Source organism: Nocardia sp. NPDC024068 (assembly GCF_040638875.1).
In the GTDB taxonomy this organism is placed as follows: Bacteria; Actinomycetota; Actinomycetes; order Mycobacteriales; family Mycobacteriaceae; genus Nocardia.
This window is the reverse complement of the sequence record NZ_JBEZYU010000050.1, coordinates 1-42,735: the sequence shown is the minus strand read 5'-3', so window position 1 is coordinate 42,735 and position 42,735 is coordinate 1. Positions and strand designations below refer to the sequence as shown.

The following is a 42,735-nucleotide window of genomic DNA, read 5'->3' as shown; positions in this document are numbered from 1 at the left end:
GGAGGTGTGTCGCTGATGGCCCGATTGCGACTCCCGAGGTACTCTATGTGGCGAAGCCACGAGTCTCGAGGGCTGACAGCAGACGCTTCGGGTGCCGAACCCCGCGCGCGCCAGCGCGCCAATAAACACAGCACCTTGGCGAGTGAGGTCACCTTCTCACCTTGGCGAGCAAGGTCGCTTCCGACCTGGGCCAGCAGGGGTTGCCTCCCCACCTTTACAAGCGGGGTCACCACCCCACCCCTGTCAACGCCTCGATATCACGGCACGTATCGCCGTAACCGCCTTGCCGCGAACTCCCGAAAGTACGACACCTTGTCATCCGGAACGATCGACGGAAGCAGGAAATACCAAGCCCGCTCCATCCGCGACGCCATCTGGTCGATCGACTCCGTCCCCACCGCGACGATATGGATTCCGGTTGTGAGCCCGTAGAGCAGCAGCCCGATGGAGTCCGGGTCGAGGTCGGGTTCCAGGTCCCCCTGGGTGATCGCCTTCTCCGCGAGGTGGCGGTAGGTCTCGCCCCAGTGTTTGGCGATATTGTCGCCGTTGGCGCCCCGGTAGTCGCCGATCTGGTGGGTCAGTTTGAGCATGGCGCCGACCATCGGGTCGTTCATGGAGAGGTCCGCCACCACATAGGTGATACCGATCGCGGCTTCCAGTGCGGGCACCCGGGAGTCGAAGAATCCTTTGCAGGAGGCGGTCAGCCGCTCGTTGCCCTGATCCACCACCGCACGTGCGAGTTCCTCTTTGGACCCGAAGTGAAAGTACAAGGCGCCCTTGGTCACGTTGGACTGCGCGATGATCTCGCTGAGGCTCGCATTGGCGTAGCCCAAGCGCAGAAAGACATCGGCAGCGCCCGCCAGGACGGAATCGCGGGTGATCTCCGCGCGCGCTTGCCTAGCCATCAGACCCGCCTGTCATCCCAATAACCAGCCATCCTGAAGTAGACCGACATTGTCGAAGTAGACCGACTCACCGCCCGAACAGCACCCAAAGGATGGGTGAACCGTACCATCCGTGTTCGCTACGTCTCTCGATTCGACGGCCCACGGGAGTTCGCGGGCCGTTCATCAGCGGTTGCCCGAACTCTGCTGCCCGCCGGGCGAGTTCGCCGGGGGCGGGCCGGCGGCGGCCGGCCATTCCGAGCTGAGCTGCGGGTCGGCCTCGAGATGGCTGAGCCCGTTCCAGCACAGATTGACCAGGTGTGCGGCCACGACCTCTTTGGACGGACTGCGCACGTCCAGCCACCAGGTGGCGGTGGTCGCGACCATGCCGACGAGTGCCTGGGCGTAGAGCCCGGCGAGGCTGGTGTCGAAGCCGCGGCGTTCGAAGTCGCCGCCGAGCAGATGCGCGACCTGGTTGACCGCTTCGTTGAGCAGACTGGAGTAGCGCCCGTCGGTGGAGGACACCGGCTGGTCGCGCACCAGGATGCGGAACCCGTCGGTGCGCTGCTCTATATAGGTGAGCAGCGCCAGCGCCACCTGCTCGAGCCGCACTCGCGATCGGTTGTTGGTGAGCGAGGAGGTGATCATATCCAGCAGCATCGACATCTCGCGGTCGACGACGACGGCGTACAGCCCTTCTTTTCCGCCGAAGTGCTCGTAGACGACGGGCTTGGACACCTGGGCCCGCTGGGCGATCTCTTCGATGGAGGTGGCGTCGTAGCCGCGTTCGGCGAACAGCGCGCGGCCGATCTCGATCAGCTGCTGCCGGCGCTGGGTACCGGTCATCCGCTGCCGTGCCCGGACCTGCTCGGTTACCTCTCTGGTCTCCCCGGCCGTTCTCGGTTCTCCCGACGACACGTTCCCGCCTCCCTGGTTACCGGGGTCGCCGATACTGCGTATCGGCCGACCAAACCATCGAGATCAACTGTCTCAGACCCGCGGCGGCCGGGGTCACCCGGGCGGGGCCGTCGGCCGGGCGGGCACGGCGGGAAGCGTCGGAGCACCCGCCCGGCGTGTCGCCACGGCCCGCGGTTCGACGGATCCCGGTGTGGCATGCGAGTATCGTTGCCGTGCCGGGGCACAGCGGCGGGTGGTAGGGATACCCACCGGTGTGACAGTCCGCCGTAGTGTAATGGCAGCACCTCTGATTTTGGTTCAGATAGTTCAGGTTCGAGTCCTGGCGGCGGAGCAGCTCGCGTGCACGATGACCATCGTCGGCCCGAGGGAGATCAATGCCACAGCAGACCGCCGTCATCGTGCTCGCCGCAGGTGCCGGTACGAGAATGCGGTCGAAGACGCCCAAGGTGCTACACCCGCTCGCGGGTCGCAGCATGCTGGCGCATGCGCTGTACGCAGCGCACGCGATCGATCCCGATCATCTGGTGACGGTGATCGGGCACGATCGCGAACAGGTCGGCACCGCGGCGGCGGCGGTGGCCGCGGAACTGGACCGCGTGATCGTGCCGGTGGTGCAGGAACAGCAGCTCGGCACCGGGCATGCAGTCCAGGTCGGGCTGGCGGGGCTGCCCGGTGATTTCACCGGCGATGTGATCGTGACCTCCGGGGATGTCCCGCTCCTCGACGGTCATACTTTGTCCGCGTTGCTGGACGAGCATCGCAGCTATGCCGAGCGGCCCGCTGTCACCGTCCTGACCTTCGTCCCCGACGACCCGAACGGGTACGGCCGGATCGTGCGCGACGGTGACGGGGAGGTCGCCGAGATCGTCGAGCATGCCGACGCGACTCCGGAACAGGCCGCGATCCGTGAGGTCAACTCCGGTGTGTACGCGTTCGACGCCACCGTGCTGCGCACCATGCTCGGCCGGTTGTCCACCGCCAACGCCCAGCACGAGCTCTATCTGACCGATGTGCTGAAACTCGCCCGCGAGGCCGGGCATCCGGTGCAGGGCGCCCGGCTGGTCGATTCGGCGAAGGTCACCGGCGTGAACGACCGGGTGCAGCTGGCCGCGGCGGCCCGCACCCTCAACCGCTACATCCTGGAACGCCATATGCGCGCCGGGGTGACCATCGTCGATCCGGCCACCACCTGGATCGATACCGATGTGCGGATCGGCCGCGACACGGTGGTGCGCCCCGGCGTCCAGCTGCTGGGCACCACCGCGATCGGGGAGGACGCCGAGATCGGCCCGGACACCACGCTCACCAACAGCTCGGTCGGCGACGGCGCCAAGGTGATTCGTACCCATGGCGAGGGCGCGGCCATCGACGCATTCGCGACGGTCGGCCCCTTCAGTTATCTCCGCCCGGGTACCACGCTCGGGGAGTCCGGGAAGATCGGCGCCTTCGTCGAGACCAAGAACGTCGAGATCGGCCGGTACACGAAGATCCCGCATCTCACCTATATCGGCGACGCGACCATCGGCGAGCACAGCAACATCGGAGCATCCAGTGTGTTCGTGAACTACGACGGGGTGAACAAGCACCGGACCACGGTTGGCTCACACGTGCGAACCGGCAGCGATACGATGTTCATTGCCCCGGTGACCGTGGGTGACGGCGCCTATACCGGAGCAGGTACTGTGCTGCGGGAAGACGTCCCGCCGGGCGCGCTGGCCGTATCCGGCGGAACGCAGCGCAATATCGAGAACTGGGTGCAGCGGAAACGTCCGGGTACCGCTGCAGCGGAGGCGGCGGCGAAAGCGCTCGCGGCCGATGAGCACACCGGATCGGGCAACAAAGCTTAAGGATGGCAACCAGCAGTGACCGCGTCATGGATCGACAACCAGAAGAACCTGATGCTCTTCGCCGGACGGTCGCACCCCGAACTGGCCGAGCAGGTGGCCAAGGAACTCGACGTCCATGTCACCCCGCAGATCGCGCGTGATTTCGCGAACGGGGAGATCTTCGTCCGTTTCGAGGAGTCGGTACGCGGTTCCGACGCCTTCGTTCTGCAGAGCTTTCCGGCGCCGCTGAACCAGTGGCTGATGGAACAGTTGATCATGATCGACGCGCTCAAGCGCGGGTCGGCCAAGCGCATCACCGCGATTCTGCCGTTCTACCCCTACGCCCGCCAGGACAAGAAGCATCGCGGCCGGGAGCCGATCTCCGCCCGCCTGGTCGCCGATCTGCTGAAGACCGCGGGTGCCGACCGGATCGTCACGGTCGACCTGCACACCGATCAGATCCAGGGTTTCTTCGACGGCCCGGTCGACCATATGCACGCTCAGTTGCAACTCGCCGAGTACGTGCGCAACAACTACAGCCTCGACAACATCACCGTCGTCTCCCCCGATTCCGGCCGGGTCCGGGTGGCGGAGAAGTGGGCGGATTCGCTGGACGGCGCCCCGCTGGCCTTCATCCACAAAACCCGTGACCCGCTGGTCCCGAACCAGGTGAAGTCGAACCGGGTGGTCGGCTCCGTCGAGGGCCGTACCTGCATCCTCATCGACGATATGATCGATACCGGCGGCACCATCGCCGGCGCGGTGAATGTGCTGAAGGAGGCCGGTGCCGGCGATGTGGTGATCGCGGCGACCCACGGTGTGCTCAGCGCTCCCGCCGCCGAGCGGCTGACGTCCTGCGGCGCCCGGGAGGTTGTGGTGACCAATACCCTCCCGATCACCGAGGACAAGAAGTTCCCGCAGCTCACGGTGCTGTCCATCGCGCCGCTGCTGGCCCGCACGATCCGCGAGGTGTTCGAGAACGGTTCGGTGACGGGCCTGTTCAACGGCAACGCCTGATTCTTTTCGGCGAACGGCCCCGGACCTGGTGGTCCGGGGCCGTTCGCCGTCTCGGACGGTCTTCGACACCGGCTGCCGCGGTCCCTGTACCGGGCCCCGCATCGGCGCATACTGGTTGGTATGGATCGTGAATCCCAGAACCCCGATATGGGCGATGACGACCAGGAGGACGAGGTCCGCGCCTACGAACGCTATATCGAGGACCCGCCCGCCGACCTGCGCATTCGTTATCGAGAGAACGATGACGACGGCCGCCTCGGGATCACCGAGGAGCTGGCGCAGGAGCAGGGCCGCCGGCGTCGTCCCGCCCCCGACGACCGCCCCGCCGAGGCTGCCGCCATCCATATCGAGGAGGAACCCGAGCACTGACAGCGCGCTGCGCCCGCACCGCGGTACCGACTTCCGAGCCCTCGACGATACGAACGAGGAGACGCGATGAGTACACCGCAGGACCCGCGATACGGCGGCGAAGATCCGCAGGACGAGCACCCCGGATCCGCCACCGGGGACGATCCGGATTCCCCGGATCGGTCCCGGGAGCCGGGCGAGGAGCCGTTCCCGGTCTCCGGTGCCCCGCAGCCGCCGGACGATCCCCGGACCGCCGCGAACGCACCCGACCGCTCGGCGGATTCTCCGCTCACGCCGAGTGCACCGCAGGCCGCCGGGGAGAACCCGGAACCCGGTGCCGGCGGTGACCAGGCCGCCGCGGGCGGCGCGCAACCCTCGCCCCACGACCCGCCCACCGAATACCTTCCGAAGATCCTGCATCGGGAAACCCGGCCGAGCGCGGACCGGCCCCGTACCGAGGAACCCCCCGGCGGGCAGCGGCCGGACCCGGACAAGGGCAGCGCCGCGTTCGCGCAGGGGTGGGAGCCCGGTACCGGTGCACCGGAGCAGGAGCCCGGCGCGGGCTCGGCAGGCGGCGAGGTGCCACCGCAGGCGTGGTCGGCCCGGCCCGAGGAGCAGTCGCCGGGTCAGGCCTGGCAGCCGCAGTCGCCCGGCGGGCAGTACTCGGGGTCGCAGTGGTCACCGCACGGTTATCCCCAGGGCGGCACGCCCTACCCCCAGGAAGGTGGCGGCCCGTATCCGTCGCAGGGCGGCGGCACTCCCTACCCGTCGCAGGGTGGTGGCACCCCTTACCCGTCGCAGGGCGGCGGCACACCTTATCCGTCGCAGGGCGGCACGCCCTACCCGTCGCAGGGCGGCACGCCCTACCCGTCGCAGGGCGGTACCCCCTATCCGTCGCAGGGCGGCGGTACGCCGTATCCGTCGGCAGGCGGCGGGACCCCGTACCCGTCGCAGGGCGGTTACCCGGAACAAGCGGGATGGCAGGGCGGCGAACAGCCCGGTTGGAGTGGTGAGCCGGGCGCGCAACCGGGGTGGGGCGGCACGCAGCAACCGCCCGGCGGCTATCCCGCCTATCCGCAGCAGGAGTATCAGCCCTACGGCGCCACGCAGCCGCCGGAACGCACCGGCCCGCAGATCCTGTCGATCATCGGCTTCGTCTGCGCCGGAATCTCCCTGCTGTTCTGTCCCATCCTGTTCGGTCCCGCCGGGATCATCCTCGGTGTGGTGGGACATATGCGGGGTGAGTCGCTGGGTAAATGGGCGGCCATCGCGGCGGCGGTATGCCTGGCGGCGGGATTGCTGCTCGGGCTGCTGGTCACCGGGGCGGATATGGTGCCCAACGAATCATCCGGCTGACACCGGGCCCGCCCCGCACCCGGTGCGAGGGAGCCGAAGCCGGCGCCCGGACCGGGCGCGGACGATAGGGTCGACGTCATGTCCATCCCGTATCCGACCGGTCGGCCCGCACCGGCGTCCGGGCCCCCGCGCGACTAGATGTCGCAGCGTGAACTCGTGGTGCTCGGTACCGCGAGCCAGGTGCCGACCGCCCGGCGCAACCACAACGGCTATGTGCTGCGCTGGGGCGCCGAGGCCGTGCTCTTCGATCCCGGCGAGGGCACCCAGCGGCAGATGATCCACGCCGGTGTCTCGGCCACCGATCTGACCCGGATCGCGATAACCCATTTCCACGGCGATCACAGTCTGGGGCTGGCCGGGGTGGTGCAGCGGATCAATCTCGACGGGGTTCCGCATCCGATCGACGCCTACTATCCGGAGTCGGGACAACGGTACTTCGACAACCTGTGCACGGCGACCGCCTACCACCGGACCGTCGATCTGCGCGCGCACCCGATCACCCGGCCCGGTCCGCTACCGGCACCCGGCGCGCCTTTCGGCCTCACCGCCGAACGCCTCGATCATCCGATCGAGGCGTTCGGATATCGTCTGACCGAACCGGACTTCCGCTCGATCGTCCCGGAGCGGCTGGCCGAATTCGGATTATCCGGTCCCGTGGTCGGACGGCTCCAGCGGGAGGGCGAAATCGCCTGGCGGGGAGGCACGGTGACCCTCGACGAGATAACTGTCCCCCAGCGGGGGCAGAGCTTCGCCTTCGTGATGGACACCCGCGACTGCCCCGGCGCCCGCGCACTGGCCGCCGGGGTGGACATGCTGGTGATCGAAGCGACGTTCCTCGAGACCGACGCGCAGATCGCCGCGGAATACGGACATCTCACCGCCGCCGGGGCCGCCCGTATCGCCGCCGCGGCGGGCGTGCGGAAACTGGTTCTGACCCATTTCTCTCAGCGCTATCGCACCACGGAGGCCCACCTCGCCGAGGCGCGGCGGGAATTCGGCGGCGATATCGTGGTCGCGGCCGATCTGGACCGGATACCGCTGCCACCCCGCCGGTGACCGGCTACCCGGCAACCGATTCGAGCCGGACGAGTACGGAATCCGCGCCCCTACTCGCCCGTGAGGTCCGGGTCGTCGACCACCCGGGCATGGAAGGTGACCACGACCGAGACGGACCCGTCGGGATCGCGGCGCACCCGGGGCCCCACATTGACTACGTGATAGGGGAATTCGGCGCCATCGAGCCGGATACGTTTGGCGCGGCGGTCGATTCCGATCACCGCGAAATCCGGCGGCGACGCGGCGGGCACGGATTCGGCGAGTTCGCATTCGCCGACCAACTGGGAGCGCAGCAGCAGGACGGAGTTGCCGGGCGCGGTGACCCGGTCGGCGACCCGTTTCGCCACCACCCGGCACATCGCGAACGCGCCGTCGATGGCCAGGGATTCGACGAGTAGCCACCGGTCCCGGTCGAACCACAGCTGTCCCACCGCCACGGTGACCGGCGGCCCGGCGGAAAATAGACTCATACAACCCCCTGCCGAATGCGTTTCAGCGGCATCGTAGCGGCCACCGGCCGCCGACAACTGGGTTCGGCGAGAAATTTTGTCAACCGGGGGTGAACACCGAAAGCGTGGCGCGATAACGACTTTCAGAGCCATCTCACGGCGCGGGTTCACCGCACGAGCGATTATTCAGAGGACGGAGCCCGCGGTGCGGGCGATACGGTCTCCGGCGCCCCGCGCTCGAATTGCTCGCGATGCGAGAGCACCTCGTCCATATGTGCCTCGGCCCAGAATTTGATGCCCCGCATGACCTCCTGCAGCGATAGACCCAGCGCGGTCAGCTCGTAGGTGACGGTGACCGGCACGGTCGGTGTGATCGTCCGGGTGAGCAGACCGTCGGCTTCGAGGCCGCGCAGTGTCTGGGTGAGCATCTTCTGGCTGACCCCCGACAGCCGGCGCGACAACTCCGAGTAACGCATGGCGCGCGGCTCCCCGGCGCATGCACCAGCGGAATGGGGTCCGTCGCTACCCAGAGCCGCCAGCACCAGCGCCACCCATTTTCCGGAGATCCGGTCGAGCAGGCGGCGGCTGGGACAGTCGGCGTAGAACGCATCGTAATCCTGTTTGGCCAGCTCACGCTGCTGAGCGGCCGTCATCGTGGGCATGGCCGAATCCTTCCTACCTGACGGTGACCTACAAACTTTCAGGTGCCTACTTCCTGTTGGAGAGTTACCCGTCCATTGTGGAGTAACAGGTTCGATATCTCCAGAGGAGTCCCGATGTCCACCACCTTTCGCGCAGCAGTCGTCCGCATACCGGGCGGCCCCGATTCCGTCGATTTCCTCGAGGCGCCCGTGACCGCCCCGGGGCCGGGCCAGGTCCGGGTCGCCGTGGCCGCGGCCGCCGTCAACCCGGTCGATCTGGCCCTCGCCGACGGTGTGTTCCACCGGCTCGGGCTGATCGGCCGCGACGGACCCGTCGGTCTGGGTAGCGATTTCGCCGGGGTTGTCGCCGAGGCCGGCAGTGGAGTCGGCCTGGCGGTCGGCACCCGGGTCGCGGGCATGGTCGGCGGGTTCGACCGAGACCTCGGCACCTACGCGCAACAACTGATCGTCGCCGCCGGTGATATCGCGGTGGTGCCCGCCGGATTCGATCTGACCACCGCCGCCACGGTGCCGCTCAACGGGCTCACCGCGGCGCAACTGGCCGATCTGCTCGGTGACGGCGACGGCCGCACCCTGCTGGTGACCGGTGCGGCGGGCGCGGTGGGCGGCTATCTGATCCCGCTCGCCCGCGCCCGGGGCTGGCGGGTCACCGGTCTGGCCCGCGCCGAGGACGAAGATTTCGTCCGGGGGCTGGGCGCCGATTTCACCACGGCCGCCACACCGGGCTACGACGCCGTCGCCGATCCCGCGGTACTCCAGGAGGAAGCCCTGGCCCTGGTCCGCGACGGAGGTCGCTTCCTGGGGGTCCGCCCGGGTCAGGAGCCGCGGCCGGAACGTGACATCACCACCGGAGCGGTCTCGGTACGGCCCGACGGCGCCCGGCTGGGCGAGCTGCTGGAGGCGGCGGCGGACGGCCGCCTGCCCGCCCGCGTACATGCCGTCGTACCGCTCGCGCAGGCCGCGACCGCCCACCGTGAGGTCGCCAAGGGCGGTGTTCGCGGCAAATTCGTACTCACGCCCTGACCGGACGGCACCACCGCGCACAGTTGTCGAACGCTCAGGCGACGAAGGTGGCCGGCGCCGACCACAGCACTGGTGAATCGTGGACGGCGCCGGTGGCACGCCAGGCGTGCAGCCGGTCGTACTGCCATTGCGCCAGCGACCGCACCGGGTCGGCGGCGTCGTGGGCGGCGTCGACGGCGCATACGGCATCCTGCAGCGGGGTGGCCCCGGCCTGTCCGAACATGTGGACCGCCAGATCGGTGGGCAGCGGCCAGCGCGTCGCGGTGACCAGTTCGGCACCGCCGGTGATCATGGCGGCGACCAGCCCGAGCGCTTCGGTGAAACGCGAATCGCCGCCGCTCTCACAGGCGATGAGCGCGACCCGGCCCGGGATCGGCCACAGGTCCTGCCCGGAGACCGGTCGCGGATCGAGCGTATGGGTGCCGAGCAGCAGATCCTTGGCCGAGAGCGGGCGATGGGTGCGCTGCGGTTCGGCGAAACCGACGGTTTCCGCGGTACACGCCAGATGTAGTTCGGCATTCTCGCTCTGCCCGGATTCCGGCGCCGCGGCGGTGACATGACCGACGTACAGCAACCGGGACGCACCGCCGCGCAGGGTCTGCGACAACCAGGTCCGGTCGAGATCGGTACGCCGGAACATCGTCACCGCGTCGCCGGCCTCCGGCCGCAGCCGGCCCGTACGCAGATGCGCCGCGATCCGCTCGGCGAGCGGGCCGGTGCCGTCCATCCGGCCCAGTACCGAGCCCAGTGCGGAATCGGCGCGGAACCCCGGTACCCGTGGATCCAGCACCGCCACCACCGGAAGATGCCGCGAGGCGGTCCAGGGCCGGCGGCGGCGATTCGGCCCGTGCACCACACCCGCGGGTGGCAGCAACGCGATATCGGCGATGTCGAGTAACCGCACCGCCGGATCCGGAGCGAGGATTTCCCAGGGCACCTGCGCGACGCGGGGCGACGGTTGCAGCCGGATCAGCGGGCGCACACCCCGCCGGTACAGGGCGTGCAGCTGCGCGGCGAGGTCGTACGGCAGCAGCGCTCGGGAGAGGTCGCGGGCCAGCCGGTACTCGGTATCCGGGGCGGCGAAGGCCCCGGTCGTCAGGGCCTGTTCGAGCCGATCGGGTATCCGGGGATCGGGTAGCGCCGCGGCGAGATCCCGTACCACCGCGTCGATTCCGGCGCCGGGCAGCACCGCGATGCCCGGTGGCGCGGAATCACCGTCCCACCGCCAGGACACGTAGAGATCGCCCGCGTCGGCCATCCGCACCACCGCCGCGGGCCGGCCGGTCATCCGCCCCTCCGTACGCCGGCGAGCCCGGCCCTGGAGCCGTTCATACGGGGATCACCCTGTTCTCCCGCACCGGATATCCGTATCGGTGTTCGGCGACGGCGAGATGGTCGGCGAGCGCGATACGTCCGCCGGGGCCCACAGCCAGCCGCGGCGGCGGGGTGACCGGCAGTCCGGCGGACGCGGCGATATGCGCGAGCGCCGCGCCGAGATGCAGTGGCCCGGCCGGTTCGGCGGACGCGACCGGCGGATCCGGCAGGTCCAGCGGGAACTGCGCCCGGCCGGTATCGCGTGCCCGGCCGGGATCCAAGGTCGTTCCCGCGCATTGTGTTTCGACGAGGTCGGCGAGCAGCGGGCGGTCGCCGCAGAGATTCGCGAACCGGAAGGCCAGGCGGATCGCCGGATCGGCCACCTCGCGGTTCCACTGGTCACGCTGGCCGCCGTTGGGCAGGGTGTAGCGCACCGCGTCGATGGCGATCGCCGCGGGAACCGCCAGGGCCCGCCCCAGCGCGAGCAATTCCGCGGTGGGGGTCTCCATATCGTCGACCACTGTCTCCACCAGCGCCGCGTGCCAATAGTCGAGCTGGGCGCAATGCAGGCCGAGACCGCGTTCGGCGTACACGGTGAACGCGGCCGCCAGCAGTTGCTGCCCCTCGCCGACCCGGCCCTGGAGGTAGGCCAGGGTGGCGAGCCGGCAGCGCACCGCGGCCGAATCCAGGACCGCGCCCGAGGTCTCGAAACAGTCGAGACTGCGGGTGTACCACTGTGCGGCGGGATCGAATTCGCCGCGGCGTTCGGCGAGGAACCCACGCACTTTCCAGCCCACGCCCGCCCGGTAGCCGAGCCCGGCCCGTTCGTAGTACTCCTGACTCGCCCGGGCCAGCTCCTCCGCCTCGTCCGGGCGGTCGAGCCGGGCGAGAATCTGGGCCAGATTCTGCTGGGTATCGGCGACCGCGTTGTGGTCACCGGCCGCGGTGAAGGCCGACAGCGCCTGATAGGCGAAATCCACCCCGAGATCGCGGCGGCCGGTCTCGAAGTAGGCCCCGGCCAGGTTCATCAGCGGATGCCCGGCCAGATGCGGCGCGAAACGCAGGGCCGCGTCCAGGGATTCGGTGCCGATCTCGATGACCCGGGTCCAGCGGCCGCGGTGGGTGGCGACCGCCGTCAGCGAGAGCAGACACGACACCCGCAACACCCCGAGGTCCGTGCTGTCGGCGAGCAGATCGCGCGCCTGTTCCAGTACGGACTGCGCTTCGTCCAGCTCACTCAGATGCTGCAGGGCCTGCGAATAGTTGATCAGGGTGGAGGCGCGTTTCTCCACAGCGTCCCCCGGGATCTCGCCGAGCGCGCGCCGATACCGGACCGCGGCGCCACGGTGGTCGCCGAGTTCGTCGTACATACTCGCCGCGTTGATCAGCGCGCTGGTGCGGACCCCGTCGGTGGTGGTCTGCACGGCGTGCTCGAAGATCCGCAACGCCTCGGCCACCTCACCGCGCTGATAGGCGGCGGCGCCCTCGTAGAGCAACTCGAGGCCGGGTGGACTGTCCTGATCGCTCATTTCAGAAATCCGAATCTGATTCGGCCGCAGCGGTTTCCGCTCGCAGCGGGGCGGTAGTGGCCGACTCCGGATCCGGTGCGCCGGACCCGTTTCGCCCGCCGGGTGTCCCCGGGCCGGGACCCGTATGCGCTCCCGCCCATCGCAGCCGGGTACGCGCGAGGTCGCGGATACGCTTCCGGGCCCGCACCGCTCGTTCCTCCGCCGAGCCAGGCGCGGAATCGGCGGGCGCCGTCACATTGCCGGCCGGCCCGGAGAGTTCCTCGGGGCCCACCCCCGGTACGAAGATCTCGACCGCCGTCACGGTATCGGCCGGTACCGCCACCTCCCCGAGCCAGCTGTCGGCCCCGGGTTCCAGCGCGATCTCCACCGGCCCCAGCGGAGTGCGGAGCCGGGCGAACGGCCGCAGATGGTCCGGCACCGCGGCGGGCGCACCCGGTGCGGCAAGGGCCGCGATACGCGCGGTCGTGGCACCGGCGGTCCGGAAGAGTTCCCAGGACACCGCGTGTTCGGAGGCGTCCAGGACACCGGCCGGGCACAGTCGCCAGTCCCAGCCCCCACTGCCACGCCCGAGGGAGAGCGCCCCGTTCCGCGCGGGCCCGCCCGCGGCCAGCGCGTAGTCGCCCGCCCGGGCGGAGATACGGTCTCCAGGCGTCACGGCCGGGCCGGGCGGGGCGGTATCCGGCGATGGGCTTTCCGTGGCGGCCACCGCGTCCGCGCCGTCGACGATGCCTTCGCACAGCTCGGTCAGCTCGGCGATCTCCTGTTCCAGCACTTCGGAATCCAGTGCGGCGATACCGTCCACGGTCGAGGCGGGCCACCAGCGCGCCGCCCAGTGCGCGTATCCGAGCCGGCGCACCGCCGCGGCGAGCTCGGGCCGCTCGGGCCGCACCGGCAATTCCACCGGCCCGGTGTACTCGTCCGCGGCGACCGCGACCCCGGCGCCGTAGACGGCCCACAGCCATTCCTGGGCGGCGTCCAGATCGTGCAGGGTGGCGGCCGGAATCCAGGGGTCGTCCGGCACGGTCCAGCTCAGATGGCCGCCCCGCACCTCGAGCACTGCGGTGTCCACGCCCGGATCGGGGTCGGTCGTCAGCGGCGCGCCGGCCGGGGCGATGGTCCACAGGTCCGGCCGGATCTGCCGGACGACGACGGCCCCGGCCATCACACGGCCCTCGGTTCGGCCGTTTCGGAATCCGGCTCCGCGCTCACGACCCGTGCGCTCAGCACCTTCCGCACCCTGGCCCGGTGGTCCAGCACCACCGAGCGGGCCACCCCGTCGAGCAGGTCCCACAGTTCCCCGGGGTCGGTGACAGGCAGCTCGCGCACGTCCCGTCCGTGCAGCCGGACCCACAGCCGCCGCAGGTACGGCCGCCACGGGGTCCGCAGGTCGGCGGCGATATCGCCCAGCGGGTGCGGGTCCACGGACACCTGCCGGACCGCGAGCCGGCGCGCCTGCAGTACGTAGGCCTCGCGTTGCCACCGGCTGTTGATCACCCGGTGGGCCTCCGAGTCCCCGGGCGACCCGCTGGCCGGCCCGCCGATCGGTGCCAGCCCGAGAGCTAGTTCCACCCCCGTCGCCGCGGTCACCCGCAGCGATTCGCCGAGCAGGGCCCACGGGGCGCAGCTGCGGGCGATCTCGGTGGTGACCAGGTCCGGGATCGGCGGCAGTTCGCCGCGTTCGGTCGAGACCTGCAGCACCGTGAACACCCGTTCGCAGACCGTCCGGTCGAAGGGCGCGCCCAGCCCGGCCGTGGAGGCCGACTCCCCCAGCTCGGGGCGGCGCGGAAGCGGATGCCTGGTCAGCCCGAAGACGTTCGCGTCGTAGGCGGCGCCCTGCCCGCGCCACAGTTCGATCCCGGAATGGGTGCCCGCGTTCGTGGCGGCAAGCTCACGCAACAGCCTGCGACCGGCGCCGGAATCGGGGCCGGTGCGGGTCCCGACGGCGTGGTCGAGCAACCGCCGCGGCCCCGCGTCGCGAGCCACCGGCATCGCGGGCGGGAGCGGCCTGCGACGCCATGCCTTGCCGAGCAGATCCGCCAGTTCCGCGGCCCGCGCCGGATCGGTGAGATGTTCCCGCAACGCCTGGGTGGTGCGTCCGGCGGCGAAGCCGTGGATCTCCCGCAACACCGCTTCGGCCCGCAACCTGTCGCGGTTCGGGTCGGGATGGCCGCGGGTCGCGGCGAGTTCGAAACACCGCTGGAAGTACAGGTCCTGAGCGTTGCCCTCGGTGATCCGCAGCCGGCGCCGAGTCTGTTTGAGCAGCGTGAACCAGGCCGCGGTCGCGCGCAGCGCGTCGGCCTGGGCGTGTACCCGGGCCGCCAGCAGGGTCGCGCCGTCGTCGGTGAGGATCGCGCCCGCGCAGGCGGGGTACCGGACCGGCCGGATGACGAGTGGGTCGAGGATCGCTTTCACGGTCCGGCGCAGCGGACCGCCGTGCGGGCCGCTCAGCGCCTCCACACCCTCGAGACCGCGCCACACCTCATCGAGCACCATGGCCCGCGGTCGTCGCATGTGCCCAGGTTATCGGAGTACCGGCAGGGGTGCCGGGGCAAAACTTGGGATCGGTAGGCGGCGCGCGGCTCCTACTTTTCTCGTAACGGCCCCGGACACCGGGCCCGCATCACCGAGAGAACAGGAAACACCATGAACGCCAAGCTCTTCCGTCTCGCCGCCGGCACCGTCGCCGCCTCCGCGGTCCTGCTGGTCTCCGCCTGCGGCGACGACCCCGCGAGCGCCCCGGCAGCCCCGGCCCCGGGCACCCCCGCCGCCACCCAGACCGCTCCCGTCGGCGGATCCTCGGCCGCCCGGGTCGACGGTGCGGCGTTGGAAGCCGATTTCGAGACCACCTGCGCCAAGCAGGGCAACACCCTCGCGCTCGCGCTGACCGATACCGACAACAGCAAGTACGGCCAGTTGAGCGTGAGCGCGGCCATTCTCGACGACACCACGGTTCAGGCCGTCGGTATCGCCGGCAGCCAGGGCGGCTCCGCCGGGATGCCCTACGCCGTCGGTTACGGCAACGGGCAGCCGGGCGGGTCGGCGAAGGTCACCAAGGACGGCGACACCTACACCGTCGTCGGTGAGGGCGTCGGGGCGCCCGATATGACCAACCCGATGGCCGGACCGGCCACGGCGACCTTCGAGATCACCTTCGCCTGCTCGGACGTCGTCGGCGGCTGACCCCCTCGGCCCGGATCTCCGGCTCCGCGTCGCCCGTCCCACCGGGCCGGGCGACGCGGTGGCCAGGTATCCGGACCACCACTCACAGGAGAAATAATGATCCGCACCCTGCGTACCCTCGCGCTCGTCTTCGCCGCCCTCGCGGTCGGCGCCTACCTCTGGCACGGGCTCACCTACGAGCCCGGCAGCGCGTGGGAACCCTCCTACCTCGGCTGGCTCAACGGGTTCCTGGCCCTGCCGATCATCGCGCTCACCCTGGTGATCATGACCTTCGCGTTCACCGCGAGCGGTATCGTCACCGCCCTCACAGGAAACAACACCGGCGAGTTCCGCGACGCCCCGCTGGGGCTGGGCACGGTGAAATCCTTCGGGCACACCGGCGTAACCCTCAACGACCAGCCGCAGGTCCGGATCGACTTCAGCGTCGAGGGGGCCGACGGCAAAATATTCGACGCGACCGCGAAAACGATCGTGCCGCTGACCGAACTGGCGTTGCTCACCCCGGGCGTGGTCCTGCCGGTGCGCTATCGGCCGGACCGGCCCGGGATCGTGCAACTGGACCTCTCCGGCGACAGCGCCGCGGCCCAGCGGGTGATGAACGAGTCGATGATCCGCAAGGGATTCACGACCCGCGAGAAGATCGATATCGCCGCCCGCGGGATCACCGCGCAAGCGGTGGTGCAGTCGCTGACCGTTCCCGGCGAGATCCGCGGCGGTCACTCGCTGGTCGCCGTGGGGCTGGCCGTCACCCGGCCCGACGGCAGCACCTTCACCACCTCCTCGGAGAAGTTCCTGCCGCCGGCCGCGATCGGCAATGTGCAGGTGGGCCGGATCGTGACCGCCCACTATCTGCCCGAGAACGAGCGGGAAGTGGTGCTGAGCATCCCGGTCAACGCCTGACCCGCGCATCCGGGCCCGTCTCCGGCCGGAGACGGGCTCACTCGTGTTCGGGGAGAATGCGGCCGCACCGGGACCGCGACGGGCTTCGCCGGGCCGCGAAGCCCGGCCGGCTCACACCGCACACCGCAGCGGCCTCACAGCGCCGCGACCGCGGCGGCGAATCGGTCGAGTTCCGGGTGGCTCACGAAATAGTGCGGGGAGGCGCGCACCACCGAATCCAGTCCGCGGGCGGACATATCGAGCAGGGTCGAGCCGCGGTGGCTGACGCTCACCGTGATGTCCTCACCGAGCAGACGATCCCGGACCTGTACCGGTTCCAGCCCGTCCACGGTGAAGGAGACGATGCCGCTGTGCTCCACCCCGAGGTCGCGGACGGTCACCCCGGGCAGCTCACCCAGCGCGCCCCGCAGATATCCGGCGCGCTCGGCGATCGCGGCAAAGACATCGTCCGGGCCGAGGTCGAGAAGGTACCGCACCGCCGCGCCGAGGCCGAGACGGGCCGCCACATCGTGCTCCCAGAACTCGAACCGGGTGGCGTCGGTGGCGAGCCGGTATTCCTGCGGCCCGGTCCACCGGGCGCTCAGCAGATCGAGCCGGGACGGTTCCAGCGAGGCCACCAATTCGGGCCGGATGTACAGGAAGCCGGTGCCCCGGGGGCCGCGCAGCCATTTGCGGCCGGTCGCCGACAGCGCGTCCACACCGAGTTCGGCCACATCCAGTGGCAGCTGCCCGGCCGACTGGCAGGCGTCGAGCACAACCAGGGCCCCGCCCTCGCGCGCGATCCGCGCGGCCGCGGCGACCGGATTCACCAGGCCGCCGTTGGTGGGCACATGCAGCAGTGACACCAGCCGGACCCGCTCGTCCATCATCGCGCTCAGGGCGTCGAGATCGATACGGCCCCATTCGTCGCTCGGGATCGGCTCCACCCGGGCGCCGGTGGCGCGGGCCCGCTGCAGTGCCGCGACGGCGTTGCTGGCGTAGTCGGCGCCGGAGATCAGGATGCGGTCGCCGGGGCGCAGCGGGACCGCGTAGAAGAAATCGCTCCACGCGCGAGTGGCACTGTCGCTGAGGGCGATGGTGCCGGGGGTGGCATTGAGGAGGGCCGCGATCGCGTCCTTGACGCCCGCCAGATCGTCGAGACGTTCGTTCGCGGCCCGGTACCCGCCGATCTCGGCTTCACGGCGCAGATGTGTGATCACGGTCTCGGTGACGATCCGCGGCGGAAGTGAGGATCCCGCGCTGTCCAGGAACACCGATCCGGTGCCGACTCCCGGGGTGTCTGCACGTACTCGCTGATCATCCACCATGTCACCGACCCTAGGCGCTGCCGGTCGTATCGGGTATCCGGCCCGATGTGCCGGATCCGTGACCCGTTCGCGCCGAAAATGTGTCCGCCCCCGTCGCTACTCTGGATTCCACGCGCGCCGCACCCGTGGCCGCCACCGCGCCCGAGTCGGTCCCGGGCCCGGTCCGGCATCCCGGCCGACAATCGAAGACGAGCCCTGCAGTACCGGCGACCGGATACGCGAGATCAGCAAGCGAGAGCCGCATGGAGGTTGGTATGGCGGTCACCCTCGAACACCCGGACTGGACCAGCGATTCACACCCACACCCGGCCCTGACCAGCCGTGCGGCCGCCGAAGCCTATCTCGGCGGGGTCTGTTTCAAGCTCGGCCCGCCGAGCCTCATCGGCGCCGAACTCGAATGGTTCACGGTGTGCGACGCAGGCGGCCGCGCCGCGCGCACCACCCCCCCGCAAGCCCCGGCCGCCGCATCCCGGCAACGATCCGGCGGCACCGCACCGCAACACCGCGGCGGCCCGGCCCCGGACTCCGCATTCGCCGGACGACGCCCCACCACCGAGTTGCTCGCACAGGCACTCGGCCCGCACGCTCCCCGGTCGATCGCACCGGATTCCCCCGCTCTTCCCCTCCCCGGCGGCAGCCGGGTCACCGTCGAGCCCGGCGGTCAGATCGAACTCTCCAGCGCCGCCGTCGCCGACGTCGCCGATCTGTGTGCCCGGCTGGACGAGGACCGGCACCGGCTGGCGGCCCTGCTGGCCGGCCGGTCGATCCGGATGGTCGCCGCCGCCGCCGATCCCACCCGCAACCCTCGGTGTCAGCTGCGGCTGCCGCGCTACCGGGCCATGGAGGACTACTTCGCCCGGATCGGCCCGTTCGGCAGGCTCATGATGAGCAATACCGCCGCGGTACAGGTCAGCGTCGATACCGGTGCCGACGAAACGGAACTCGGCGCCCGCTGGACGGCCCTGCACGCCGTGGGGCCCGCCCTGGTCGCGGCGTTCGCCTGCTCCCCCGTGCTGCGCGGCGCGCCGGGCGGGCAGTGGGCTTCACAACGGATGCGCACCTGGCTGCATCTGGACCCGGCCCGCGCGTGCCCGCCGATCGCCGAATGGGACGACCCCGTCACCGGATATGCCCGCTGGGCCCTCGACGCCCCGCTGCTGTGTGTACGGCGGCCGGAGCCGGATGCCCGGGGCGGCTGGTCGGCGCCGCCGGATGCCACGTTCGCCGATTGGCTGTCCGGCGATCTGGACGATGCCATCGGCCGCCGCCCCGGTATCGGCGATCTGGACTACCACCTCACCACCCTGTTCCCGCCGGTGCGCCCCGGCGGTCATTTCGAGGTCCGCTACCTCGACGCCCAGCCCGGTAGGGGCTGGACCGTGCCGATCACGGTGATCGACGCCCTGCTGTCCACACCGGACGCGGTCGCCGACGCCACCGCCGCCGCGGCGGGCACCGCGGACCGGTGGCTCGCCGCCGCCCGCCACGGCCTGGCCGACCCGGAGCTGCGGGCCGCGGCCGTCGCGGTGCTGGAGGCCGCCGCCGCGCACGACCGGACCGCCGATCCCGGCCTGCACGCGGCGGTGCGCCGCTGCGCCGCCGGTACACCACCCGGGGGCGGCGATGCATGAGCGCACCGGCCACCACCGCGACCGTCCCACCGAACACACGCCGTCGATCGGAGCAGCATCGTGACCATCGCCCATCCGAACGCCGACCGGACCGAGACCGAGCGGCTACGCGACACCATCGCCGCGACGCTGACCCGGGCCCGGCAGCGCACCCTGGCCCTCACCGATTGTGTGGACGAGGCCGAACTCGCGGCGCAGCATTCTCCGCTGATGAGCCCGCTGGTCTGGGATCTGGCCCATATCGGCAACCAGGAGGAGTTGTGGCTGGTGCGCGATGTCGGCGGCCGGGAGGCGGTCCGGGCCGATATCGACGAACTCTACGACGCGTTCAGGCACGCCCGTTCCGACCGTCCCGGCCTGCCGCTACTCGATCCGCGCCAGGCCCGCGGCTACGCCGGCACCGTGCGCGACAAGGTGTGGGATGTCCTGGAACGCAGTCCGTTACGAGGTGACGAGCTGGTGACGGGCGGTTTCGCGTTCGGCATGATCGCCCAGCACGAACAGCAGCACGACGAGACCATGCTCGCCACCCATCAGCTCCGGGCCGGGGCTCCGGTGCTGTCGGCCCCGGCGCCGCCGGCCGCGGCCACCGCCGTCCGCGGCGAGGTCGTGATCCCGGCGGGTGAATTCGTCATGGGCACCTCCACCGACCCATGGGCGCTCGACAATGAACGGCCCGCGCATCCGGTCGACGTCGCGGCGTTCGCGATCGATGCCGCCCCGGTGAGCAACGCGCAGTACCTCGCCTTCGTCGAGGACAGCGGCTACGACCGGCGCGAACTGTGGTCGGCGCGCGGCTGGTCGCATCGGCGCGAGGCCGGGCTCACCGCGCCCCAGTTCTGGGAGCGGGATTCCGACGGGCAGTGGTGGCGCCGGGTGTTCGGTGTCCGGCGTCCGCTGCGCCCGCAGCAACCGGTGGTGCACGTGTGCTGGTTCGAGGCCGAGGCGTACGCGAACTGGGCCGGTAAACGTCTGCCCACCGAAGCCGAATGGGAGAAGGCGGCCCGGTTCGACCCCACCACCGGTCGCACCCGCGCCTATCCGTGGGGGGATACCGAACCCGGCCCGGGGACGGCCAATCTCGGGCAGCGGCATCTGGAACCCGCCGAGATCGGCGCGTATCCGGCGGGCGCCTCACCGGCCGGGGTCCATCAGCTGATGGGCGATATCTGGGAGTGGACGTCGTCGGAATTCCATCCGTATCCCGGATTCCGGGCCTTCCCGTACCGGGAGTACTCGGAGGTCTTCTTCGGCGGCGATTACCGGGTCCTGCGCGGCGGCTCGTTCGGGACCGACCCGGTCGCCTGCCGCGGCACCTTCCGCAACTGGGACCATCCGATCCGCCGGCAGATCTTCTCCGGGTTCCGGCTGGCCCGCACCCTGGGCCCGGAAGAGGCCTGATGTGCAGGCATCTCGGCTATGTGGGTCCCGTCGTACCGGTGGGTGATCTGGTGCTGCGGGGCCCGCATTCGCTGCGCACCCAGTCGTGGGCGCCCCGGGATATGCGCGGCGGCGGAACCATCAACGCCGACGGATTCGGGGTGGCGTGGTGGGTCGACGGCACCGTGACGCGCTACCGCAACGCCGACCCGATCTGGACCGATCCGGCCGTGGAAGAGGTCCTGCCGCAACTGACCTCGCACGCGGTCCTCGCCGCGGTGCGCTCGGCCACCGTCGGGATGCCACTGGACCGCTCCGCGTGCGCGCCGCTGCTGTGGGATCGCTGGGCGTTCAGCCACAACGGGGTGATCCCGCAGTGGCGGACGGTGCTCACCGCCGTCCTGTCGGATCTCGATGTCGCCGCGACCCGCGCCGGGCTGACCCGCCGCTACGAGACCAGCCATCTCCTCGAGGCCGAAGCGCAGACCGATTCGGCCGCGCTGTGGGTGCTGCTGCGCCGGCTGCTCGACCCGGAACCCCCCGCCGGTCTCGCCGAAACCCCCGGCACCGCCTTACGCCTGCTGATCACGACGATTGTGCACCACGCGCCCGACGCCCGGGTCAATCTGCTGCTCGGCGACGGCAACGCATTGTGGGCGACCACCTGCTACCACTCGTTGTCCGCGTTGGTAACCGACGATTTCGCCATCCTGGCATCCGAACCCTACGACGACGATCCCCGGTGGCAGGCATTGCCCGACCGCAGCCTGGTCCACGCCGAGCCCGGCGCCCTGCATATCGAATCCCTGGAAATGGCCGAATCCACCTCGACCGAAAGCCTGACGCGATGACCCAACCCGTCGTAGAAGTCCATCTCACCGACGCCGACCTGACCGCGGCTTTGCGCGCCGACGCTCGGCGCGGCCTCACCGACAGCCCGAAATGGCTGCCTCCGAAATGGTTCTACGATGCCCGCGGCAGTGAGCTGTTCGAGCAGATCACCGCCCTGCCCGAGTACTACCCGACCCGCACCGAACGGGCCCTGCTGGACAGTGTGGCCGGCGCGATCGCGCGGACCGCGCAGGCGGAGGTGCTGGTGGAACTCGGCTCGGGGTCGGCGGCCAAGACGCGGATCCTGCTCAACGCTCTCACCACCGAAGGCCCACTGAAGACCTATGTCCCCCAGGATGTTTCATCCTCGGCGCTGCGGGCTTCGGCGGCCGAGGTCGCCGCGGAGTTCCCCGGGCTGGCCGTGCACGGCGTGGTCAGCGATTTCACCGACACCCTGGCGACGCTGCCGCGCGGCGGCCGCCGGATGATCGCCTTCCTGGGTGGCACCCTGGGCAATATGGTGCCCGCCGAACGTGCCGAATTCCTGGGCGGTATCCACGATGTCCTCGAACCCGGTGAACAGCTGCTGCTGGGCGTGGGCCTGGTGGTGGATCCGGCGATCGTCGTCCCCGCCTACGACGACGCGGCCGGCGTAACCGCGGAGTTCAACCGGAATGTGCTGCGGGTGCTCAATTCCCGGCTGCGCGCGGATTTCGAACCTGAGGCGTTCCGTCATATCGCGCACTGGGATCCGGACAACGAATGGATCGAGATGCGGCTGGAGTCGACGGTGGATACCACTGTCACGGTCGCCGACCTCGGGCTCACCGTGCGCTTCGCCCGCGGTGAGCAGATGCGCACCGAGATCTCGGCGAAATTCCGGCTGGAGGGGCTCGGCGAGGAACTCCGGGGGGCGGGTTTCGTGCTGGAGCATGCGTGGACCGATCCCGATGATCGATTCGCACTTGTTCTCGCGGCCCGGGTTTGAGCCGGGGGGCAACGAGGTCGAATGGTCGGTTTTGAATGGACCACACTCGTGAAGGTGGGGGTGGGCTTGTGAACCGCCCCGGCGAGTCCGGAGACTGAAACACCTTCGCGAACGGCCGTTCCGAAATCACCTTCGCGAACAGGCCACCCAAATTTCAATGCAGGCGATTCTGTGCGGCCTCGAGACCCATTCGCAGCAGCAGTTCGACCGCGTCGGCGGCCTGCTCGACCACCACCGGGAGCTCTTTGCGCTCGACCGCGGAGAACGGCTTCAGGACGAAATCGGCCGGGTCCTGGCGGCCCGGCGGGCGCCCGATACCGATGCGGGTGCGCAGATAGTCCTTGGTGGTCAACGCCCCGGACACCGAGCGCAGGCCGTTGTGCCCGCCCTCACCGCCGCCTCGTTTGAGCCGGATCTCGCCGAAGGGGAGATCCAGCTCGTCGTGGATGACCACGACCTCGGTGGGCGGTACCGAGAAGAAGCGCGCCAGTGCCGCCACCGGCTTGCCGGACAGATTCATATACGACCGCGGTTTCGCGATCAGGACCTGCCGCCCGTCCAATCGGGCCTGCAGCACATCGGCACCGGATTTCTTGTGCGCAGTGAACCGGCCGCCGACCCGCTCAGCGAGCGAGTCGGCGACCAGGAAGCCCACATTGTGCCGGGTGCGCTCGTAGCCGGAACCCGGGTTACCCAGGCCGACGACGAGCGCCGGCGCGGTATCGGCCATCGCGGCGCTACGTGCGGAGTGTTATTCGGCGCTCTCGCCTTCGGCGGCTTCGCCCTCGGCCGCGGTCTCCGGCTCGGCGGCGGCGCGGGCCTCGACGATGTTCACGACGAGGGCCTCGGGATCGCCGGCCAGGCTGACGCCCTTGGGCAGCGCGATGTCACCGGCGGTGATCTGGGTGCCCGCCTCGACGCCGGCCACGGAGACCTCGAGCGACTCGGGGATGTTCAGCGCGTCCGCGGATACGGTGACGGTGGTGGCGTCCTGGGTGACCAGGGTGCCGGGGGCGGCCTCACCGGTCACGGTGATGGAAACGTCGGCGGTGACCTCTTCGCCGCGCTTCACGATCAGCAGATCGGCGTGCTCGATGTAGCGGTGGATGGGGTGCACCACGACCGATTTGGTCAGCGCGAGCTGCTTCTTGCCGTCGATATTCAGGTTCAGCACCGCGTTGGTGCCGTGCTGGCGCAGGATCGCGGCGAAGGACAGTGCGTCCAGCGACAGATGCTGGGGGTCGGCCTGATGCCCGTACAGGACCGCCGGAACGTTGCCCGCACGGCGGGTGCGGCGCGCGGCGCCCTTGCCGAACTCGGTGCGGATCGTCGCTTCGAGAAGGTTGACGTCGGACATGACTGGATAACTCCTACGGCTCTACCGGGCGTATGGGCGGTGCCAGGGATATCGCGCCCCTGGTCGGTGGTCTGCTCGTCAGGCGAAAAACCGAACGCAGACGGCCGTGAGCCGGGCCGCGTCGATCACGGTGCCGCAGAAATGCGAACCCTCGCCGAGACAACCCGAACACTGTAACTCAGCCGCCGCATAAGTCCTGAATCGGGTGGTGAGCGACACGACGAAAGCCGGTCAGAAGCGTCACGTACCCTGGACAGGTTGCCATCTCCCCCGCCTCGCCGAAAGGGTTTTTCCGTTGACCGCCTCCACCGAGGGCTCCGCCGCGCCCACCGCGCGCGGGTTGGCCGCCGAGGTGTCGCGGCGCCGCACTTTCGCCGTCATCTCCCATCCCGACGCGGGTAAATCGACCCTCACCGAGGCGCTGGCGCTGCACGCCCGCAAGATTTCGGAGGCCGGCGCCATCCACGGCAAAGCGGGCCGGAAATCGACGGTGTCGGACTGGATGGAGATGGAGAAGGCGCGCGGGATCTCGGTGAGTTCCACCGCCCTGCAGTTCAACTACCGCGCCGCCGGATCCGATATCGACCACGTCATCAACCTGGTCGACACCCCCGGTCACTCCGATTTCTCCGAGGACACCTACCGCGTGCTCACCGCGGTGGACGCCGCGGTGATGCTGATCGACGCGGCCAAGGGCCTCGAACCGCAGACGCTGAAACTGTTCCAGGTCTGCCGCCACCGGGGCATCCCGGTGATCACCGTCATCAACAAATGGGACCGTCCCGGGCGGGCCCCGCTGGAACTACTCGACGAGATCGAGGAGCGGATCGGCCTCACTCCCACGCCACTGTTCCTGCCGGTGGGCATCGCGGGCGATTTCCGCGGACTGCTGCGCCGCGGAGCCGACGGCGCGGCCGGGGAGTACATCCACTTCACCCGGACCGCCGGTGGCGCCACCATCGCGCCGGAGGAATCACTGGGCCCGGACGCCGCCGAGGCGCGGGAGGGCGCGGCGTGGACGACGGCGGCCGAGGAGAGCGAACTGCTGTCGGCCACAGGCCAGGATCACGATCAGGAGTTGTTCCTGGCAGGCCAGACCTCCCCGGTGATCTATGCCTCGGCCATGCTGAACTTCGGCGTCCGGCAACTGCTGGAAACCCTGGTGTCCCTCGCACCGGCACCCGGCTCCCGCGCCGCCGCCGACGGCACCCCGCGCGAACCCGCGGACCCGTTCAGCGCGGTCGTGTTCAAGGTGCAGGCCGGGATGGATATGGCCCACCGCGACCGGCTGGCGTTCATGCGGATCGTCTCCGGTGAGTTCGAACGCGGCATGGTGGTCACCCACGCCCAGACCGGCCGCCCGTTCGCCACGAAGTACGCGCTGACGGTGTTCGGCCGCGAGCGCGCCACCGTCGATACCGCCTATCCCGGCGACGTCGTCGGCCTGGTGAACGCGACAGCGCTGGCGCCGGGACACACGCTGTTCGTGGACAAGAAGGTGGAGTTCCCGCCGATCCCCTCGTTCGCACCCGAACACTTCGCCGCGCTGCGCGCCCAGAGCGCGGGTAAATACAAGCAGTTCCGCAAGGCGATCGATCAGCTCGACTCCGAGGGCGTGGTGCAGGTGCTGCGCAACGACGCCCGTGGCGACGCCTCTCCGGTGCTGGCCGCGGTCGGGCCGATGCAGTTCGAGGTGGTGACCGCCCGGATGCAGGGCGAGTTCGGCGTCGAGACCCAGCTCGATCACCTCGCCTACACGATCGCCCGGCGGACCGACGCGGAATCGGCGGCCGAACTCGACCGCCAGCGCGGCGTGGAGGTGTTCACCCGCACCGACGGCGCGATCCTGGCGGTGTTCAGCGATAAGTGGCGATTCCAGTACATCCGGAAGGAAATGCCGGAACTCACGCTCGAACCGCTGGTCGCCGCCGCCGACTAGGACCCGCCGCGGGCGGTGTGCCGACCCCCGCGCCGGTATCGGTGGTCAGCCCACCGCCCGTTCATCGGGACCCGGATACTCCTCGTCGACGCCGGTCCGCTCGGGCTCCGGACGCTCGCTCGCACCGGGGTGATCCCGGGGGTCGCGTTCGACGGCTTCGACCCCGCTCGCCTGCTGGATCAGCCCCCACCGGTTGGCGGTCAGCCGCAGGCTGGGCAGATCGCTGAGCGAGAGCACCACCTCGTAGGTGCGCTGATAACCGGTATGCGAGATTCGCCACTGCCCGTCCTCGCACCGGATGTAATCGTCGGTGTAGAACGCGGCACCCCGCAGCAGCATATTGTTCTCGGGAATGAGCACCGTATCGGACAGGTACCAGATCCCCTTGGCCCGATCTCCGTTCACATCGACCTCGGGATGATCGCATCGGTGTTCGGTGATCACATGCGGGCCGAGCGTATTGCGCATGAATGTGAGAAATGCGTCCCGGGATTCGAACTGTAGATATTCGCTGTAAGTGGCCGTGGCCTCCGGGATCATCGTATCGGCGAAATCGTCCCAGAGTTTCGTGTCCAGGGCGCGCAGATACCGGAATTTGAGGCGATGGATCGCGAGGACATCGTCGGGATCGCCCGCGGATTTCGGGCGCTGATCATTCGGCCGTGACGGCCCCATCGTCAACGGCACCTCGGCATCGGGCTCGAGCCGCGGTGGGAGCGAGACATCGAGTCCGGCTCCCAGCGCGGCAGCGAGCGCGGCACCGGAGAAGGCCATGTTCTCACTGCTCTGGCCCGGCCGCCGCGGAAAGCCACCCGGGCGCGGCCCGGGATCGTTGCGCTCCTCGCCCTGGTCCATATCTCCACCATCCCACCTGAAATGGACAAATAGGGAGGTTATTCAGATCTGCATCGGATTGCTATACAGCGACAGCGGTATCACGGCTCCGGGTTTCACCCGGTCAGCACAACAAAAGCACTGGTAGATCAGCCGGAGCAGCCTTTCGGTGGCCCGGAAATCAGGGCCGGTCGCCGTTGCCGATAGTGAAGCAGGTGCGACAGAAATCCTCGCCGAACTCGGTCAACCGCAGGCTTTTGCGCACGATTTTCGGCGCCCGCCCGGCCTTTTTCAGAGCGGCCTCCACGATGGGCTGGACCTCGAGGACCATATACCGGCTCAGCACCACCGGATCATCGGAATTCTCGGTGAGCCCGAGCCGGCTGAGATTGATCAGATAGGAGCGGGCGCGGTCCATGTACCGCACCCCGGCCTGCTCCGGGACCGAGGTCAGCCCGCCGGCGATCAGCTCCGAGCCGATTCCCAGCGGGCGGTTGGTCCGCACATCGACGGTCGGCTGCGGCCCGTTGAGCGCCATATAGCGCAGCACCCGGGCCTCATCGGGAGCCAGTTCGTCGAGGATCCGGTCGTAGGCGGGATGCACCTCTTCGGTGAAGTACACGTCCGCGGAGCGGGCCAGCAGCGCGTCACCACGTTTCCGGAGTTCGGCGACGGTGGACGAACGCAGATAGGAGCCCACCGCGACGGTCTGCTGGGCGGGTGTCTGCCCGGTCGGGACGTAGCTGACGATCTCGCGCACCGAGCCCTCGGTCACGCCCAGCGCGCTGCGGGCGATCGAACGCAGCGCGTTGCCGGTGCGTTCGGCGATCTCGGCGGAGGATTCGCCGTCCAGTGCCGCCTGGGTGATCTCCCGGGTGACCTCGTAGGAGGTCTCCACCGCCCACTGGCCGCCGCGGACCACGCTGCCCGCCGCCAGGCCGGCGGCCCGGAACACTCCGCGGATGAGCCTCGCCTCGTTGCTGATCTGGTGCTGTTCGACATCGGCGCTGCGTTCGACGCTGGAGGGCGGACGGCGCACGACGCTACCGGCGGCGCCGGGTACCGGGTCGCTCGCGGCGCGGCGGCGGGTGGCATCGGTGGCGCCGGACCGCAGGCCGTTACCGGTGGCGCGCCGCCCGGTTTCCGGTGCGGAACTCCGGTCGGCGGCGGTCGGCGAGCTCCGGTCCAGGGCCCTGGAACCGGCCCGGGGGAACTCCTGTCCGGTCCTGTCGTCTGCCACGTCTACTCCGATATCGCCAGATGAACGAATCCGCTCACCGATTATTGCCCATTCACCGTGATCGCCCGGCGCCGGACCGTGAATCCGGCCCACGTCTGAGACACTAATGTGCCGTACCCGGATGCGCTGAAGACACCGCGGACCGTCGCGGGGCGATGGGCGCCGGGCGGTGGTGCTAATTTTGAGGTCCCGGTGCGGCTGCGAGCACCGGAGCAGGAGGGTGTGCCGTGTTGGAGAGTGTGTTCGGGGTGCACCCGACGATCCTCCTGGAATTGATCACGATTCCCCTGTTCACCGGCGTCATCGGCTACATCACCAACTGGACCGGTGTACTGATGCTGTTCCGGCCGATCGCATTTCACGGTATGCGGGTTCCCGGTCTGCGCTACCTGTACCCGTATCTGCCCAAGCGGATCCAGATCCTGCCGCTGCTCAGCGACGACGGCCGGTTCGGCTGGCAGGGCATCGTGCCGTCGCGGGCCGACAAGATGGCCAGTATCGCGGTCGACAAAGGTCTTTCGAAACTCGGCAGCGTCACCGATTTCTATCGCGAACTGGAGCCGGACGCGCTGGCCGAGCATCTCGCCGGCACCGCCGACGCGCAGATCCGCGATATCGTCGAGAACATCCTGCGTCGCGACCATCCGCAGCTCTGGTACAACCTCCCCACCCAGGTCCGTGAGATGGTGCACGCCCGGGTGCGCCAGCAACTGCCGGATATTCTGCGCGAACTCACCGAGGAACTCGGCGCGAACATCGATCAACTGCTGGATGTCAAACAGATGGTCATCCGCTATTTCCAGGCCCGCCCGCAGCTGCTGAATCAGTTGTTCCAGGTGCTGGGCGCCAAGGAATTGCGGTTCATGCAGAATTTCGGCCTCTATTTCGGCGCGCCCATGGGTGTGGTGCTGGTCGGAATATTGCACGTGACCGGCTGGCCCACACTGGCCGTACTGCCGATCGGCGGGGTGATCATCGGCTGGGTGGTCAACTGGGTGGGCCTGAATATGATCTTCGCTCCCGCCGAGCCGAAATGGTGGTGCCCCTGGCGGCAGGGCCTGCTGATCAAGCGGCAGGACGAAATCACCGCCGGTTATGCCGAACTCGTCTCCACCCAGGTGATGACGGTGGCCAATATCGGTGACGAACTGCTCAACGGCCCGAAATCCGACCGCACCCTGCAGATGCTCGAGGACACGCTGCGGCCCGCCGCCGACCGCGCCCTGGGCCCGGCCCGCGGCGCGGTGAAACTGGTCCTCGGCAGCCGCGACTACCGGTCACTGACCCAGACCCTCACCTCGGAGGCGATGGCCATCGCGCCGCTCGCCTTCGCCGACGAGGATTTCAACCAGCGGCAGGGCAAGCAGATCAGCGCCTATATCTCGAAGCAGATGTCCGGACTGTCGCCCAACGATTTCGTCGATATGCTGCGCGCCGCGATCAAACAGGACGAGTGGCTGCTCTTCGTACACGGCGGCGTGCTCGGCCTGTTCGCGGGTTACGCGCATATCCTGGTCTTCGGAACGGGGGTGGCGACGACATGGCTGTGAACCAGGAGCCGGAGGAGACCGGCACATCGAACAGGCCGCACGCGCCGGGCGGACCGGCCGCCACGGTGCGCGCGGTCGGCGGCGTCGCGCGCGTCGCGGTATCGGCGGTCTCGGGTACCGCCTCGTGGGGCGTGCATACGGCCCTCGATGTCACCGAAACGGTGGTGCGGGGCAGTATGGCCGGATTACCCCCGGCCGAGATCCGCACCGCGGCCGCGCGACAGGTCCGCGAAGCGCTGCGCTCGGCGCTCGGGGTCACCGCGTCCGACGCCAACACGCCCGGCGGATCCCGCAGCGAACGATCGCTGCGCGAACAGGGTGCCGCGCTACTGCGGCTGGCCGCCAGTCCCCAGGACCCCGACGAGGGCCATCCGGCGTTCGCCCGGATCCTCGCCGAACTCACCTCCGACGAGGCCCGGATCCTGCGCCTGCTGCGGGTGCAGGGACCGCAACCGGCGGTGACCGTCCGCGGCGGGCGGTCGTCGCGGCGGGGTGCGCGTACCGCCGAACCACGCATCACGCCCACTGATCTCGGGATGAGCATGATCGCCGAGAATGCCGGGCTACGCCATCCCGACCGGGTGCACCGCTATCTCGCCAACCTCCGCCGTATCGGCCTGCTCGAGGCGATACCCGATGCGGTGGGCACCCCCGAGCGCTATCAGCTGCTGGAGGCCCAGAGCGCCGTCACCGATCTGCTGAAACAAGCGGGCGGCCGCGGCCGGCTCCAGCATCGCGGTATCGCGCTCACCCCGTTCGGCAGCGAATTCGTCCAGGCCAGCCTGCCGATCGCGGGCGAAGAAGGACCGGCCGCCGGCATCCGCTGACCCGCCGGGTCAGACCTGCTCGGCCAGTTCCATCCACCGCTCCTCGGCGGTTTCCTTCTCCGCCTGGACGTCCTTCAGTTCGGCGCCCAGGCCGACCAGCTTGTCCGGTTCGGTCGCGGCCGCGGCGAGGGCGGAGTGCAGCGCCGCCTCGCGTTCCCCGAGTTTGTCGATGGCCCGTTCCAGGCGGGTCAATTCCTTACGCGCCGCGCGGTAGGCCGCGGAATCGGTCCGGGGCGCCGCCGCCTCCGGCCCCCCGGCCGGTCGCGCCGCAGGCCCACCGCCGAGTTCGGCCCGCCGGGCCAGGTACTGGGTGATACCGCCCGGCAGATTCGTCAGTTTGCCGTCGCCGAACAGCGCCCAGGTGGTGTCGCAGATCCGTTCGATCAGATAGCGGTCGTGGCTGATCACCACGAGCGTGCCCGCCCAGTTGTCCAGCAGATCCTCGAGCTGCTGGAGGGTATCGATATCGAGATCGTTGGTCGGCTCGTCGAGCAGCAGCATATTCGGCTCCGACATCAGGATTCGCGTCAACTGCAACCGGCGGCGCTCACCGCCGGAGAGGTCGCGGACCGGTGTGCGCTGGCGGGCCGGATTGAAACCCAGCCGTTCGGCGAGCTGTCCGGCCGAGAGCTCCAGCGCTTTGCTGCCCTCACCGAGGGTGATGCGCATAGCGATCTCCTGCACCGCCTCCAGGACCCGCATATCGGTGGGCAGATCGTCGAGTTCCTGCCGCAACCAGCCGATCCGCACGGTCTGCCCCTGGATCCGGCGACCCGCGGCCACCGGTTCCTCGTCACCGGCGAGCGCGCGCAGCAGCGTGGTCTTCCCGGATCCGTTCACCCCGACCAGGCCCACCCGCTCGCCGGGCGCGAGGCGCCAGGTCAGATCCTGCACCAGTTCGCGGCCGTCAGGGGTGGTGAGCGTGGTGTCCTCGAGTTCGACCACCACCCTCCCCAGCCGCTTCTTCGCGAACGCGGCCAGCGAGACGCTGTCGCGCGGCGGCGGCACATCGGCGATCAGCGCCTCGGCCGCCTCGACGCGGTAGCGCGGTTTGGAGGTGCGGGCCTGCGGACCGCGGCGCAGCCAGGCCAGTTCCTTGCGCGCCAGGTTCTTGCGCCGGGCTTCGGTGGCATCGGCCTGACGCGCGCGTTCGGCGCGGGCGAACACCCAGTCGGCGTAACCGCCCTCGTAGGTTTCCACCTGCCCGCCGACCACTTCCCAGGTGTTGGTGGCGACGGTGTCCAGGAACCAGCGGTCGTGGGTCACGACCACCAGCGCGCTGCGCCGGGCCAGCAGATGTTCGGCCAGCCACTGCACACCTTCGACATCGAGGTGGTTGGTCGGTTCGTCCAGAACCAGCAGATCCAGTTCCCGGACCAGCGCGGCGGCCAGCGCGACCCGCCGGCGCTCCCCGCCGGACAGATTGGTCACCTTGGTGTCCAGGCCCAGGTCCGCGATACCGATACCGTCGAGGACCGACCGGATCCGGGGGTTGGCGGCCCATTCGTGCTCGGCGATATCGCCGGTGGGGGCATCTTCGGCCAATCCGGCCAGTACCACCTCGCCGATGGTCGCATTCTCCGGCAGCACCCCACGCTGGGTCACCACGGCCAGCCGCAGTCCGCCGAGCCGGCTGACCCGGCCCGCGTCGGGCTCCTCGATCCCGGTCAGCACCTCGAGCAGGGTGGTCTTTCCGCCGCCGTTGAGGCCCACCACCCCGATCCGGTCGCCCGCGTGGATTCCCAGCGACACTCCGTCGAGCAGGGGCTTGATCCCGAAACTCTTGCTGACCTGCTCGAGGTTGATCAGGTTGGACATGAATCCTTCCGCCTCCGGCTTCGTACCGCGCGCGCCGCGGCTCGGCTCAGCCTATCGAGCCGCCGGTAGCGGGCCGGTCGCGCCACCGGATACCGGTGCGGGGTGAGTGCGGCCCGTCCGCCGATCGGCCGACCGGCGTATCGCGGCCGATCGGCGCGGGAAGGGATCAGGCGCGTCGCGGGCCGGGTGCGGGCGGTTCGGGTACCGGGTGGGGCGGTTCCTCCTGGTTGGTCACCCGGGCTCCCGGCACCGGTCCGGTGGCCGTGCGGACGCTGCGCGCCACCCCGGCGCCGGAGAGTTCCGCCGCCACCGCGACCGCCGAATCGGCCGAATCGCAGAGGAACGCACAGGTCGGTCCGGAACCCGATACCAGCCCGGCCAGCGCGCCGACCTCGACTCCCGCGCGCAGTGTGCGGCGTAGTTCCGGGCGCAACGAGACGGCGGCGGCCTGCAGATCGTTACCCAGCAGCGGCGCGAGCTGTTTCGCGTCACCGGAGGCCAGGGCCTGCATGAGCTCCTGCGGTTCACCGAGCCGGGGCGGGTTGCCCTGAACCCGCAGGCGGTCGAGTTCGGTGAATACTTCGGGGGTCGACAGACCGCCCTTGGCCAGGGCGAGCACCCAGTGGAAGGCGTTGCGGGACAACACCGGGAGCAGCCGTTCGCCGCGCCCGGTGCCCAGCGCGGTACCACCGTGCAGGGCGAAGGGGACGTCACTGCCGAGTTCGGCGGCCACGGCGGCGAGTTCGTCGCGGTGCAGGCCCATCTCCCACAGTTCGTTCAGCCCGACCAGGGTCGCGGCCGCGTCGGCACTGCCGCCGGCCATCCCGCCGGCCACCGGGATGCCTTTGTCGATGGTGATTTCCACCAGCGGCGAACGCCCCGCGAGCTGGGCCATCCGTACCGCGGCCTTCCACGCGAGATTCGTGCGGTCGGTGGGAACCTCCGCGGCGCCCTCGCCGGTGACCCGCAGGGTGAGCGAGTTGGCGGGCGCGATCTCCAGATCGTCGGCGAGCGACAGCGCCTGGAACACGGTGGTGAGCTCGTGGTAGCCGTCTGCGCGCAGGTCACCCACTCCCAGATGGAGGTTGACCTTCGAGGGCACCCGCACGGTGACAGGACTGGGCACAACGGACAGCACGGTGACCCAGCCTAACGGCTGCTCCGGCCCGGGGGCAGCCGATGCCGGGGTCCCGGCCGTTGCCGTCTAGTACCCCCAGGGGGTATATTGGCGATACCGTCCCACGAGGGACCCGCACGAAGGAGACGCCAATGCCCACCACCAGCACCTACACCGTCACCGGCATGACCTGCGGCCACTGCGTGCAGTCGGTGAAATCCGAGATCGGCAAGATCGACGGAGTCACCGGCGTCGATGTCGACCTCGAATCGGGCCGGGTCGTGGTCGCGGGCGAGAGCGAGATCTCCGACGCCGCGGTCGCGGCCGCCGTGGACGAGGCGGGGTACGAGATCGCCGGCTGATCAGGACTGCGCGGCGAGCCGGACGTACGCCGCGGCATCCAGGGTCTCCCCGCGGGCGGCCGGAGCGATTCCGGCGGCGACCAGCCGCCGCTCGGCCTCCGCGGGGCCACCCGCCCAGCCCGCCAGGGCCGCGCGCAATGTCTTGCGGCGCTGCGCGAAGGCCATATCGACGACCTCGAAGACGCGGGCGCGATGCTCCTCGTCGACCGGCCACGGCGGTTCGGCGAACCGGTCCACCCGCACGAGTCCGGATTCCACCTGCGGTACCGGCCAGAACACCTGCCGGCCCACCGCCCCCGCTTTGGCCACCGTCCCGTAGAAACCCGCCTTCACACTGGGCACTCCGTACACCCGGCTGCCGGGCCGGGCCGCGAGCCGGTCGGCGACCTCGGCCTGCACCATCACCAGCGCGGTCGACAGGGTGGGGAATTCGGCGAGCAGATGCAGCAGCACCGGGACCGCGACGTTGTAGGGGAGATTCGCCACCAGTGCGGTCGGGGCCGCGGGCAGCGCGTCCGCGCGTACCCGAAGCGCGTCGCCCGGCACCACGGTCAGCCGGTCGGCCAGCGCACCGGCCCGCTCCCGGACCGTGGCGGGCAACTGCCCGGCCAGCACCGGATCGATCTCCACCGCTATCACCGTGTCCACGACATCCAGCAGCGCGAGGGTGAGCGAGCCGAGCCCGGGCCCCACCTCGAGAACGGTATCCGCGCGTCCGACCCCGGCGGCGGTCACGATCCGCCGGACGGTATTGGCGTCGTGCACGAAGTTCTGTCCGAGCTGCTTGGTCGGGCGCACCCCGAGCCGCTCGGCCAGTTCGCGCACCTGCGCGGGCCCCAGCAGAGCAGCCTCACCACGCGCCATCATCTCGGCATCCGACACCGGGAAAACCTACCAACCCGGTGCGCGGCGGAATTCCGGGCACAGGCCCGGTGGGAGTGAGAACTCAGGCAGCCTGCGGCACGTCCGGGACGTGCACCGCCGCGGCCGGAGCCGAATGGGCCCGGTCGCTGCCGGTGTCGTGCGTGGCGATTGCCGCGCCGGCGCCGACGATCAGAGTGAGCAGTACAGCGGCGATGACCATGTACAGCAGGGGCGAACGTGAGGAGTTGATCCTCGCAAAGGGTGACACGGTAACGGGACGATAACGAAGGCTACGGCCGACGACAACCGGAACCGGCCGGTTCATTCGCCACCCGATACGAATCGGCGCCGGACCCCAGCTAGACGCGATGCGATCCGGGAAACTGTGTTTCAACTCACACACGCGGCCGACAGTATTCTCAGCCCGCCAGCCGATAGACGCGCTTCGCGTTGGCCGTGCTGATCTCCGCCAGCTCCGCCGGATCCTGCCCGCGGAGTCCGGCGACCGCCCGCACGGTGTAGGGCAGGCAATACGGCTCGTTCGGCGCACCCCGGTACGGATGCGGCGTCAGATACGGGGCATCGGTCTCGACCAGCAACTGATCATCGGGCACCACCTTCACCGCCTCCCGCAACTCGTGCGCGTTCTTGAAGCTGGCCGTCCCCGAGAAGCTCAGCACGTACCCCTCGGCCACACACGACAGCGCCATATTCACGTCCGAGGAGAAACAGTGGAAGATCACCGTCTCCGGGGCGCCCTCGTCCAGCAGTACGGTCAGCAGATCGTGATCGGCCTCCCGGTTGTGGATCATCAGCGGTTTCCCGATCCGTTTGGCCAGGTCGATATGCCAGCGGAAACCCTCGACCTGAGTGTCGATATCCGCGCACCCCTCGAGTTTGCCCGGCCAGTAGTAGTCCAGCCCGGTCTCCCCGACCGCCACCACCCGCGGATCCGCCGCCAATTTCTCGAGCTCGGTTCGTGCGGCGTCGTCGAGTGCGTTCGCCCGGGTCGGGTGCAGGGCGACCGCCGCGTACACCCGGTCGTCCCAGCCGGCCGCGCGTACCGCCCAGCGGGCGGCCTCCAGATCGTCGGCGACGGTCACCACCCGGCCGACCCCGGCCGCGGCCGCCCGATCCACCATCTCCGCCACCGACGCGGCATCGGTGGCGCCGCAGGCATCGAGATGGGTATGCGCGTCGACCAGCGGGGTCAGCGGCTCGGGCAGCGGGGGCGCGGGACGTTTCGCGGTCATCGCCCGGACTTCCGGCGCCGCAGCGGGCCGGCGAACAGGGCAGAGTCCGCCACGCGGGCGGAACGGGGCGCACGCACACGATCGAGAAGAGGCACGCGCACCACAGTAGAGACCCGCTCCCGGCCCCGTGGCGTGGCGCCTGCGTCCTCCCCGCGCACCGCGACCGTGGTACCCGGTGCGAATTCGATTCCGGCCCGCGCACCCCTGCCAGTACCCTCTGAGGGCATGAACACGCAGTCGAGTCGGGTTCACCGCGGTCCTCATGATGGAATCAACACACCATGAGCGCAGTCGATCGTCCCGCCTTCTACCTCACCACGGCCATCGCGTACCCGAACGGTGCGCCGCATATCGGGCACGCCTACGAGTACATCTCCTCGGACGCGCTCGCCCGGTTCAAGCGGCTCGACGGGTACGACGTGTTCTTCATGACCGGAACCGACGAGCACGGTCAGAAGATGCAGCAGACCGCCGCCGCCGAGAACATCCCGGTGGAGGATCTGGCCGCCCGCAACTCCGATGCGTTCGAGCGGATGGACAAAACCCTCGACGTCTCCTTCGACCGGTTCATCCGCACCACCGACGCCGATCACCAGATCGCCAGCAAGGCCATCTGGCAGCGGATGCTCGACAACGGCGATATCTACCTGGGTAGCTATTCCGGCTGGTACTCGGTGCGCGACGAGGCGTTCTACACCGAGGAGGAGACCACGCTGCTCGACGACGGCAGCCGTATCTCCACCGAATCCAAAACCCCGGTCACCTGGACCGAGGAATCCAACTTCTTCTTCCGGCTCTCGGCCTACCAGGACAAACTCCTCGCCCTCTACGACGAGCACCCGGAATTCATCGCCCCCGCGACCCGGCGCAACGAGATCGTCAGCTATGTGAAGGCCGGACTCCAGGATCTGTCGATCTCGCGGACCACCTTCGACTGGGGTGTCCCGGTCCCCGATCATCCCGATCACGTCATGTACGTCTGGGTGGACGCGCTCACCAACTACCTCACCGGCGTCGGATTCCCCGATACCGATTCCGCCGCCTTCGCGAAGTACTGGCCCGCCGATGTGCACATCATCGGCAAGGACATCACCCGCTTCCACACCGTGTACTGGCCCGCCTTCCTCATGTCGGCCGGTATCGAACTGCCGAAACGGGTTTTCGTCCACGGGTTCCTGTACAACAAGGGCGAGAAGATGTCGAAGTCGGTCGGCAACGTCGTCGACCCGCTCACCCTCGTCGACACCTACGGCCTGGACGCGGTGCGCTTCTTCCTGCTGCGCGAGATCTCCTACGGCCAGGACGGCAGCTACAGCCACGAGGCGATCGTCTCCCGCATCAACGCCGACCTGGCCAACGAGTACGGCAACCTGGTTCAGCGCAGCCTGACCATGGTCGCCAAGAACTGCGGCGCCGCCGTGCCCACCCCGGGCGAGTTCACCGACGACGACCGGGCGCTGCTCGACCGCGCCAACGGGCTGCTGGAGCGATGCCGGGCCGAATTCGACGTGCAGCAGATGCATCTGGCGCTCGAGCAGATCTGGCTGACCCTCGGCGAAACCAACCGGTACTTCAGCGCCCAGGCCCCCTGGGCGCTGCGGAAATCCGGCACCGAGGAAGACCTCGCCCGGATGGCGACGGTGCTGTACGTGACCCTCGAGGTGGTGCGCATCGTCGCGATCCTGACCCAGCCGGTGATTCCGGGTTCGGCGGCGAAGATCCTGGACCTGCTCGCGCAGCAGGGCCGCGAATTCGCCGATATCGCCACACCGCTGGTACCCGGCGTCGCGCTGCCCGCACCGGAACCGGTGTTCCCGCGCTATGTGGAACCCGAGACCGCGGACTGACCCCGGTACCCGGCCGCCCCGCGCGGCCGGGTATCAGTCCAGCGCCGCGCGCCGGGCCGCGAGCACGGCGTCGTAGAGTTCGCGCCGCGAAACCCCCGCCATCTCGGCGATCTCCGCGCTGGCGTCCTTGAGCCGTAACCCCGCCGCGGCCCGTTCCTCCACCTGCGCCACCAGATCCTCCGGATCGGTTACGGTCGCGGCGGCGCCCTCCAGGACGACCGTGATCTCCCCGCGCGCACCCTCGGCAGCCCATTCGGCCAGCTCGGCGAGCGTGCCCCGGACGACCTCCTCATAGGTCTTGGTGAGTTCCCGGCAGACCGCGGCCCGCCGCTGTCCACCCAGCACCTCGACCGCATCCGTGAGGCAGTCCGCCAGCCGGTGCGGCGCCTCGAAGAAAACACACGCCCGCGGCTCGGTGACCAGCGTTCCCAGCCACTCCTTGCGACGCCCCGGTTTGCGCGGCGCGAAACCGTCGAAACAGAAGCGGTCCACCGGCAGCGCCGACAGCGCCAGCGCGGTGGTCACCGCGGACGGCCCCGGCAGGCAGGTCACCGGCAACCCCTGTTCCGCGCAGGCTGCCACCAGCCGGTATCCCGGATCGCTCACCGACGGCATCCCCGCGTCGGTTACCAGCAGCACAGTCCGCCCGGCGGCGATCTCGGACAGCAGCGCCGGTACTCGGGCGGTCTCGACGTGGTCGTAGAAACTCACCACCCGCCCCCGGATCTCCACACCCAGTGCGGTAGCCAGTGACCGCGTGCGGCGGGTGTCCTCCGCGGCGACGATATCCGCGGACTCCAGCGCTGCACGCAACCGCGGCGACGCGTCCCCGATATCCCCCAGTGGTGTCGCCCCCAGGATCAGCCCACTGTTCACTGTGCCGAGTCTATGGCGCGGCTTCCCCGCACCGGGCCCGGCCCTCCCGGCGCAACCTCCTGCGCTTCGGCCGCGGACAGCAGGACCGCCGCCACCGCCTGTGCCTGCCGCGCCGCCCGGGGGCCCTCATCCTGCACGACAGCGGTGACCATCGCACCGTTGGCAAGGATCATGAGCTGCTCGGCGAGAGCGGGTGGATACCCGCCCGCGGTGACGAGTTCGGCCAGATGGTCACGCATCGCTGTTTTGTGCCGGCGGGCGATCCGGCCGACTTCGTCGGAGGTGCCGCCCAGTTCGCCGACCGTGTTGATGAACAGACATCCCCGGAAACCGGGTTCGGCGAACCACTCGTGCAGAAAGTCGAAGACGGCCAGAATCCGCTCCCGCGGCGTATCGGCCCGGCCCGCGACATATTCGGTGATCGCCGAGCGGACATCCCGGTCGCGTTGCTCCAGCACCGCGCATACCAGCGCGGATTTGGACGGGAAGTGCCGGTAGAGCCGTTTCAGCGGCACCTTGGCGGCATCGCGGATGCGGTCCATCCCAACCGCCTGCACCCCCTGGTCGTTGAACAAGCGATCGGCCGCGGCGAGCACCTGCGCCGCCTCGCCCTGCTCCGGCACAGCGACCTCCTTGCGTTGAGAACCTTCGTTCTCCTACACTAGCAACCGAGCTGAGAACGACCGTTCTCAGCCGCGGCTCTCGAGGAGAGATCAATGAATACGGACCACGCGACCAAGACCGCGGTTCTCGTGATGAGCGACCCACACGGCGGTGACGAAGCGCTCGGCCGCATGTTCAACGCGCTCGCCGCGGCCTACGATTTCGACCAGGCCGGCGACGAAGTCCGGGTGCAATTCCAGGGCGCCGGCACGCGCTGGCCCGAACTGCTGGAATCCCCCGAACATCCCGCATATGAGGTCTACCAGGCAGTACGCCATACGATCGCCGGTGTCTCGTGTGGCTGCAGCGATCTGTTCGGTGGCGGGGACGGCGCCCGGGCCGCCGGCCTCGAACTGATCAAGGACAACCCGCTGCCGGGCACCTCCGGCGTGGCAAGTCTGCGCACCCTCGCCGCCAACGGATATTCCATCCTGGCGTTCTGAGCATGCGGCATTTCTTTGCGCTCGCTTTCGGAGCGGAAGAGCAGGCACACCAACGCCGGAAGGGCTCATTCGACCGCTACGAACACGCGCTTTCCGCCGCGCCCGCGCCGACCGGCCTGGGCGCGGCGGAAGCCGATTTCCTGCGGCGCCGCGACAGCTTCTACCTCGCGTCCACGGGCAGCAACGGCTGGCCGTACGTACAACACCGCGGCGGACCTCCCGGCTTCGTGGAAGTCACCGGCCCCACACAACTGACCTGGGCGGAAAGCTCCGGAAACCGCCAGTACATCACCGCCGGGCACCTCGACCACGACGACCGGGTCGCGATCATCGCGGTCGACTATCCGAACCGGAAACGCCTCAAGCTGCTCGGCCACGCCCGATTCGACCCGGACCCCGCACCGGAGGAACTGGAACGGCACCGGACGGCCGGCCGGGTCGAAGGGCTCCTGACCGTCGAAGTGGTGGCCTTCGACTGGAACTGCCCCAAATACATCACCCCGCGATACACCGCCGACGATCTGCGGGCCGCCACCGCACCACTGCGAGAACGTATCGACCGGCTCGAGGCGGAGCTCGCCGCCCATCCGGCCACGCCCGGCCGGCCCCCCGACGAGAGGTTGCCATGACAGATGCACGACCCCCCTACCCACCGTTCACCGCGGCGACCGCGCTACAGAAGGTTCGAACCGCCGAAGCCGCGTGGAACACCCGCGATCCCCAGCGCGTAGCCCTCGCGTACACCCCGGACTCGGTCTGGCGCAATCGCGACCAGTTCATCACCGGACGAACCGAGATCGTCGCCTTCCTCTCCGCCAAATGGGAACGGGAGCTGGACTACGCACTCCGCAAGAGCCTGTGGAGTTTCGGCGGCAACCGCATCGCGGTCCGGTTCCAGTACGAATGGCACGACACCGCGGGCCGATGGTGGCGCAGTTACGGCAACGAGCTGTGGGAGTTCGACGAGCACGGCCTGATGCGACGCCGGGAAGCCAGTATCAACGATGTCGCGATAGCCGAAACCGACCGCAGAATTCATGGCCCGCGCACCGAACACGAGAACGATTCGGACATACCACTCGAGTAAGGCCGCACCCCGGCCGAGCCGGACCCCGACGCCGAGTGCCCGGACAAACACCCCGCACCCGGCGCCGAGTTCAGCGAGGCCCACAAAGGTCGGGGCCCGTCCCGCCGTTCAGGCCTCGAAGCGACGTGGCGAAGCCACAAGTCTCGAGGCCTGAACGGCGGGACCCCCAGGGGCCCCGACCCGCGACGCCGAAGGCGGCGCCGAAAACACAGCCCATAAACTCTCAGCGTGACCCAGCTGACCGAACTGCGCCCGAGTGCGCCCCGGCGGCCGCCGCACATCTGGTCGAGTCCGGCTCCGCTGCGGCCCGCACCCGATTTCGGTCCCACCGATACCGTGCGCGGATGGGTGGTCAGCCTGTTTCTGACGGTGGTCGCGGCCATCACGCGCTTCACCATGCTCAACTATCCGACCGATGCCGGTACCCCGGTGTTCGACGAGAAGCATTACGCACCGCAGGGGTGGCAGTTCCTCACCGGCGGGATCGAGGACAACCCCGGCTACGGGCTGGTGGTGCATCCGCCGGTCGGAAAGCAGATGATCGCGCTCGGCGAGGCGTTGTTCGGCTACAACGGATGGGGGTGGCGGTTCACCGCGGCCCTGCTGGGCACGGTGCTGGTACTGCTGGTCATCCGGATCGTGCGGCGGATGACCCGCTCCACCCTGCTCGGCGCGCTGGCCGGGATCTTGCTGATCGCCGACGGCGCGACATTCGTCTCGTCGCGAATCGGCATGCTGGACATATTCATCACCTTCTTCGTCACCGCCGCGTTCGGATGCCTGATCGTGGATCGGGACGAAGTGCGGGCCCGGATGGCGCGGGCCGACGCCGAGGGCCGGATCGGCGAAACGCCGTGGGGCCCACGGCTGGGTGTGCGCTGGTGGCGTTTCGGGGCCGGTGTGCTGCTCGGCCTGGCCTGCGGCACCAAATGGTCGGGGCTGTATTTCATCGCCGCGTTCGGGTTGCTGAGTGTGCTCTTCGATCTGTCGGCACGCCGCGCCTACGGGGTGCGCCGCCCGGTGGCCGGAACCGCGATCCGCGATATCGGACCGGCGCTCTACGCGTTGGTACTGATTCCCCTGAGCGTGTACCTCGCGAGCTACGCCGCCTGGTTCCGGGAGGAAACCGCCGTCTACCGCTTCATGGCCGGGAACCCGTCGGCACCGGAGGACGGGATCGGGGCGGGCGGATTCTGGTCGCATGTGGTGCCCGACGCGATGCGGTCGCTGTGGTACTTCCACTCCCGCACCCTGACATTCCACTCCGAGCTCACCAATTCGGCCGGCAACCATCATCCGTGGGAGTCCAAACCCTGGACCTGGCCGATGGGTCTGCGGCCGATGCTCTACTACTACGCCGACGACGGCGTCACCGGCTGCGGGCAGACCGAATGCGTGAAAGCCGTGATGCTGATCGGCACGCCCGCCCTGTGGTGGATCGCGCTGCCGGTGCTGGCCTGGGGGCTGTGGCGCTGGATCGTGCGCCGGGACTGGCGGTACGCGGCGGTGCTCACCGGCTACGGTGCGGCGCTGCTGCCCTGGTTCCTGACCCTGGACCGGCAGATGTACTACTTCTACGCGGTGACGCTGGCACCGTTCCTGGTGATGGCGGTGGCGCTGGTGCTGGGAGATGTACTAGGCACGGTCCGCCGGCCGGCCACGCGGGCGGCGGGGGGATATCCGCCGACGGAACCGAGCGAAAGGCACAGCCTGGGCCTGCTGGCGGTCTGCCTGTACACGGCCCTCGTGATCGCGAACTTCATCTGGCTGTGGCCGATCCTCACCGGCCTCCCGATCACCACCGGCAACTGGCAGGACCACCTCTGGCTACCCAGCTGGAGATGAGTCGACGACATCCGGATAAAAGCGTGAGATCCCCGCGAACCCACCCCGCACTACACAGCGCATGGTCCGGCACCAGCGTCACCACCCGGTTCCGATCCGAACCGGGCTCAATCCATTGGATGGGTCACCTTCCCGGTGCCGAGTTCAGCGAGGCCCTGAAAGGGTTCGGCCCGCGTCTGCTGTCAGCCCTCGAAGCGCATGTGGCGAAGCCACG

The 42,735-nt window shown here is 69.3% G+C and carries 41 protein-coding genes and 1 tRNA gene; 22 read left to right on the top strand and 20 right to left on the bottom strand.

Annotated elements, in window-relative coordinates; translation table 11 throughout:
• Nucleotides 1–257: 257 nt before the first annotated feature.
• Nucleotides 258–905: a ScbR family autoregulator-binding transcription factor gene (locus tag AB0F41_RS25880; protein ID WP_357428104.1), complete on the bottom strand. Its 648-nt coding sequence runs from the start codon at nt 903–905 to the stop codon at nt 258–260.
• A 165-nt stretch (nt 906–1,070) separates the two neighbouring features.
• Entirely contained in the window at nt 1,071–1,730 is a 660-nt protein-coding gene (locus tag AB0F41_RS25875; RefSeq protein WP_357428110.1) for a TetR/AcrR family transcriptional regulator, read from the bottom strand.
• A 332-nt stretch (nt 1,731–2,062) separates the two neighbouring features.
• Between AB0F41_RS25875 and AB0F41_RS25870 the strand changes: the two genes are divergently transcribed.
• The 6 genes from AB0F41_RS25870 to AB0F41_RS25845 all read left to right on the top strand — a co-directional run bounded on the left by AB0F41_RS25870 (nt 2,063) and on the right by AB0F41_RS25845 (nt 7,405).
• A tRNA-Gln gene (locus AB0F41_RS25870) sits at nt 2,063–2,133 on the top strand.
• 43 nt (nt 2,134–2,176) lie between these two features.
• Nucleotides 2,177–3,649, top strand: coding sequence for a bifunctional UDP-N-acetylglucosamine diphosphorylase/glucosamine-1-phosphate N-acetyltransferase GlmU (gene glmU / locus AB0F41_RS25865; protein WP_357428101.1), 1,473 nt, complete (start codon nt 2,177–2,179; stop codon nt 3,647–3,649).
• Nucleotides 3,650–3,664: 15 nt separating this feature from the next.
• Nucleotides 3,665–4,645, top strand: coding sequence for a ribose-phosphate diphosphokinase (locus tag AB0F41_RS25860; RefSeq protein ID WP_357428099.1), 981 nt, complete (start codon nt 3,665–3,667; stop codon nt 4,643–4,645).
• A gap of 120 nt (nt 4,646–4,765) precedes the next feature.
• Entirely contained in the window at nt 4,766–5,014 is a 249-nt protein-coding gene (locus tag AB0F41_RS25855; protein WP_357428098.1) for a hypothetical protein, read from the top strand.
• 66 nt (nt 5,015–5,080) lie between these two features.
• Nucleotides 5,081–6,349, top strand: coding sequence for a hypothetical protein (locus AB0F41_RS25850; protein ID WP_357428096.1), 1,269 nt, complete (start codon nt 5,081–5,083; stop codon nt 6,347–6,349).
• Nucleotides 6,350–6,487: 138 nt separating this feature from the next.
• Nucleotides 6,488–7,405: a ribonuclease Z gene (locus AB0F41_RS25845; protein WP_357428094.1), complete on the top strand. Its 918-nt coding sequence runs from the start codon at nt 6,488–6,490 to the stop codon at nt 7,403–7,405.
• A 50-nt stretch (nt 7,406–7,455) separates the two neighbouring features.
• Here the strand turns inward: AB0F41_RS25845 and AB0F41_RS25840 are convergent, their stop codons facing one another.
• Complete coding sequence (locus AB0F41_RS25840) at nt 7,456–7,875, bottom strand: hypothetical protein (protein ID WP_357428092.1); 420 nt, start codon at nt 7,873–7,875, stop codon at nt 7,456–7,458.
• 161 nt (nt 7,876–8,036) lie between these two features.
• Nucleotides 8,037–8,516, bottom strand: a complete 480-nt coding sequence (locus AB0F41_RS25835) for a helix-turn-helix domain-containing protein (RefSeq protein WP_357428090.1) — start codon at nt 8,514–8,516, stop codon at nt 8,037–8,039.
• Nucleotides 8,517–8,630: 114 nt separating this feature from the next.
• Between AB0F41_RS25835 and AB0F41_RS25830 the strand changes: the two genes are divergently transcribed.
• Entirely contained in the window at nt 8,631–9,539 is a 909-nt protein-coding gene (locus tag AB0F41_RS25830; RefSeq protein WP_357428088.1) for an NADP-dependent oxidoreductase, read from the top strand.
• Nucleotides 9,540–9,573: 34 nt separating this feature from the next.
• Here AB0F41_RS25830 and AB0F41_RS25825 read toward each other — a convergent pair whose 3' ends face one another.
• From AB0F41_RS25825 to AB0F41_RS25810, 4 genes are read right to left on the bottom strand one after another with little or no spacing between them, the layout of a single operon-like run.
• The gene (locus AB0F41_RS25825; RefSeq protein ID WP_357428086.1) at nt 9,574–10,827 is read right to left on the bottom strand and encodes a CHAT domain-containing protein; all 1,254 of its coding nucleotides are present in this window, start codon (nt 10,825–10,827) and stop codon (nt 9,574–9,576) included.
• 40 nt (nt 10,828–10,867) lie between these two features.
• Nucleotides 10,868–12,382, bottom strand: coding sequence for a tetratricopeptide repeat protein (locus tag AB0F41_RS25820; protein WP_357428084.1), 1,515 nt, complete (start codon nt 12,380–12,382; stop codon nt 10,868–10,870).
• 1 nt (nt 12,383) lies between these two features.
• A complete protein-coding gene (locus AB0F41_RS25815) occupies nt 12,384–13,544 on the bottom strand; it encodes a hypothetical protein (protein WP_357428082.1) in 1,161 nt (386 codons plus the stop codon).
• A complete protein-coding gene (locus AB0F41_RS25810) occupies nt 13,544–14,875 on the bottom strand; it encodes a hypothetical protein (protein ID WP_357428108.1) in 1,332 nt (443 codons plus the stop codon). The genes AB0F41_RS25815 and AB0F41_RS25810 overlap by 1 nt, the downstream gene beginning before the upstream one ends.
• A gap of 150 nt (nt 14,876–15,025) precedes the next feature.
• On the opposite strand from AB0F41_RS25810, the gene AB0F41_RS25805 reads away from it, so the two are divergent.
• Nucleotides 15,026–15,562 carry a lipoprotein LpqH gene (locus AB0F41_RS25805; protein ID WP_357428080.1) on the top strand — a complete coding sequence of 179 codons (537 nt, stop codon included), beginning with the start codon at nt 15,026–15,028 and terminating at the stop codon, nt 15,560–15,562.
• A 96-nt stretch (nt 15,563–15,658) separates the two neighbouring features.
• A complete protein-coding gene (locus tag AB0F41_RS25800) occupies nt 15,659–16,462 on the top strand; it encodes a hypothetical protein (RefSeq protein WP_357428078.1) in 804 nt (267 codons plus the stop codon).
• 134 nt (nt 16,463–16,596) lie between these two features.
• Here the strand turns inward: AB0F41_RS25800 and AB0F41_RS25795 are convergent, their stop codons facing one another.
• Nucleotides 16,597–17,769: an aminotransferase class V-fold PLP-dependent enzyme gene (locus AB0F41_RS25795; RefSeq protein WP_357428076.1), complete on the bottom strand. Its 1,173-nt coding sequence runs from the start codon at nt 17,767–17,769 to the stop codon at nt 16,597–16,599.
• Between the two features lie 254 nt (nt 17,770–18,023).
• Here AB0F41_RS25795 and egtA point away from each other — a divergent pair, with 254 nt between their 5' ends.
• Genes egtA through egtD form a run of 4 tightly spaced genes read left to right on the top strand, consistent with a single transcriptional unit; the run spans nt 18,024 to nt 22,599 of the window.
• Nucleotides 18,024–19,400, top strand: coding sequence for an ergothioneine biosynthesis glutamate--cysteine ligase EgtA (egtA, locus tag AB0F41_RS25790; RefSeq protein ID WP_357428074.1), 1,377 nt, complete (start codon nt 18,024–18,026; stop codon nt 19,398–19,400).
• A 60-nt stretch (nt 19,401–19,460) separates the two neighbouring features.
• Entirely contained in the window at nt 19,461–20,801 is a 1,341-nt protein-coding gene (egtB, locus tag AB0F41_RS25785) for an ergothioneine biosynthesis protein EgtB (protein ID WP_357428072.1), read from the top strand.
• Nucleotides 20,801–21,631: an ergothioneine biosynthesis protein EgtC gene (gene egtC / locus AB0F41_RS25780; protein WP_357428070.1), complete on the top strand. Its 831-nt coding sequence runs from the start codon at nt 20,801–20,803 to the stop codon at nt 21,629–21,631. Before egtB ends, egtC begins: the two co-directional genes overlap by 1 nt.
• Nucleotides 21,628–22,599, top strand: a complete 972-nt coding sequence (gene egtD / locus AB0F41_RS25775; protein ID WP_357428068.1) for an L-histidine N(alpha)-methyltransferase — start codon at nt 21,628–21,630, stop codon at nt 22,597–22,599. Before egtC ends, egtD begins: the two co-directional genes overlap by 4 nt.
• 154 nt (nt 22,600–22,753) lie before the next feature.
• On the opposite strand, the gene pth is transcribed toward egtD, so the two are convergent.
• Together pth and AB0F41_RS25765 are read right to left on the bottom strand one after the other, a co-directional pair.
• On the bottom strand, nt 22,754–23,329 hold the full coding sequence (gene pth, locus AB0F41_RS25770) for an aminoacyl-tRNA hydrolase (RefSeq protein WP_357428066.1): 576 nt from the start codon (nt 23,327–23,329) through the stop codon (nt 22,754–22,756).
• A 21-nt stretch (nt 23,330–23,350) separates the two neighbouring features.
• Nucleotides 23,351–23,956, bottom strand: a complete 606-nt coding sequence (locus AB0F41_RS25765) for a 50S ribosomal protein L25/general stress protein Ctc (RefSeq protein WP_357428064.1) — start codon at nt 23,954–23,956, stop codon at nt 23,351–23,353.
• A gap of 295 nt (nt 23,957–24,251) precedes the next feature.
• Here AB0F41_RS25765 and AB0F41_RS25760 point away from each other — a divergent pair, with 295 nt between their 5' ends.
• Nucleotides 24,252–25,895 (top strand): peptide chain release factor 3, encoded by a 1,644-nt coding sequence (locus AB0F41_RS25760; protein WP_357428062.1) that lies wholly within the window; start codon nt 24,252–24,254, stop codon nt 25,893–25,895.
• A 45-nt stretch (nt 25,896–25,940) separates the two neighbouring features.
• Here AB0F41_RS25760 and AB0F41_RS25755 read toward each other — a convergent pair whose 3' ends face one another.
• Nucleotides 25,941–26,570, bottom strand: a complete 630-nt coding sequence (locus AB0F41_RS25755) for a nuclear transport factor 2 family protein (RefSeq protein ID WP_357428106.1) — start codon at nt 26,568–26,570, stop codon at nt 25,941–25,943.
• Between the two features lie 340 nt (nt 26,571–26,910).
• Nucleotides 26,911–27,969 (bottom strand): Abi-alpha family protein, encoded by a 1,059-nt coding sequence (locus tag AB0F41_RS25750; protein ID WP_357428060.1) that lies wholly within the window; start codon nt 27,967–27,969, stop codon nt 26,911–26,913.
• A 227-nt stretch (nt 27,970–28,196) separates the two neighbouring features.
• Here AB0F41_RS25750 and AB0F41_RS25745 point away from each other — a divergent pair, with 227 nt between their 5' ends.
• Together AB0F41_RS25745 and AB0F41_RS25740 are read left to right on the top strand one after the other, a co-directional pair.
• Entirely contained in the window at nt 28,197–29,519 is a 1,323-nt protein-coding gene (locus AB0F41_RS25745; RefSeq protein WP_357428058.1) for a hypothetical protein, read from the top strand.
• Nucleotides 29,510–30,346, top strand: a complete 837-nt coding sequence (locus tag AB0F41_RS25740) for an Abi-alpha family protein (protein ID WP_357428056.1) — start codon at nt 29,510–29,512, stop codon at nt 30,344–30,346. The genes AB0F41_RS25745 and AB0F41_RS25740 overlap by 10 nt, the downstream gene beginning before the upstream one ends.
• Nucleotides 30,347–30,355: 9 nt before the next feature.
• On the opposite strand, the gene AB0F41_RS25735 is transcribed toward AB0F41_RS25740, so the two are convergent.
• Both AB0F41_RS25735 and AB0F41_RS25730 read right to left on the bottom strand, forming a co-directional pair.
• Nucleotides 30,356–32,164, bottom strand: a complete 1,809-nt coding sequence (locus AB0F41_RS25735) for an ABC-F family ATP-binding cassette domain-containing protein (protein WP_357428054.1) — start codon at nt 32,162–32,164, stop codon at nt 30,356–30,358.
• A 166-nt stretch (nt 32,165–32,330) separates the two neighbouring features.
• Entirely contained in the window at nt 32,331–33,302 is a 972-nt protein-coding gene (locus AB0F41_RS25730) for a 4-(cytidine 5'-diphospho)-2-C-methyl-D-erythritol kinase (protein WP_357428052.1), read from the bottom strand.
• Between the two features lie 131 nt (nt 33,303–33,433).
• On the opposite strand from AB0F41_RS25730, the gene AB0F41_RS25725 reads away from it, so the two are divergent.
• Nucleotides 33,434–33,643 (top strand): cation transporter, encoded by a 210-nt coding sequence (locus tag AB0F41_RS25725; RefSeq protein ID WP_357428050.1) that lies wholly within the window; start codon nt 33,434–33,436, stop codon nt 33,641–33,643.
• Here the strand turns inward: AB0F41_RS25725 and rsmA are convergent, their stop codons facing one another.
• The 3 genes from rsmA to AB0F41_RS25710 all read right to left on the bottom strand — a co-directional run bounded on the left by rsmA (nt 33,644) and on the right by AB0F41_RS25710 (nt 35,760).
• Complete coding sequence (rsmA, locus tag AB0F41_RS25720) at nt 33,644–34,525, bottom strand: 16S rRNA (adenine(1518)-N(6)/adenine(1519)-N(6))-dimethyltransferase RsmA (RefSeq protein ID WP_357428048.1); 882 nt, start codon at nt 34,523–34,525, stop codon at nt 33,644–33,646. It abuts the gene before it with no gap.
• Nucleotides 34,526–34,589: 64 nt separating this feature from the next.
• A complete protein-coding gene (locus tag AB0F41_RS25715) occupies nt 34,590–34,775 on the bottom strand; it encodes a hypothetical protein (RefSeq protein ID WP_357428112.1) in 186 nt (61 codons plus the stop codon).
• 151 nt (nt 34,776–34,926) lie between these two features.
• A complete protein-coding gene (locus tag AB0F41_RS25710) occupies nt 34,927–35,760 on the bottom strand; it encodes a TatD family hydrolase (protein ID WP_357428046.1) in 834 nt (277 codons plus the stop codon).
• Nucleotides 35,761–36,041: 281 nt separating this feature from the next.
• On the opposite strand from AB0F41_RS25710, the gene metG reads away from it, so the two are divergent.
• Nucleotides 36,042–37,607, top strand: a complete 1,566-nt coding sequence (gene metG, locus AB0F41_RS25705) for a methionine--tRNA ligase (protein ID WP_357428044.1) — start codon at nt 36,042–36,044, stop codon at nt 37,605–37,607.
• 33 nt (nt 37,608–37,640) lie between these two features.
• Here metG and rsmI read toward each other — a convergent pair whose 3' ends face one another.
• Together rsmI and AB0F41_RS25695 are read right to left on the bottom strand one after the other, a co-directional pair.
• On the bottom strand, nt 37,641–38,483 hold the full coding sequence (gene rsmI, locus AB0F41_RS25700) for a 16S rRNA (cytidine(1402)-2'-O)-methyltransferase (RefSeq protein WP_357428040.1): 843 nt from the start codon (nt 38,481–38,483) through the stop codon (nt 37,641–37,643).
• Nucleotides 38,480–39,106, bottom strand: a complete 627-nt coding sequence (locus AB0F41_RS25695) for a TetR/AcrR family transcriptional regulator (protein ID WP_357428038.1) — start codon at nt 39,104–39,106, stop codon at nt 38,480–38,482. The genes rsmI and AB0F41_RS25695 overlap by 4 nt, the downstream gene beginning before the upstream one ends.
• Before the next feature lie 93 nt (nt 39,107–39,199).
• Here AB0F41_RS25695 and AB0F41_RS25690 point away from each other — a divergent pair, with 93 nt between their 5' ends.
• The 4 genes from AB0F41_RS25690 (at nt 39,200) to AB0F41_RS25675 (ending at nt 42,521) form a co-directional block, all read left to right on the top strand.
• Nucleotides 39,200–39,589, top strand: coding sequence for a hypothetical protein (locus AB0F41_RS25690; RefSeq protein ID WP_357428036.1), 390 nt, complete (start codon nt 39,200–39,202; stop codon nt 39,587–39,589).
• 2 nt (nt 39,590–39,591) lie between these two features.
• Nucleotides 39,592–40,218 carry a pyridoxamine 5'-phosphate oxidase family protein gene (locus AB0F41_RS25685; protein WP_357428034.1) on the top strand — a complete coding sequence of 209 codons (627 nt, stop codon included), beginning with the start codon at nt 39,592–39,594 and terminating at the stop codon, nt 40,216–40,218.
• A complete protein-coding gene (locus AB0F41_RS25680) occupies nt 40,215–40,676 on the top strand; it encodes a nuclear transport factor 2 family protein (RefSeq protein WP_357428032.1) in 462 nt (153 codons plus the stop codon). The genes AB0F41_RS25685 and AB0F41_RS25680 overlap by 4 nt, the downstream gene beginning before the upstream one ends.
• 228 nt (nt 40,677–40,904) lie before the next feature.
• Nucleotides 40,905–42,521, top strand: coding sequence for a phospholipid carrier-dependent glycosyltransferase (locus AB0F41_RS25675; protein ID WP_357428030.1), 1,617 nt, complete (start codon nt 40,905–40,907; stop codon nt 42,519–42,521).
• The last annotated feature ends 214 nt before the right edge of the window (nt 42,522–42,735 follow it).

Coding starts and splice junctions, on each gene's coding strand:
- AB0F41_RS25830 (WP_357428088.1), top strand. CDS start 8,631: ATGTCCACCACCTTTCGCGCAGCAGTCGTCCGCATACCGGGCGGCCCC.
- glmU (WP_357428101.1), top strand. CDS start 2,177: ATGCCACAGCAGACCGCCGTCATCGTGCTCGCCGCAGGTGCCGGTACG.
- AB0F41_RS25740 (WP_357428056.1), top strand. CDS start 29,510: ATGGCTGTGAACCAGGAGCCGGAGGAGACCGGCACATCGAACAGGCCG.
- pth (WP_357428066.1), bottom strand. CDS start 23,329: ATGGCCGATACCGCGCCGGCGCTCGTCGTCGGCCTGGGTAACCCGGGT.
- egtA (WP_357428074.1), top strand. CDS start 18,024: ATGGCGGTCACCCTCGAACACCCGGACTGGACCAGCGATTCACACCCA.
- AB0F41_RS25815 (WP_357428082.1), bottom strand. CDS start 13,544: ATGGCCGGGGCCGTCGTCGTCCGGCAGATCCGGCCGGACCTGTGGACC.
- AB0F41_RS25710 (WP_357428046.1), bottom strand. CDS start 35,760: ATGACCGCGAAACGTCCCGCGCCCCCGCTGCCCGAGCCGCTGACCCCG.
- AB0F41_RS25840 (WP_357428092.1), bottom strand. CDS start 7,875: ATGAGTCTATTTTCCGCCGGGCCGCCGGTCACCGTGGCGGTGGGACAG.
- AB0F41_RS25810 (WP_357428108.1), bottom strand. CDS start 14,875: ATGGTGCTCGATGAGGTGTGGCGCGGTCTCGAGGGTGTGGAGGCGCTG.
- AB0F41_RS25820 (WP_357428084.1), bottom strand. CDS start 12,382: ATGAGCGATCAGGACAGTCCACCCGGCCTCGAGTTGCTCTACGAGGGC.
- AB0F41_RS25690 (WP_357428036.1), top strand. CDS start 39,200: ATGAATACGGACCACGCGACCAAGACCGCGGTTCTCGTGATGAGCGAC.
- AB0F41_RS25685 (WP_357428034.1), top strand. CDS start 39,592: ATGCGGCATTTCTTTGCGCTCGCTTTCGGAGCGGAAGAGCAGGCACAC.
- AB0F41_RS25765 (WP_357428064.1), bottom strand. CDS start 23,956: ATGTCCGACGTCAACCTTCTCGAAGCGACGATCCGCACCGAGTTCGGC.
- AB0F41_RS25735 (WP_357428054.1), bottom strand. CDS start 32,164: ATGTCCAACCTGATCAACCTCGAGCAGGTCAGCAAGAGTTTCGGGATC.
- AB0F41_RS25880 (WP_357428104.1), bottom strand. CDS start 905: ATGGCTAGGCAAGCGCGCGCGGAGATCACCCGCGATTCCGTCCTGGCG.
- AB0F41_RS25680 (WP_357428032.1), top strand. CDS start 40,215: ATGACAGATGCACGACCCCCCTACCCACCGTTCACCGCGGCGACCGCG.
- AB0F41_RS25805 (WP_357428080.1), top strand. CDS start 15,026: ATGAACGCCAAGCTCTTCCGTCTCGCCGCCGGCACCGTCGCCGCCTCC.
- metG (WP_357428044.1), top strand. CDS start 36,042: ATGAGCGCAGTCGATCGTCCCGCCTTCTACCTCACCACGGCCATCGCG.
- egtC (WP_357428070.1), top strand. CDS start 20,801: ATGTGCAGGCATCTCGGCTATGTGGGTCCCGTCGTACCGGTGGGTGAT.
- AB0F41_RS25875 (WP_357428110.1), bottom strand. CDS start 1,730: ATGACCGGTACCCAGCGCCGGCAGCAGCTGATCGAGATCGGCCGCGCG.
- AB0F41_RS25835 (WP_357428090.1), bottom strand. CDS start 8,516: ATGCCCACGATGACGGCCGCTCAGCAGCGTGAGCTGGCCAAACAGGAT.
- AB0F41_RS25825 (WP_357428086.1), bottom strand. CDS start 10,827: ATGACCGGCCGGCCCGCGGCGGTGGTGCGGATGGCCGACGCGGGCGAT.
- AB0F41_RS25845 (WP_357428094.1), top strand. CDS start 6,488: ATGTCGCAGCGTGAACTCGTGGTGCTCGGTACCGCGAGCCAGGTGCCG.
- AB0F41_RS25855 (WP_357428098.1), top strand. CDS start 4,766: ATGGATCGTGAATCCCAGAACCCCGATATGGGCGATGACGACCAGGAG.
- AB0F41_RS25725 (WP_357428050.1), top strand. CDS start 33,434: ATGCCCACCACCAGCACCTACACCGTCACCGGCATGACCTGCGGCCAC.
- egtD (WP_357428068.1), top strand. CDS start 21,628: ATGACCCAACCCGTCGTAGAAGTCCATCTCACCGACGCCGACCTGACC.
- AB0F41_RS25850 (WP_357428096.1), top strand. CDS start 5,081: ATGAGTACACCGCAGGACCCGCGATACGGCGGCGAAGATCCGCAGGAC.
- AB0F41_RS25800 (WP_357428078.1), top strand. CDS start 15,659: ATGATCCGCACCCTGCGTACCCTCGCGCTCGTCTTCGCCGCCCTCGCG.
- AB0F41_RS25755 (WP_357428106.1), bottom strand. CDS start 26,570: ATGGGGCCGTCACGGCCGAATGATCAGCGCCCGAAATCCGCGGGCGAT.
- AB0F41_RS25795 (WP_357428076.1), bottom strand. CDS start 17,769: ATGGTGGATGATCAGCGAGTACGTGCAGACACCCCGGGAGTCGGCACC.